This window comes from Litorivivens sp., from assembly GCF_041624475.1.
Taxonomy (GTDB): Bacteria; Pseudomonadota; Gammaproteobacteria; order Pseudomonadales; family Spongiibacteraceae; genus Litorivivens.
Map to the genome: position 1 here is coordinate 57,672 of NZ_JBFJUX010000013.1, position 47,916 is coordinate 105,587.

Here is a 47,916-nt window from a genome sequence, read left to right on the forward strand (position 1 = left end):
GCCTTCGGTCTTTGCGTGGGGGGAGCTATGCTATTACTCGGCCTCTGGCTGAATACAGTCGGCCAGGCCGGGGTCGCCACAGCAGTGGTCGGCAGCGGGTTGCTCGCCATAAATACCCTCCAGTATCTGCATCAGTCGGGGCGTATCTACCGAACCGCAATTATCACTGACAGCACCCTGAAAGGCGGCACACGATGACAATCGACATTGTCGTCGCCTTTTTCCTGCTGGGGGTTGCCGCCCGCCTGTTGCAATCCCCCTTCACGATTCCTGAGTCACTCTACAAAAGCCTGACGATTATTCTGATGCTGGCCATCGGCCTAAAAGGCGGCATGGCCTTATCGAAACACGCTTCCGGCAACATTTTTTCCCAGTCGCTGTGGGTAGTGAGTCTCGGTCTCATACTGCCGCTTATAGCCTTCGTGCTCGCTTTTTTCATCGGTCACCTCAAACGCATCGACGCCGCCTCACTGGCGGCCCACTATGGTTCGGTCAGCGTTGGTACCTATGCGGTGGCTGTTGCGGTTCTTGAAAATCGTCAGATTGACTATGAGGCCTACTTCCCGCTGTTTGTGGTGCTGCTGGAAATGCCGGCCATTGCCGTCGGGCTGGCGCTGGCAAAGAAACAGACCGGCACCGCGAATCGCAGCCAAGTACTGCACGAGATCTTCCTCAATCAAGGCATGGTGCTCATGACCGGCGGCCTGCTGATCGGTTACCTGTGTGCCGAGCAGATGGGGCGCATCACACCGCTGTTTATCGATCTGTTCCCGGGGATACTGGCACTGTTCCTGCTGGAAATGGGCATGGTTGCCGCAGACCGCTTACGCGCATTGAAGGACAGCATCAGCTTCCTGATCACTTTCGCAATCGCCATGCCACTGGTCGGCGCGCTTTTTGGAGCGACTATCAGCCTGATCATCGCCCTGTCTCACGGCGGCATCGTGCTGCTGGCGGTGCTGGGCGCCAGCGCCTCATATATAGCGGTGCCGGCCGCCATGCGCGCAGCCCTGCCGGATGCGGATCACGGCCTGTCGATCACCGCGTCTCTGGGCGTGACTTTCCCCTTCAATGTCATCGTCGGCATTCCCCTCTACATTACCCTGGTGGACATGTACCTGTAGTAAACACGACATCTTCCGGTCTGACTGTCGACCGGAATTGTCATCGGAGGCGTCACCAAGCTCGACTATAGTCAGAGCCCCAGACGATTACATTCGGCTATACCGTCATGGCGGAACAAAAACTCAAGCGTTTCTCTCAGGATGCCGAACCTCCTGCTATTAAAATTATGCAACGCATGAGTCGGATTCAGCTGGAATTCCGGAATTCGTGTCCCCGGAAGTCGCTGCCGGGAGTCCCGCTGAGCAGTGCCCTAAACTACTGGTCGTCGTCCAGCACTGCCATATAGAGGCTCTGGCGGGGCTTGGCCATCACCCGGCGCACCATTGGCGCAAACAGGTCCAACGACAGGCGTGGGCGGTCTGCATCAAAGGCCGGGTTGTCATAGCGGGCAATAAAACGCTCTGTGTAATCGTAGTATTCGGAATCCTTGTAGTTGTCGCGAAGGTTCCGATCCATACCCAGATGGTGAAAGAAGTTGTAGCCCTGAAAAATGCCGTGATGCTTCACCATCCAGTGATTTGCCTCCGACACAAAGGGCTGCAGAATGGCCGCCGCCACATCGGCGTGGTTGTAACTACCCAGCGTGTCACCGATATCGTGCAGCAGCGCGCACACCACATATTCCTCGTCTTCACCAGCTTCAGCCGCGCGTTCGGCGGTCTGCAGACAATGCTGTAAACGGTCAATCGGGAAACCTCCACAATCACCGTCGAGCAATTGCATGTGGGCCAGTATTCGTTCGGGCTGGTTGGCCATAAACTTCATCTGCTCTCCGGCGATGATCTGCCAGTCTTCCTGCGTACTCTCGGTGAAAGATTTGAATTGGGTTTTCATAGCTCGCTCCCGCTTAATGGCAATAGTTTGCTGTGACGCAAATAGGGATTATGCTGATTGCCGATATTTCTAGAACCTTACCACGGGCACCCTAGTCTGCCACCTCCCAAGCCCTTATCGACCGGAATTGTCATTGGAGGCATCCCGAAGCTCCACCATAATCGGACCTACACTCGATCACATTCGGTAATACAGTCATGCCCGACCAGAAGCTCAAGCTCTTCTCCGAGGAACGTGAACCCGCTGCCATCAAAATCATGCAGCGCATGAGCCGCATTCAGGCCTGGGTATTCAAGAAAAGCGGCGGCCGCTTGATGCGCACCTTTTTCTTTATGTCGCCGGTGGGCATTCTGACCTGCAAGGGCCGTAAATCCGGTGAGTGGCGCGAGGTGTGCCTGGTCTACGGCGAGGTCGATGACAAGATTGTGCTGATCGCCTCCAAGGCGGGCTGCGCCGGCCATCCAGCCTGGTACTACAACCTCACCGCCAACCCCGAGTGCACCATGCAAGTTGGCCGTAAGCCGGTGGCGATGGTGGCCCGTGAAGCCGAAGGCGAGGAAAAGACCTACCTCTGGGGTAAGATGATGGAGATCTACAAAGGTTTTGACGACTATCAGGAGCGCGCCGCAGCGGTCTCAGGCCGCGTTATTCCCCTGATGGTGTTGGAGCCTGCGAACGCCTAGGGCACCCTGCACCTCTCCCCTTTCATTCCTGCCGCCAGTGCTTTAGGGTGTTTCTCTTCACTGCATAAATAAAAATCACCGAAATTCAGGGAGATAAGCATGCCTCAGGGGAAAAGTGCGGGAAGCCAGCAGCGTCGAACAGGCAGCTCCAGCATTCTTGTTCCGGTGTTTGTACCCGCCGTCGTCGTGATTTTGCTGCTGGTGATCGGCACGATCAGCAATCCCGAGCTGGCCGGTAATGCGTTCAGCGCCACCCTGCGCTATATCACCGACACTTTCGGCTGGTTCTACATGCTGTCGGTGGCTTTCTTCCTCATCTTTATCGTCGGCATTGCCTTTACCAATTGGGGCCATATCAAACTGGGGCCGGATCACGCTGACCCGCAGTACAGCTTCCCGGCCTGGTTCGCCATGCTGTTTTCCGCTGGCTACGGTATTGCTCTGCTGTTTTTTGGTGTGGCCGAACCCGTGTTGCACTATGCCTCGCCGCCCACCGGGGCCGGGGAAACCGTAGACGCCGCCAAGCAGGCCATGCAGATCGCCTTCTTTCACTGGGGCTTTCATATCTGGGCCATCTACGGGCTGGTGGCGCTGGTACTGGGCTACTTCGCTTTTCGCCACGGCCTGCCGCTGTCTATGCGCTCAGCCCTGTACCCGCTGATCGGCGACAAAATCTACGGCCCGATCGGGCATGCGGTCGATGTATTCGCCATCCTCGGCACCCTGTTTGGTATCGCCACCACCCTTGGCCTGTCTGTGGCGCAAATCAATGCGGGCCTGAATTATCTGTGGCCGAGTATTCCGGTAAGCACGACGGTGCAAATTGTCAGCATCGCTTTGATCACCAGCTTGGCGATCCTCTCGGTGGTGGCGGGCATGGACAAGGGGATAAAACGCCTGTCCATTGTGAATATGGTGTTGGCCGTTACTCTGATGCTGTTTGTGTTTATTGCCGGGCCAACCATCCATATTCTCGAGAGCTTCCTGCAAAACACCGGCAGCTACCTCAACTTTATCGTCGAGCGCACCTTCAACCTCCAGGCCTATACCCGCAGTGACTGGATTGGCAACTGGACCCTGTTTATTTTTGGCTGGACCATCGCCTGGGCACCCTTTGTCGGGCTGTTCGTAGCCAAGATCAGTCGTGGCCGCACCATCCGTGAATTTGTGGTGGGTGTGATGCTGGTGCCGACCATCTTTACCTTTTTATGGTTTTCCGTCTTCGGGAACACCGCCCTGCACAAGATCATGAACGAGGGCTACACCACACTTATTGGTCAGGTTCAGGCCGACCACGCCGTCGCCCTGTTCAAGCTGTATGAGATTCTGCCCTTTTCCTCGATCGTATCGCTGATCACAGTACTTTTGATCATTACCTTCTTTGTCACCTCCTCGGACTCCGGCTCGCTGGTAGTTGATTCACTGGCCTCAGGCGGCGCTCTCGAGTCGCCGGTCTGGCAGCGGATATTCTGGGCAACCACCGAAGGTGCCGTCGCAGCGGTACTGCTCCTCGCCGGCGGCCTAAGCGCATTGCAGACCATGACTATCGCCAGTGCCCTGCCCTTCTCCATTATCATGATCATTTCCGCACTGGGGATGTGGCGAGCGTTGGTGATTGAAGGCCATCATCACCGCAGCCTGCAGCTGGAAATCCAGAACCGCTTCAGTGGTACCAGTGGACGCGGACTTTGGAAGCGTCGGCTGATGGGGCTGGTCACCTTTCCCGACAAAGCGGAAGTGCAGGACTTTATCGCCACCACCGTGACGAAAGCCATGCTGCGGGTACAGCGCGAGCTGGCCAAGCAAGACTGGCAGGCCGAGATGCGCGTAGACGACGAAAATGCCCGGATCTACCTTGAAGTACGCCGCGAAGACAAAGTGGATTTCATCTATGAAATTCGGCTCGTCCAACACCAGTTGCCGGACTATGCCTTCCCTGAAATGTCCCACGGCAAGGAGAGCGATCGGATTTACTATCGGGCAGAGGTATTTCTGCGACTCGGCGGTCAGTCCTATGATATTTTCGGTTTCGACCAGCACGACATCATCATCGACATCCTCGACAAGTTTGAAAAACACCTGATTTTTCTGGAGATCTCCCCCGGCAACCTGCCGTGGAATATGGTGGAACACGATGAGATGCTGAACAACCAGACCGAAGCGGACCTCCGAACCTGATTAAGTGGCCCGCCTAGATGCCGGATTTTCCGGCGTGCCGGGCTTAAACAGGCATTTCTTGCTTAACGGGCCGCCGCTTGGGCCCGGTTGGCGAGCCACTGACTGGTTAAATAAACACCATGTTGCTTCTACCGGCCGCCCACTGCCTGTATAATGCGCGCCTTTCGACCGTCTGCCGTATTGGGCAGGCAATGCCTTTTTCACCAACGTATCTGAGGACACCCATGAGCCTGAACGACGTGCCAAGCGGCAAGAATGTACCCGAGGAAATTAACGTAATCATTGAGATCCCGGCCCACGCTGACCCCATCAAGTACGAAGTGGACAAGGATTCCGGCGCCATTTTCGTTGACCGCTTCATGGCCACCTGCATGCATTACCCCTGCAACTACGGTTATGTGCCCAACACCCTGTCAGAAGATGGCGACCCCGTTGACGTGCTGGTTCCGACGCCCTTCCCCCTGCTGGCCGGTTCCGTTATCCGCTGCCGTCCTGTTGGCGTTCTGAAAATGACCGACGAATCCGGTGTTGATGCCAAACTGCTGGCCGTTCCCGTTACCAAACTGACGCCTATCTACAAGGACGTCGAGCAAGCCACAGACCTGCCCGAACTGCTGCGCAACCAGATTCAACATTTCTTTGAGCACTACAAAGATCTGGAACCTGGCAAGTGGGTTAAAGTAGAAGGCTGGGACGACGCCGCTGCCGCCAAGCAGGAAATTCTGGATAGCGTTAAGCGCGAGCAAGACAGCTAAGCCAGACTTACCACTACTCATCGCAAAAGCCACCAAGCAGAAAGCTGCTTGGTGGCTTTTTAGTCTGCGGGTGATGCTCAGGGCTCAGCTAGCCATCACGACAGGGAATCGTCGACATCATTCGATCAGATCAGCCTGCTTGGTGTAGGTGTAGGCCTGAAGGTAGAAGTGGCCGTACTGGTTGTAGGTGTAGCTGGCATTCTCGCCGGCGATCTGACTCGAATGCACACCACCGACCGTACAGTAGCCGGTCGAGCATACCACCTGGTCATACCAGCTCTTGATTGAATAGACTTTGTTGGCAATCGGCTTGCCGTAGAGCCAGTCCAGGAAAGGGCTCGATACCGACAGCCCCCAGTAACCGCAGGTCGAGTTCTGAACGTTGTAGGGGTAAGTACCACAGGACCACAGCCCCCGATAAGCCCCCGCAATGCCGACAAAGGTATCGACGTCGCTCTGAATGCCCAGATAGTTGATCTGCTGAGCCGCCAAAGTCACGCCCATGGAATGACCGATGACATCGATCTTCCCGGTGCACGAGGCATTAAGCGCGTCGTTCAGGGCATCATAAACCGGTGTTTCTTCCCAGCCGTAATGATTGTTGCAGGCCGGGCAGCTCTTGCTTCCCCAGCTGGGACGAAAGATCTCAGAACTGCTGTAACCGCGTGAAATCAACTCGTTGTAGGTGTTGTCCCAGTCAGACGGGTAGCCCGCGTTGCCGTGAACCAGAACCACCGCATCACGACACTGAGCGTGAACGGCTGTACCAAAGGCCAGCAGCGCAACCACAAGTAGCGCACGGTTCATTATTGTTATTCTCATCGTCTTCTCCTCTCGCTTGTTTCGGCCATGCCTTTAAGCATGGCTCACATTAAAAAGGTAGCTTCTACCGGCAGCGCGTCATCGGTGGTGCCCGTTATGTACGGTGAACGCGGAGCTCTGGCCTGCACCAGTATTTTGAAACGGGTGAACGCGCCTGAAGACAGCGCAAAAAGACAGCGAGTAAACGATTCCACTGAATCAAAGGCATAGACGCCCCCGCTTTATTATTGGTTGTTCGGGACTGCTATGCCCTGACTATAGACCGCATTTTCAGGAATTGGCAAGAAAAATCGAACGATCGTTCGTATTTAAATCAATCGATGAGAATCAGGGAATTGCGTCCGCTCGCAGAAATATCCGGTTGCCCGCGTATGGCAGGAATGGAAGAACGCGAGAAAAAATACTTAAAAACAGATGGTTATGATGCACATCAGCGAGCTATAGGACTAGACTCCCAAGCTGTATCGCTGACTACAGGGAGGACTCCGCTTCAGCATGAAGCGGAGCTTTAAAGGCGCGCAAGGTAAATATTAACGATCGTTCGTGACCAAGCCACCACTAAAACCGGCAAAATCAAACCACTCTCCAGCGCCAGAAACTCCCACCCCAAGGCGTCCGACGTCTGACACCATCAAGGCCTATACCAAAGCGGCGAACTATAAGCCCGCTCCTGTATCACGCTGTCACCGTCCTCAGGCTTATCCAGCCCCAGCGCGATCGCATCCAGCATCAGGTGGCGAGGGGTGGGAATTTCCAGCACCCTTACGTAATAAAACGCCGACTGGGCCGGATTAAAATCCGGGTCTGACCAAAAGGCCGAAAGAAATGCCGCGCCGATGCTGTTGCGGTAGCGCCCGGTTTGCCGATCCACGGTATCGCCCACTGGTGGAAGCTTGCCGACGGCGTCGGGTTCCCGCTCACCCGACCAGGCCACGTTGTAAACCGCTTCCTGCTCCCGCCCGTTTTCATCCAGCCAACCCTTCACAACCTGCAGCCGGTCGAGGTTCGCCGAATGCGGGTCTTTCAGCGCCTGAATTATAAAGCCCGGTGCAGCCTTTCCGGACTCAGCACCGGGCAGTACACCACCCATCGGCACCCCCTTCTGCCGCCAGGTGGCCGGATTTTTCAGATCATCCTCGCTAAAGGCCCAGCCCCCGTAGACCTGCAGGGCAATACGCGGCCCGGACGTGGCGTAGACCTCCCGGCGCTTAAAGGCCGCAAGAATTGCTTCGCGGGTATTCTCTTCGGCCCAGACTGCGGCCATGCCCGATGCCGACATGTTCCAGCCGCTGGCAAAGGTCTTGCGGCCGTCGGCACGGCTCTTGGTTTCCGGGGTGGAGTCTCGTGCCAGCTTGCCGCCGAAGTTGTCCTCGTCTGCAGTGGATAAGCCACTGTGGCTGTCTGTTGAGCCGATCAGACCAAACTGGTAGGGATTGATACCAAGTTGTTGCTCAAGCGCCAGTCCACGTTTTAAGGCAGGGCGGACATAATCGCCTTTATGCGGCTGGTATTCCTGGGGTTCCTGCTGAATATAAAAATTGTAGGTTTCAAAGTCGGCGAATTCGTCATTAGGGGAAAACACCGGATGCGTTTCAGAATCACCTTTTATCTGGGTGATCTCGACGATGGGCTCGTACTGCAGGCGCTTGCGGGCATAGGCTTCGGTAAAAGCTTCGCCGCGCAGGGTCTGCTCAGGGAACATAAAGCCTTTGGAAATATTGGAGTTGTGGGGTATCGACAGAAACTCCGCTCCGGTCGCCTCACTGGTCTCATCCAGCCAGGCCCACAAGTCTTCCGGGTAGGGACTGTCGTCTGAGCCAAAGGGCTGAAACTGCTTGGCGGTTTCACCGCTGGCACTGGTCATCACCACCCGGTGCAGATTGGCACCGCCTGGCAGCGAGCTCCACTCCCAGGCCACAAAGGTGGTAAAGGTGCCCGGTTTGTAATAGTCATCGGCCAGCGACGTCAATGAATCCCAGGTCTTTTTCTCTAGGGCCTGCGAGTTGATGATCGGCTGCGCAATATCATCTTTCAGTGTTTTGGCGGCCTCGCGCGGATCACCCTTTTTCGGCAGCACCTCGATAAAGGCATCAAAACCGCCGTCGCCATTGATCAGGCGTCTTATATAGCGCTCGGTGAACCAGCCTTTTACCCGATCCACAATGCCGGGATCTTCCAACTGCATACCGTTGAAATAAGCCTCGCGTGCTACGCCCAGAAATTCAGCGTGATCGGCAATGGCAATGAAATCCAGCGGCGCGCGGATCTGCATCCGCGCCCGATGGTAGGGGTGAATCACCGGCTCGCCACGGGCAAAGCGGTAGGCCACATCCGGCGTAGCGCTGTGGTTGTCATTCAGAAACGCGTCAAAGGAATAGGCGGTATGTACGTGGGTATCGCCCCACAACAGCATGGGTGCCTGTTGCTCATCCGTCGCGGAGGCCGGCTGCGCCATTCCAAACGCAACCGACACGCCCAGCGTCATTCCCAGAAGCGCGCCCGGAAATCGAAGCTGCGACTTAGCCTGCATTGCCATATTCACTCTCCTTTCTAATTCTTATTTTCTGACTCAATTTTTGTACCACGATAGCTCTCGGCTTGTAGCGCCTCTCTGCTATCAATACTTGCTGCGCCTCAGCTACTGTGAAATGCTAGTTTCCAGCTACGATAAAAACAACAAAGCTAAGGTAACATCGATGATTCAGCGAGTCGCAGGTCGTTTCCCACTGGCAATGCTTAGTTGTCTGGCAGCCAGCACAGCAATCGCCGGGCAGCCCCCTTCCGTAATCGAGGAAGTGATCGTAACGGCCCAGAAACGCGCCGAAAATATCCGCGATGTTCCCATCTCAATCACCGCGCTGAGCGATGATTTTATTAATGATGTGGGCATTACCGATATCGGTGAACTGTCCCAGTTTGCGCCTAATCTGGTTATTAACGCCACTCCCTATACCGGTTTTGTGGCCATGCGCGGTCTGGGCTCGGGCAACAACAAGGGCTTTGAACGCTCGGTTGCACTGGTCATCGACGGGGTTTATTACGGACGGCAGGACTACCTGTTTGAGGCCCTGACCGACGTCAGCCGGGTAGAAGTGTTGCGCGGCCCGCAAGGTACGCTGTTTGGCAAAAACGCCATTGCCGGCGCCCTGAATGTCACCTCGGGCGAACCATCGAGCGAGTTCACCGGCAAGGTCAGCTGGCTCGGGGGAGACTTCAACCGACGCCGCCTTCAGGCAGCCGTAGGCGGACCACTGATAGAAGACAAGGTGCATTTTCGGCTGGCACTGGAAAACGAATATCAGGATGGCGTGATTAAGAATACAAGCGCCGATCTAAACCGCAGCGAGTATCCGCAAGTTGAGGATATCGACGACCACATGCGCAGCCGCGACAACGATATAAAACGCCTCAAACTGCGCTTTCCCTCACTCCTTACCGGGCTCGATGTAACCCTCAGCGCAACCGATGCCAGTGTATTTGGAAACAGCACCGGTACCGAGCTAACGGCGGCCACACCGGAGACATTGGAGGTCTACCGGCGCTACGATCCCAACACCGAGGCCGACAAAACCAACCAGACCTCCTCCCAGAACGCGAACCAGGACACCCTGCGCGAAGGCACCTCCTATTCCCTGCAGGCCGACTATGAACTGGGCGAGTATCTGATAACGGCCATCGCCGGCACCTCAGAGTTCGACAAAGTACATGTACTCGACGCAGATTTCGGTCCCGGCGAGATCGTGATTCTTGCCGGTGACGATAGTTACGAGCAAAACAGTCTGGAACTGAGAGTCGCCTCGCCTCCTGGCGAGCTCGAGTATGTTGCCGGCCTGTATTATTTCGAATCCGACTATCTGGGCACCGGCACCACCGAGCTCGAAACAGCCCAGACCCTGGAGGTCGTCTCTGCCGTGCGCGGCTCACCGACCACCCTCAATGACTTGCTGAACCTCGGCGCCACAGCGCCGCTACCCGCCAGCGATCGATTAAACAATTACCGCTTCTTTGACCAGAAAACGCAGTCCAGCGCAGTGTTTGGTCAGGCGACCTGGAATATAAATGACCAGCTGGCGCTGATCGCCGGCTCGCGCTACTCGGAAGAAACCAAAAACGTGCATGCCATATTGACCCATAACAATTTTGTGGCCGAACGCTTCTTTGCTCAGTTTCTGTTTGAAGAACCCTACAACGAGGTACGCTCGCGCAAGGAGACGGATTTCTCGCCAAAGCTGAGTGTGCGCTATGAACCCACCGAGGACATTACCCTCTACGCCACCTGGGCCAAAGCCTTTAAGGCCGGAGGTTTCAACGAAGCGGCGGTAAGCCGCGACAACCTGGAATTTGAACCCGAAAAAGCGGAAACCTATGAAGCCGGCACCAAAATGCGCCTGCTCAATGGCGCCGCCACACTGAACGTCGGCTTTTTCAGCACGGACTTCGACAACCTGCAGGTGAGTCTGTTTAACGGCACCAATTTCTCAGTAGGCAATGCCGCCTCGGCCCGCTCAAGGGGCGTGGAAATCGAATCCCAGCTCTTGCCCGCACCCTGGCTGGCGCTCAATCTGTCACTGGCCTATCTGGATTCTCGCTACGACAGCTTCCCAGACGCACAATGCATCGCCACCAGCGGTGAAACGGCGTGCGACCTGAGCGGTGAACGCCTGACCCGGGCGCCCGAGTGGGAAGCCACGCTGGTGCAACGCTGGAACCTGAGCCGTCTGATTCCCGGCCTGAGCGACCTGCCCTTTACTCTGGGTCTTGGCCTCGATGCAACCTTCCGCGATCACCAGTTTTTCAGCACCGACCTCGATCCGCTCGATGCCCAGGGCGCAACAACCGAAGTAAACGCCAACGTGCGCCTGTCCGGGCTAGACGACAACTGGTCTGTCACCCTGCTTGGACGTAACGTAACCCGGCGGCTGATTCAGGCCCACGGGCAGGATGTGCCACTGCAGCCCGGAAGCCACTTCGGCACGATGAACCCGCTGGATCGCTACTTCGTCGAGGTTCTTTACCGCTGGTAGGCCGCTTCAATCTTTAAACAGCAACAGAAAGCTGACAAAAGACGGCACATCGCGCAGACCGCGTTCAAACTTGAGATCACCGCTGGCAAGGGCGCCGGGGACGCCGCGCGCCTGCACCAGCACTTCGGTCAGTACCTGGGTTGTGGTTGTTACCTGCAGGGCCTCACCCGGGTATTGCCCTTGCCGCACCTCGGCTACACCCCGGCGCACATGCACAAAATAGCGCTCGCCGGTGTTGGTAAAGTGGAAATTCACGGCCCTGTCAGTATCGATACTTTTTTCCGCATCAAGATTTACTGGCAAGGCAGTGAGCACATCGGAAATCGGCAGAGATTTGGCCAGCGCCAGCTTGTCGCCGCCAATGGCAATGGGCTTGATGTCGTGACCCCCCGCAAGCTCCCCGGCCTGGGTCAGATAATAATGTCGGCCATTGGGGTTCTGGCTGGCGTAGCCCAGCCGGGTAAAGGCCTCGGCCTTGATCGCCCGGGCCTGCGCCTTAACTTCACCGGCATGAAGTAAATAACTGGCCAGCTCAGCCGCCCATTGATAGCGCCCGAACTGCAGTGCAGATTCCGCTTCAGCCAGCACTGCTTCAGCACCTCCGGCCAGGCGCACAAGGGATTCGGCGCGCGCTGTCGGCGACAGGGGTGTCAGGGTTTCGGCCTCACCATTAAACCAGCCCAGATAGCCGTTATAGATATTGCGCACCGACCAGGACACGCGGCCGTAGTGTTCCAGCAACCAGGGGTGGTTTTTCAGGTGTGGCGGAAGCTGCACACTTTCCACCAGCTCGTCCGGCGTCTGCCCCTGATTCATGCCTCGGATAGTCTGATCGTGGACGTACTGAATGGCATCGCGGTAATCGCGCAGCAGAGCCGCCACTTCCGCTTCGCCGCTGACCGGAACCGTATGGCTTGGCACCAGATGCTCAGGCTTAAGATCCCGCATCTTGTCCAGGCTGTAGGCCCACTCCAGCACATCCCGATAGAGCGTGCCGCGAATGGTGTAAAGATTGGGAAAGGCCTGATAGATATTGTCGCCGGGCAGTAGCACGCGCTTCTGTGGCAGCCAGACGAAAAGCTGGTCGTTGGTTTCGCCAGGAGCGTGAATCAGCTCGATATCGATCCCCGCCACGGTAAAGGCCAAGCGGTCGCGAAAGGTGCGATTCGGTCGCAGCAATCCCACGGTGCCACCGCTGTGCCCACCCTGAGCCAGATAGGGACCAATGCCGGCATTGACCACGCCTTCTTCGCCTTCGGGCAACAGCGTGCCAAACATGCGCGTACTGCGGCGCAAAATCGTGGGCTGAATAATATTGGCAAAGCGGTTTATGTAGTAGTTGGTGCTCTCATGGGCATATACCGGCAAATCCGCCGGAGCACCTTCCGGAAAATAGCCCGTGCCACCAAATACATGGTCGGCGTGGTTGTGGGTATAGATCAGCGCCTTGATCGGTTTGCTGGAAATCTCGCGAAAAGCCGCCAGTACCGCGCGCCCGGACTCCACACTTTCTGTCACATCGACAATCACCAGTCCGTCATCCCCCTCCAGCATGATGGAGTTGGCCAGCGCGTAGCCAATGGCCACATAGACCCCGTCGGTCACCTTTTCCACGCGTTTGTTAAAAATCTGTGAATGGGCCGCCAGGGTGGGGTGCACTTTTTGCGACGCCTCATCCGTGATCAGATCTGACGGCTGGGTAGTGCAGGCGGTAACCAGCGATAGCGTAAGCATTAGCAGCAGGCGCATTATGGAATCTCCCCGGGTTTATCTATTGTTATAGGGTAAACAGTATCGCGCGACTTGGTGGCAAAGTCAGTCGCCGTCGCCCTGCGGTTAGTGACGAGGCAAATCATCACACCGCTTGACTCTGAAGTTAGCTACAGGGTTAATAATCCTGCACCGTTTAACTGAGGGTTCTGCCATGAGCTACAAAATCGGCGAGCTAAGCAAGCTGACGGGGTGCAATATCGAAACCCTGCGCTACTACGAACGCGAAGGCCTGTTGCCACCACCGCCGCGAGGCAACAACGGCTACCGCTACTACCCCAAGGATTCTGTGTCGCGGGTTAACTTTATTTTGCATGCGAAGGGGCTGGGTTTTTCACTGACGGACATCGCCGAGCTGCTGTCAATTCAGGTGGACAAACATTCTGCGACCTGCGGCGACGTAAAAGTGATTGCCGAGCACAAGCTGGCAACTATCGCCCAGAAAATCAGAGAGCTGGAAAAGATGTATCAGGCGCTGGAGAAGGTAGCCGCCGCTTGCGACGGCTCGTCTGCGTCTGCCGAGCACTGCTCGATTTTGCAGGCTCTCGCCTCTGACGAGACAGCGTGGGGGCATTAGCCTACACGCGGCATGGCGGATTTAAGCTTTTTGTAGAGCTTGGAATTGCGCTTGATGGCTTTGTGCTTGGCGTAGGCATCGACCGCCTTTTCCCAGGCCCCATCGCGGCCATGGGCATTCAACGAGAAACTGGTGCACACGGTTTTGCGCTCAACCTCGGAGGCAATACCCACCTGAAAAATCGGCGTCAGATTGCCGCTTTTTTCAGTCTTGAGCAGATAGCTGATACCTTTGACGCTGCCGTCTGGGTTAAAGCATCGCTCACCTTTAGCCGCTTCCCGCGCCTTGATTTGCGCCCGCTCAAGCTCCTGATCACGCGCCTGAGCCGCCGCTTCAATCGCTTTCTTTTTGGCTCCGTTGAGGCGCTTGCCGTTCTCTTTCAGAGAGAAATATTCCTGATACAGCTTTCCATCAACCGTGCGCCGTACCCGGTAGCCATAAAAGGCCTGATTATCCAGTAATTTAACGCTCATCTTTCAGCACAAGCCTCCCGCTTTCGCCACAAACAATCCGTGTTAGTTATTACTCACTTTTGACTAACTGTACTCTTATCGAATGATCTTTCAATAGAAATTTTCACATGCCCTGGTCCATGTCTAACGAAGGCACGGAGTGGGCAGGCTTGCCAACAATTTTAGCTGGCACGCCGGCCACCGTAACATGGGGCGGCACGTCGTCGACCACCAGACTGCCGCCGGCAATTTTTGCGCCCTCGCCAATGGTGATATTGCCCAACAACTTCGCACCAACACTGATCAGGACACCATCACCAACCTGCGGGTGCCGCACCTGATGACCGGTTCCCACACCGCCCAGAGTGACGCCGTGCAACAACGATACATTGTCGCCGATGCGAGCCGTTTCACCGATCACTACACCGGTTGCATGGTCAATCATAATGCCTTTGCCAAGCTGGGCCGCCGGATGAATGTCCACATCCAGCGTAGTGGATATCCGGTTTTGTAAAAACAGCGCCAGTGAGCGGCGCTCCTTACGCCACAACCAGTGTGCAAAGCGATAGGCCTGGACTGCCTGAAAGCCCTTGAAAAACAACATCGGCAACACGTAGTGATTGCAGGCCGGATCACGTTCATAGACAGCGTAGATATCGGCCACGACGGCTTCGAGTATGGCAGGCTCATCGGTCAGCGCCGAGGTAAATACTTCACTCAAAGTCATTTCCGGCACGCTGTCACAGCCGAGTCGCGTTGCCAGGTGGAAACTCAGTGCTGAGGCCAGACTGGGATGACTGAGAATGTTGGCGTAGTAATAGCTGGCGAGGGCGGGCTCACGTTCGCTGAACTCCCTGACCTCTTCGCGTATCGTCAACCACAACAGTTCGCTGTCGCGCTCTTCCTTCATCGCCCCACTTCCTGGTTGCACGCCGCTACTGCGGGCGTGATAAAGCGTTGGTAGATTTCCTGCCAGTGCGCCTCAATAACCGGCGCCAGGGCCAGTGTGTCACACTGACGCAACAGCTGCAGCAAGGCCTCCGCCTGTAAACTGCGCTCACACTCAGCAGCAAGCGGCGCATAACTCAGGTGCCAGCGCTCCGGCGCTATCCCACCCTTGTCGATGGCATAGGGGCGAAAGAAACCTTCGCAATCATTGCGGGCTATCTGTTGGTCCAACCACGCGTGCAATGGCGCAAAGGGGCCACCGGGATCCACCTCTTCCGGCGTAAGCTGCACCGCGTAACCCGCAGCCACTGCAGCGGCATCATAAACATCCAGATCGCTTCCCCAATGATGGCGCGAGGCGCCCGGCAAAGCTGACCAGCGCAATATGGCCTGTACCCACTCCCAGTCACTGTGTTGCTCACGCGCGAGTGCTTGCCCCTGCTCATTCAGCACCGGGCGCGTTCCCGAGGCCTTGGCATTCCAGATCGCCAGCTGCCGGTCAAAGGAGCGAAAACAGCTCGCCGGCTGCAGGTCGAATCCGGCTTGCCGGGCGCGCTGCTGCAGGCGCCCAAAGGCCGCAGCCACATCCGGGTGAAGCCGGTGTGGGGGCGTAACATCGACCAGGAACGTGTCATCGTGCCCTGTCACTTGCGTAAACTTCACAATCCGTTTCTCATTAATGACGCTAATGGTGGAAGCCTTCATACTATAGAGATTGAGGGATGGAATTCTGCAATGGCTGAACATAAAAAGCGAATCGCACTGGCACTGGGCAGTGGCAGCGCAAGAGGCATGGCGCACATAGGCGTCATTCAACGACTGGCCGAACGCGGTATTGAGCCCGATATTGTGTGCGGCACCTCGGCAGGGGCTCTCGTCGCCGCCGTGCACGCCTGCGGTAAGCTCGATCACTTTGCTGACTGGGTCAGCGGCCTGACCAACAGCGACATTCTGCACTACATGGATATTCGGCTGCTGGCATCCGGCGGCGTGGCTCAGGGCGGCCGCCTGATCGATTTTTTCAAGAAAAACTACGGAAACCCCAATATAGAAGACTTGCCGCTGCGTTTTACCGCCGTCGCGACTGACCTCTATCGCGGCCGCGAAACCTGGCTGCAGGAAGGCCCGATATGGGATGCCGTGCGCGCCTCCATTGCCATACCCGGCATTCTGGTTCCCGTCGCCCAGGGGAATCACTGGCTGGTGGATGGCGGCCTGGTCAACCCGGTACCGGTATCGGTAGGGCGCGCTCTGGGGGCGGAAATTATTATTGCCGTTAACCTGAACAGCGACCTGCTTAAGCCCCCGAAAAAAATTACCGCGGTAAAAGAAGATGAGCCGGAGCCACAACCACCACTCGAAGACGAGCCAGAAGAGGATGAATTTTCCATGCTCAGCCGCCTCGGTCAGTCGATCAAGGGGGCGGCCAGTAATCTGTGGAGCAGTGGCGACAAAGTACAGGCACCCGGCGCGCTCAACGTTATGCTCAGCGCAATCAACGTCATGCAGGACCGGATAACCCGGAGCCGGATGGCAGGCGAGCCCGCCGACGTAACGCTGTCACCGCGACTGTCGCATGTTGGCTTTCTGGAGTTTTCCCGCGCCAGCGACGCCATCGAAGAAGGGCGTGCGGTGGTGGACCGGCTGTGGCCTGAAATTGAATACGCCCTGCAACTGGCGGACGACGATCATCAGCAGCCGCCGAAGCCGGACGAACCCGAACCGCAACAGCCGATGGATGCGAGCAAGATGGTCAGCGCCACCATGCAGAAAGTTCGTGCGACCCCGAGAGACGCGGACGATCCCTCAGACAAAAAATCCTGAAGTTATGGCAGAGAAAATTCAGGCCACTGCCGGCACTGACATTTTTCCTTCGGCTACAATGACCGCCTCACCACCAACCCGCACCTGCAGGGGGGCCGAACGGCGACTGTCAAACTCGACCTTCAACAGGCTCTGACGCCGTTCGCGCATACCCCGCTCCAGCCACAGGGTATGCGTGCCATCCGCCAGCTTGTCTGCCAGAAAGGCGGCAAAGGCCGGAACCGCGGCCCCGACTGGTGGATCATCGTAGTGCGAATGACCGGGTGCGAGAAGACGCAGGTGAAAATCCGCCTGCACACTCTCCGATTCGGGGCAGCACAGCAGGATATGGTTCACCGGAATCGAGGAGGCGCTACTCTGAGCCCAGGCCTCGCTGCTGAATCGTGCGCGATATACGGCATCCAGCGATCGCAAGGGAACAATCAGATACGGCGTGTCGCAACTGACAAACAGCGCGCTGGCTTTTACCGTTTCAAAATCCTGATCGTTCAAGCCCAGAATAGCGGCCAGTTCATCAGGCGATGGCACATAGCGATCAATCTGAGGCTCGACGGTAAAGCCCACTTGAGTGACAACACCCTCGCCGGAGCGGTTGATCAGCACCGGGATGACCGCACTGCCCTGCACGAAAGTGCAGCGGTTCAGCCCCTCCGTCGAGGCAATAGCGCCACTCTTAGCCAGTGCGAAGGCGGCCGCGACCGTGGTGTGGCTGCCAACCCCGCATTCACCTGCAGGCGAAAACACTTTCAGTTCCGGCGACTTGCGATCACCGGGTGTGTGTACAAACACCGTTTCCGAATGATTGGTCTCCCGCGCCAGCACCTGCATCTGGCCATCGCTGAGGCCATCGGCGCGGGTGAACACCGTAATCTGGGCACCACTGAAGGGCTGTTGCGTAAACACATCAATCACACTATAGGGGTATTGCATTGCCGATTCTCCCTGCGTCGCTTTCATCTGAGCATAGCAGCGCCGGAAAGGCATGCCAGCGATTTTTACAGGCTGCTACAATGCGCACCTGAAAATGTAAGGAGTTGTCATGACCTTTCTATGCCGCTGCGATGATCTGAGCGACCCCGGTAGCCTGGGGGTAGAAGATCACGGTGTATTCGTAGTGAAACGGGACGGACAGTATTTTGCCTATCGCAATAACTGCCCCCACCTGGGAGTCGAGTTGAATTGGCTGGAACACCAGTTTCTGGATTCCGACGACGCGCTGATTCAATGCGCCACCCACGGCGCGCTGTTTGTTATCGAGGATGGCGAATGCGTAGCTGGCCCCTGCCTCGGCGATGCTCTTGAACCCGTCGCTATCTGCGAGCACGATGGCGAGCTACATCTGGTTGATAACGGTTGAAGGCAGCTGCGGCAGAAAGGGCAGTAGCCGCGTTGCTTTTACCCCTTCGGCACTGACATCACAGCCGTAGGCCAGCACTTCCACACCCTGCTGCATTGCCCGCCGCAGGGTTTCGCCATAGCGCGGATCGATGCCATCAGCCGGGCCTACCTTGTCTATGCCGGTATGCATGGCCAGCAGAACCAGTACCCCGCGATCGCCCTGCTCCACCAGGCTGATCAGCTCCTCCAGATGGCGGCTGGCGCGATCACTGACCGCGTCGGGAAAAGCGCCGTAACCCTGCCCCAGCCCAAGGGTCACGCTTTTCACTTCCACCACGCAGCGGCCTGGCCCCGTGAGCACAAAATCGGCCCGCGTACCTTCCGCCACTTTGACCTCTCGCTGAACATGACTGTAACCCTGCAGCTCGGCCAGAGTGCCATCTTCGATGGCCGCTTCAACCACCGCGTTGGCCCGTGCCGAATGCACACAGATCCGCTCGCCGCTGCCGCGTTCAATCAGCTCCCAGGTCATCGGGTATTTACGCTTGGGATTATCGGACAGCGACAGCCAGACACGGGCTCCCTCCTCGATACAACCGGTCATGGCACCGGTGTTGGGGCAGTGAACGGTCACTTCTTCACCACTTTCCAGCACCACGTCGGCCAGAAAGCGTTTATAGCGCCTGGTCAGTCGCGCGCGAATCCAGTTTGCAGACATTTTCGATATAAAGAATATGTTATAAGTTGGCAGCCGAACTCTAACAGGTTCGACGGCCCTCAACGACAGGATAACAATTACGTGAAAAACCGCGTCATCTTCACTTTGACGGGCCTGCTAAGCGCCCTGCCCCTTCAGGCTGAACCCAAGCCACTCTGGGAGTTTGGCTTTGGCACCGTGATGTTGCATCGCCCCGACTACCTGGGCGCTAACGAAGAAAGTTTCTATCTCCTGCCCTTCCCGTCTATTGTCTATCGCGGCGACTTTCTCAAGGCCGATGATGACGGTATTCATGGCCTGTTTTTCAGCAACGAACGACTTGAGCTGGACATCAGTGGTGGCGGCTCGCTGCCGGTTAACAGCGAAGACAACAGCGCGCGCGAAGGGATGGATGATCTTGACCCGGCCTTTGAACTCGGTCCGTCAATCACCTACAAATTTACCCTCGACTCGCCCCACCGGGTAACCGGTGAATTCAAGAGTCGCGCTTTGATTTCCGTGGGCGACAGCGGCATGAATTACGAAGGCTGGGTGCTCAACCCTGAGCTGCGCTGGGAATTCCGTCAAACCGAAGCCCTGCGCTGGGGCGCCAGCCTGGAAGCGCTTTATGGCAGTGATGACTACCACGGTTTTTTCCACAATGTGACACCCGAATTTGCCACCCCGACCCGAGCCGTCTACGAGGCGGAAGCTGGCTACGGCGGTACAGCCCTGGCGGGTTTTGTCCGCTGGCGCTTTCGTAAGGACTGGAACCTCTACACCGCGCTCACCTACTACAATCTGGATAATGTAAGCTTCGACGACGGCCCGCTGTTTCGGCAAAATTACGGAATTTATCTGAGTTTTGCCCTGTCCCGGACACTTTTTAAATCCCAAACCTTGGTACCCTGACAAGCATGAAGGTTATTCGCGCAATTCTGGTGGTGCTCAGCAGCCTGTTTCTGGTGCTGTTCACACTTTCTGCACTGATTCTGATTCAACCCAACTGGTTCAAAAAGCCGATCAACCGGCTGGTAGCGGAGGTCAGCGGCTTTGACCTGACGTTTGAACGCCTTAGTACCACGCTGCAGCCAGGCCAATTGAACGCGGCCGGATTAAAACTCGCCTATCAGGGCGAAACACTACTGACGGCCAAGCAGGTAACGTTGACCGTTTCCGACTGGCCCAGCCTTTCTTCACCCTTCTTTACACTCAACCTGAAGGCGCCTGCCTTCTATTACACTCTGGACGACAACGGCCGCAGTAACTGGCCGCAAAGCCAGTCACCCGAGCCACCGCCCAGCGAGCCCAAGCCCCTGTTGCTGCCAAAAGATTTCGCCTTCTACGCTTTGGTGATTGAAAACGGGGAAGCGAAAATCCGTCTGCCCGGCCAGAATCGCGACATTCAGGTCAGCAATCTCAATCTGGAGCGCATTGCACCGGAGAGGGCCCGGCTGACCTTGCAAACCACCATCGACCAACAAACCTTCAATGTAAATGGCGAATTTGCACTGGAGTCTGAACACCAGCTCGCCTTCGATCTCGGCCTGAATCACCCACAGCTGGAAACCCTGTTGCAGGCAACCCTTAGCACCCGCCCAGCATTTGATGGCAGCCGCGGCAAACTCAAACTCAGTCTGGAAAACACTTCTTTTCTGGAAGCCCTGCTTGGCATCAAGATTCCGCAATTACCCAAAACCACCCTGCAGGCCGATTTCGCCATTGGCGAACACTACCAGCTCGACAATGTCGCCCTGCAACTGGGAGAACAGCGTCTGAACGGGGCGGCCACTTACTCCCCTGTCGAAAAACACCTGACCGCCCGTCTGAATTCACCGGCGCTGGATATCGATGCCATTCAGGCCCTGTTTCAGGATTCAGAGGCTGTTGCAACAGGCGCTGAAGAAGTCGAACAGGCGGTAACCGAGCCGACCAGCAACAAAGAAGCCGCGATCGATTGGAGCGCTCTGAGTGAACTGGCGCTGGATCTTGAACTAAAGGTCGCCTCTCTGAAGGCACAGGGGCTGAACGCTGAAACTCTGGAAAGCCACATTGTGCTGCGCAATGACGGCGACACCCCCAAGATCGCGCTGGCACTGAGCAGCGGACCGATGCGCTTTGAGCAGCGGCAACTTGACGCGCTCTCGGTCAATGCCGAACTGCACCCGCTATCGTTACAGACGGAGGGTGCCGACGCGGATATCACCCTGTCAGCAAAACTTAACAACACCATTTCGCTGAATACCAAGGGCAAGGCCAACCTGAACGGCTTGAGCGGGCAGGCTCTGCAGCTCAACATCGACAGCGCTAACTCTGCCGAGCTCTGGAAAATCGCCGGCCTGCCTTACCGGGAAGCGGGTGCTTTGGCGATCAAAGGCACCTTTGATAGCGACGGTAATACCGTAACGCCGGACCTAGCGATTGCCTTGGGTGAACAACAGATCGATATTGAGGCCAGCTATACCGACGGCAAGCGCCCGCGTCTGAACCTGATCGCTAATGGCCGCAATCTCGACACACGGTTTATGGAAGCCGACACCGACGACGAAAAACCACCACAAACGGAAAAGGCTGCTGACAAGAATGCACCGCTATTTTCCCGCGACCCCATCGATACCGCGCTCCTTCAAAACATGGATGCGGATATCTCACTCGATATCAAAAAACTGCGTACCGGCGTAAACCAGATCGATGAGATCGCCATAATTGCCCAATTGAAAGACGGCCGCCTGACCACACGCAACAGCCGCGTGGCCCTGCCGGACAGCAGTCTTGATATCAGCCTGGACGGCCGTTTCACCGAGCAGACCAGCAAAATCAGAACCGAATTTCTGCTCGACAGCAAGAATATCGGCGGTCTCGGCCTGGAGAAAGCCGCCCAGATCCGCAACGGGCGCGGCAAAGTGGACGTAAAACTGAGTACCGAGGGTCGCAGCCCCCACGAGCTGGCCGGCGCGTTGAACGGCAGTATCGATATCAAAGCCCAAGACATGATCATGGACAACAACAAGGTCAACCTGATTGGCTCAGATATTTTCAGCGAGCTGTTCGACAAGCTGAACCCCTTTGCCAAATCCGACCCGACCACACAGCTGGAGTGCGTTGCTCTCTACTTTGATGTAGACAATGGCCTGATGATTGGCGATCGCACCCTGCATGTTGAAACCAGCAAGATGAAAATCATCGGCAAGGGCGAAATCAACCTGGGCAAAGAGCGTCTGTCGATGAACTTCACCCCGATTGCCCGCAAGGGTCTGGGGGTTAACTTCAGTCAAGTCGTCAAACTGGTCAAACTGTACGGCCCGATTCAGTCGCCCCGCATCGGCGTGGATGCCGGCGGCTTGCTGACCTCGGCCCTGTCAACCAGCGCCGCCATGGCAACCGGCGGCGCCTCACTGATCGCCCAGAACCTGCTGGAGCGCGCCGCCAACTCCGGCAGCGCCTGCGATCCGAATAAAAAACTGGAGCTGGAATTGCCAGAACCGGTAGCAGAAGAAGTCGACACTGAGGGCGAACCCGCAGCAGCGCAGCAGCCGGGCAACTGATGCCCAATTGCTTTTTTCGCCCGATCGCGCACAATGCGGTAGCCCTACTGACTAAAAAACGAAACTCTGCAGGAGATTGAGATGACCACGGTATATGATTTCGAAACCGAATCCATTGGCGGCGCCAAAAAATCGCTGGCCGATTATCGCGGTCAGGTCTTACTGGTGGTCAATACCGCCAGCAAGTGCGGTTTCACTCCCCAACTCGACGGGCTGGAAGCACTTTACAAGAAATACAAAGACAAGGGTCTGACCATTCTCGGCTTTCCCTGCAACCAGTTCGGCAAGCAGGATCCCGGCAGCAACGGTGAGATTCAGGAGTTCTGTCAGCTGAACTACGGCGTCAGCTTCCCCATGCACGCCAAGGTCGATGTCAATGGAGACAACGCCCACCCCCTGTTCAATCACTTGAAGTCTGAGGCTCCCGGCGTTCTCGGCACAAAAAAAATCAAATGGAACTTCACCAAGTTCCTGATTAACCGCGAAGGCCAGGTGGTTGAACGCTTTGCCCCGGCAACGACGCCGGAAAAAATTGAAGAGAAAATTCAGTCGCTGCTGTGAAGCACCCTCACCCCAACCCTCTCCCAGAGGGAGAGGGAGCTCCTATAACCCGCTTAGTGGGTACCCTCTCCCTCTGGGAGAGGGATAGGGTGAGGGGCGTTTGGAGGTGAATCAACTCAGCAAAAACACCTTAAAGCCCCCGCCTTCCGCCACTCGCTCGCAGCGCGCAAACAAACCTTCGGCACGCTGCTCCAGCGCAATAAACTGATTGACGACAAAGAGCGCCAGACCTCCGGGCTTCAGGCGTTTCGCTGCGCTCTCCAGAAACGCCCGGGTCAAGTCGCCGTGCACATCAAAGCCCTTGTGAAAGGGCGGGTTGCACAGCACCAGATCAAAACGGCTTTCAATTCCGTGGCCGCAATCCGCTGGCAGCACCTCACCGGCGATACCGTGCAGCTGAAAATTATGCGAGCAGGCCGTGGTGGCCGCGATATTGTTATCGGTGGCGACAATCCGCGCCTCAGGCAGGGAGGCGTGGGCCAGCACGCTCAGGTAACCGTAGCCACAGCCCAGATCCAGAATCGATTCTGAGCCAGGCAAGGAAAGGCTCTCCAAGGCGTCAATCAACAACGCGCTGCCGCGATCAATCTTTTTCCAACCGTAAACGCCGGGCTTACTGAATAACGCCGGCGCATCAGCAATGCGCTGCAGTTCGCGGTAATGGCTGTCATCCAGAAGAGCGGTCGGAGCTGTACGCTTTTGAATCCGGCCGATATAAGCGCTGCCCTTGGATTTATCCAGTGATTTATCGGCGCCGACCAGTGTTCTGGCCTTGTCGTAATAGGTTTTTATGCCGTCGCCCTTGTCACCGGCCAGCACCAGCTGACCGCCGAGTGGCAGCAGCGCGAGTGCCTGATTGATGCAGTGATGCACCAGCGGCTTTTCCTTGGAGACCCGGTAGTAGATACGCTCGATGCCGGAAAACTCACTCAGGTCGAAGTCATTCAGCGTGCAGTCTAGCCCCACCTGCGTCATCCGCTCGGCCACGTCTACGCGATTGCTCAGCACCCGCAGCTGAGTTGCCGCAGGAACCGTTACACAGTGCTCATCGGCCAGCAGCAGCGCCGTGCTGCCGTCGGCGATGGCGCGATACAGTCCGTCCAGCGCCGCGTCGTTCACTCCAGCGTTCCGCTCAGTACGACAGCCACTTCATACTCCGTCAGGCTGCGGTATTCGCCTTCGCCCAGTGCGCTGTCCAATTCCAGCTTACCGATGGCTTCGCGGTGCAGGCCCACCACCGTATTACCAATGGAGGCAAACATGCGTTTAACCTGATGAAAGCGGCCCTCGCAGATTTCCAGCAGGGCTTCGCGCTCACCGAGCAGTTTCATTCGTGCCGGTAGGGTTCGACGTTTTTCCTGTTCCAGAAAAACGCCTTTGGCAAAGCGGTCAATGGCGCTTTCCGGCACCGGGTCTTCCAGCTGCACCCGGTAGCGCTTGTAACAGCGGGTTCTGGGCGACATCACCTGATGGGCCCACTGGCCGTTGTCTGTCAGCAGCACCAACCCGGTGGTATCCATATCCAGGCGACCGGCGATAATCAGCCTGTCGAGATTGTCTTCATCGAGCAGATCCATGACGGTGGCAAAGCGCCGGTCGCGATTGGCGCATACATAGTCCTGGGGCTTGTGCAGCATGAAATAGCGGTGTTCGGCCTGCCTGACAAACTGCCCGTCAATCTCCAGCTGGGCATTGGCAGCTACGGCCTGAGACGGGTCGGTCAACACCTTGCCGTCAACGGCGACATCGCCCGACTTGATCAGTTTTTTGGCATCGCTGCGGGAGTAGTCGGTGACGCTCGCCACATAACGATCCAGACGCAGACTCTCTTTCATTATTGTTATCAATGTTCTCTTGTGGAGAAGAATTCTATATCCGGGTAACGCTCCTGGGTCAACTGCAGGTTAACCCGGCTTGGCGCCAGATAGGTCAGATGGCCACCCCCGTCCACTGCCAGGTTGTCGCTGCACTTGCGTTTGAATTCTTCCAGTTTTTTCGCGTCCTTGCACTCCACCCAGCGCACTGTGTGCACGTTAACCGGCTCGTACATGGCCTCAACCTTGTATTCATCCTTGAGGCGGTAGGCTACCACTTCAAACTGCAGGACGCCCACCGCACCGACAATCAGATCGGCATTGTTCAGTGGCATAAAGACCTGGGTTGAACCTTCTTCGGCCAGCTGTTGCAGTCCCTTCTGCAACTGCTTGGATTTCATCGGGTCGCGCAGCCGGATGCGTTTGAACAGCTCCGGCGCAAAGTGGGGAATGCCCGTAAATTTCAGGTCTTCGCCCTCAGAGAAGGTATCACCGAGCTGGATGGTGCCGTGGTTGTGCAGACCGATAATGTCGCCGGATATGGCTTCGTCCACCAGCTCCCGGTCGCCGGCCACAAAGCTCACCGCATCGGCGATTTTAACGTCCTTGGCGAGGCGCACATGGCGCATTTTCAGGCCTTTGGTGTACTTGCCGGAACAGATCCGCAGAAAGGCAATGCGGTCGCGGTGGCGCGGATCCATGTTTGCCTGAATCTTGAAAACGAAGCCGCTGAACTTCTCTTCGGTGGCCTCGACCTTGCGCGCCTCGGTCTCGCGTGGCAAGGGCGCCGGGGCCCACTCGACAAAGCCGTCCAGCATTTCACGTACGCCGAAGTTAGCCAGTGCCGTACCGAAAAATACCGGCGTTTGCTTGCCGGCGCGGTAGGCGTCCAGATCAAACTCATGGCTGGCGCCTCGCACCAGCTCAATTTCATCGAGGAAGTCCTCGTGCATATCGCCCAGCAGATTTTTGGCCTCTTCGGATTCCAGCCCCTGAATCTGAATGTCTTCGGCTACCACCTTATTCTGACCCGCCTTGAATACGTGCAGGGTGTCGGTATAGAGGTTGTAGACACCCTTGAAGTCGCTGCCCATGCCCATCGGCCAGTTGATGGGCGCCGCAGCGATACCTAGCACAGATTCCACTTCATCAAGCAATTCGATGGGGTCACGGATGTCCCGGTCCATCTTGTTCACAAAGGTGAGAATCGGCGTGTCGCGCAAGCGACAGACGTTCATCAATTTGATGGTGCGGTCCTCGACACCCTTGGCACCGTCAATCACCATGAGCGCCGAGTCGACCGCTGTCAGTGTGCGATAGGTGTCTTCGGAAAAGTCTTCGTGGCCAGGGGTGTCCAGCAGGTTGACTATGCGCTCCTTGTAGGGGAACTGCATCACCGACGAGGTCACCGAGATACCCCGCTCCTGCTCCATGGTCATCCAGTCGGAGGTGGCGTGGCGATCGGATTTTTTGCCCTTCACCGTTCCCGCCACCTGAATCAACTGCCCCAGCAACAGCAGCTTTTCGGTGATCGTGGTTTTACCCGCATCCGGGTGGGAAATGATAGCGAAGGTTCGGCGTCGGGCGACGGCGTCGGTAAAACTGCTCATAAATTAAGTTCAATATCTGCCGGCAAATGAGCCGTGAATTATACCGACACAGCGGCCTGTCTACACGGATTCTTATCCACTAGTATGGCAAGCCTTCGAGGCCGTAGCGATCGGCGTCCTGGAGACAAGGCCCTTCTGGCCTGTTTCGTGCATTACTCACTCTGCCGTCTTCCTGTCATGTGTCTGCAATCGGCAGGCACTAGCCTTTGCGGCTGAACAACCTGATATCACTGCCTTCGCCGGAGGAATTCATGACCACCGCACCTGCTTCCCCTACACCTTGTCCCACTCCACCCAGTGCCGTAGAACGCTCACTGGCGGGGAAAAACCTGCTGATTACCGGCACCACCGGCTTTCTGGGCAAGGTGGTACTGGAAAAACTTATCCGCGATTTACCGCAGATTGGCGGCATTTACCTCCTGATTCGCGGCAATCGTCACTATCCTACAGCCCGCGAGCGCTTTATTGCCGAAGTGATGAGTTCCTCGGTATTCGGCACCCTGCGCCAGCAAAGCCGCGCTGCCCTCGAACGCTTTCTGCACGACAAGGTGCACTGTTTGACCGGTGAAGTTACCGAGCCCCGCTTTGGCCTGAACCCGCAGGCTTTTCAGCAACTGGCTGACCAGCTCGACCTGATTGTTCACTCTGCGGCGAGCGTCAACTTTCGCGAGCGCATGGATGTCGCCCTATCCATCAACACCCTCTGCCTGCACAATATTGTCGCGCTTTCCGAGGCTGGAGGCGCCATTCCGGTGCTGCAGGTATCCACCTGCTATGTGAACGGCTTTCAGCGCGGCGCCATCCACGAGGCGTTCAACGCCCCGGCTCGCGAAGACCTGCCCAAAGATGAAAATGGCTTGTATGACATTGCGCCGCTTGTTGCCGAACTGCAGGACAAAATCACCGCGCTGGCGTCAGACTTTAAGGGCCGCTCCCTGGCGGAACAACTGGTATTGCTGGGCGAACGTGAATCGCGCCGCCGCGGCTGGAACGACACCTACACCTTCACCAAGTGGCTTGGGGAACAGTACCTGCGAAAAGCCCTGCACGGTAAAGCGCTGACCATCGTGCGCCCGGCCATTATCGAAAGCACACTGAAGGAACCCACCCCCGGCTGGATCGAAGGAGTCAAGGTCGCCGATGCGGTACTGCTGGCCTACGCCCGTCAGAAAGTGGTGTTCTTTCCCGGCAAACGCAGCGGGGTGATTGATGTCATTCCGGCGGATCTGGTGGCCAACGCGGTTATTCTCGCCGGCGCAGAGCTGATGACGGCACCGGTTTCACACCGCATATATCAAGCCTGCAGCGGCGCACGAAACCCGCTGTTACTGGGTGATTTCGTCGACTACCTGATGCTTGAGGCTCAGGAAAACCATCTGACCTACGAGAAGCTGTTTGAGGTGGAGCCGCGCAAACCTTTCAAAGTGATAAACCGGCGTTTGTTTGATATTAGTTTGTTTGTACTGTGCCGAACTTTAAGCACCCGCGATAAAACCCTGAAACTGATGGGACGAAACCAACCCTCACGTTTGCTGCGCAACCTGAACGCCATGAACCGGCTGGCCGAAATCTTCGCCTTTTATGCCACACCGAACTATGTCTTTCACAGCGATCAACTGCAGGCGCTGGGGCAGCGCTTGCAAGAAACGGGAGCTGAAGCTCACTTTCCGGTGGACGCCGCCATAATCAACTGGGAGCACTATATCCGCAAGGTGCATATCGCGGGTCTGAACAGCTACGCGCTCACCGATAGCAAGCCTGCACCGCGCAAGCCTTCCAGCGATCCGGTGCAGGAGCCTGCGAAAGGCTCGCAGCAGGCCGCTTGATCAGAAGGCCAACTGCCAGCCGGCGCTCAGATAGGGTTCGCGCTCCAGCTGCACACCGTTGAGGTCCTGATGCAGCGGCAGCGTGTATTCCAGCGCAAAGCGGTGCCCCTGTAAGCGGCCCTCAGGAATATAGGCATTGAGACCATAGCTCAGACTCAGACGATCACCACCGTAGTTGTCGGTGTTGGCCGTGGTCACCATTTTCGGGTTCAGGTCGTCACGCGCGCCGTCTATTTTGCCCTGGGATTCCCCGCTTAAACGCAGGCTGTAAGACAGATAGTCGGTGGCCTTGCGCGCCACCCAGACAGTCAAAGCTGCGCTGTTGCCGAGGCGATAATCGTTGTCATTGCGTTCCAGCGGCAAGGCGGCCGACAACTGAGCGCCAAGGTTGTAGGCGCCGGAATACGCTTGCCAGGTAATTCCCGGCAGCAGTTCAACACTGCCACTGCCCAGCTGCATGCCATAAGGCAATTTGGCATCGGCCATCGCCGGGGTATCGTCTTTCTCATCAATAGAGCCGGTGGGTAAACTGAGCCCGGCGTTTAAATGGATTCGGTGGCTGCTATCCGCGGATTCATAAAGACGAATCAAACCACCGACTTTGGTATCACCCAGACCCTCGGCTTCCGTGGTAAACGTCGCGCCCATGCGGGTGATGTGATCCATCGAAAAGCGCTTGTGCGAGGTCATCAGCATCAGTGTTAGCGCATCGCTGGGGGCATACATCACTCCCAGCATCTGCATTTGCATGTCCATGCGCGTTGGCGCCACCATAACGCTGCCCGGCATCATCATGGAGCCCGTAACGCTCGCCGCGGAAACCTGATCAGTTCCCTCAACCAGCCCTTCCATGCGCATATCCATAAAGCGGTAGGAGAGCATCCACTCGCCAGCTTGATGAGTATGGTCCCCCATCACACCAATCGGTGCGTGTGAGGCGGGGCCAATACTGGCCGGATGGTGATTGGCGAGATCGGCAAACGCGCCCGCGCAGGTTAGCGCCGCCAGGCAGACAGCAAGTGAACGGATATGCATCAGGGAACCTCCAGTTTCGACGGCGGCAAGTCTACCAACCCACTGCGCTTGCCTGAATGCGACAAACTGACGCACTGGCGTCGATACCGTGAGCACGTATACTGCACGCAACCAGTCAAAGACCGACAATCCCGTGACCACCGAGCTTCGCGATTCAGCCCCGCTTAACCTCAAACGCCTCTGCCTGTTGCGCAGCGTGGTGCTGACGGGGCAGTGCCTGGCGCTGGCTTACGCGGTAGAGGTGCTGGGCTGGTCACTGCCCGTTGGCAAGCTGTCCGCCATCCTGTTGATTATGGGGCTTGTCACACTGGCAACCTGGTGGCGCGCTGACCGCGCATGGCCCGTCACCGACGGTGAATTCCTCTTTCAGTTGCTGATCGATGTGCTGGCACTGACGCTGGTGCTTTACGAGGCAGGCGGTGCCGGCAACCCCTTTGTATCGTTTTTCCTGGTCCCGATTTGTATCGCCGCCACCACCCTGCCCTGGCGTTTTACCTGGCTGGTCGCCGCCGGCAGTTTGGCGGCCTACAGCACCCTGCTGTTCTACTACCAACCGCTGGCGGCACTGGAACCCCACCACAACAGCACCGGCCTCAACCTTCATGTCATCGGAATGTGGTTCAACTTTGCGGTCAGCGCGGCGTTAATTACCTACTTTGTGGCGCAGATGGCCACCGCTGTGCGACGCCGCGATCAGGCACTGGCCGATGCGCGCGAGCAGCGCCTGCAGGATGAACAGCTGCTCGCCATTGCCACCCTCGCCGCCGGCACTGCCCACGAACTGGGCACACCACTAAGCACCATGCGCATACTTTCCGATGAGCTGCGCGACGACCCGGCCTTGCCGGAACCCCTGCGCAAGGATGTCGCCACCCTCGACAGTCAGCTTACCCTCTGTAAACAGATACTTAACCGGCTGACCACAACGGCCCAGGATTTCAGCGCCGGGCGTACAGAAACCATAGCTGCACATAAATTCTTCGCCTTGCTTAAAGAGCATTGGCAGCTATTGCGCCCCTCAACCCACGACGCAAGTTTTCAGATCGACCTGCCGGAACACGCGCAGATGTTGATGGACACCACCCTCGAACAGGCCATGATCAATTTGCTGAACAACGCCGCTGATGTCAGCCCTGACTACGTACACCTGCGCGCGTATATAGATGACGGAGAACTGGTCGTAGCGATAGAAGATGCCGGGCAGGGCATACCAGCAGCCCAAGCCGAGCGACTCGGCACCCCCTTTTACACCACAAAGGGTCGCGGGCTGGGGCTGGGCTTGTTTGTCAGCAACGCGGCGGCGAACCGCTACGGTGGCAAGCTGGTGTGGCACAACCGCGAGCCGCGCGGCAGTCGGGTAGAACTTCGCCTGCCCTGTGAGGGAGTGTTTGTCGATGGCTGAGCAGAAGCTGTTATTGGTGGATGACGACCCGGTATTTGTCGACGTTATGGCGCGGGCACTGGAGAAACGAGGGTTTTCGGTAAGCCGTGCCAGCAATGTGGATGAAGCGGAAGCCCTGCTGCAAGCGCAGCCGTTTCATAAAGCGCTGGTGGATCTGAAAATGGAAGGTCGCTCCGGCCTGGCTCTGATTGAAGCCATTCAGGCACAGCAACCTCAGTGCAAGGTCGTGATGCTCACCGGCTACTCCAGTATCGCCACCGCCGTCGAAGCCATGCGTCTGGGGGCTTACAACTACCTTTGCAAACCCGCCTCTCTGAAAGATGTGCTGGCAGCCTTCGACAGCCCGGCCACCAGCGATGTGGACGTACCGGAAAACCCGCCCTCGGTTGAGCGTGTGGAATGGGAGCATATACAGAAAGTACTGGCAGAGAATGACGGCAACGTTTCCGCCACAGCCCGGGCACTGGGCATGCACCGGCGCACCCTGCAGCGCAAATTGCTGAAGAAACCGGTACGGCAGTAAGCTCGTCGGACTACCAAAAACCGCGAAGGCTTAACGCTGTCTGCTTATAGTCGTCTCCCAGCCAGAGGTATTGCAGGCCGATAGTGAATGACTCACCACCCAGCCCCACTTCGATACCTGCCGCCGGTGTGCTGACCTCGTCCAACACACGATTCTGATCGTCAGCTTCTTTAATACGCTGATAGCTATGCCCTGCTTTGAATTCCGCAAATGCAAAGCGCCCAACGCGATAGCCTAGGAAGGCATTGTGGGCATAAATATCCAGCTCTGCATCAAAGGACAGGTTGAAGGCCTGTGGGGAATTGGGATCAAAGGTGAAACCAGGCTCAAGACTGGTTACCAAACTGTAGTCGTATTCCAAGTAGGCCTTTCCCCAACGGGCCCCGAGAGACATACCAAACCCAAAGGCATTGTCCTCTTCACCCACAAAGCGGGCATCGGCACTGAGAAATTTGAAAGACAACAAACCGCCGATATCACCAGACGCGTTTGCAGTGAGAGGCAACAGGCTGCCCAATAGCAGCCCAAGAATTCCTTTTCGCAACACACTCGCTCCTTGCTATTTTTTTGCTGGAAAGAGTGTGCCACGAAGATTTTGGTATTTCTAGAGCTGCGAGCGCCCCTTGTTGGCGGCAATGCGCATACGCAGCGCATTCAGCTTGATAAAGCCTTCGGCGTCTTTCTGATCGTAGGCACCGGCATCGTCTTCAAAGGTAGCGATGGCTTCGTCAAACAGGGAGTTGTCTGATTTACGGCCCACCACAATCACATTGCCTTTATAGAGCTTCAGGCGAACCACGCCATTAACAAAGGCCTGGGATTCATCGATCGCCGCCTGCAGCATCTTGCGCTCGGGGCTCCACCAGTAGCCGTTGTAAATCAGCTTGGCGTAGCGCGGCATCAGCTCGTCTTTCAGGTGAGCCACTTCGCGATCCAGGGTGATGGACTCGATAGCGCGGTGGGCGCGCAGCAGGATAGTGCCGCCGGGCGTTTCATAGCAGCCACGAGACTTCATACCCACGTAGCGGTTTTCCACCAGATCCAGACGGCCAATGCCGTTGTCACCGGCCAGTTTGTTCAGGGTTTCCAGCATGCTGGCCGGGCTCAGCTCCTTGCCGTCCAGCGTTACCGGATCGCCGTTTTTATAGCCCAGCTCGATGTAAGTGGGCTTATCGGGCGCCGCTTCCGGGCTGACGCTCCAGCGCCACATATCCTCTTCCGCTTCCCAGTACGGGTCTTCCAGATTGCCGCCTTCATAGGAAATATGCAGCAGGTTGGCATCCATGGAATAGGGCGATTTTTTCTTCTTGCTGGAGAAGTCCACCGGAATCTGGTGCTGCTCGCAATAAGCCATCAGCTTTTCACGGGAGTTCAGATCCCACTCGCGCCAGGGGGCGATCACCTTGATACCGGGCTTCAGGGCGTAGGCACCCAGTTCGAAGCGCACCTGATCGTTGCCTTTACCGGTCGCACCATGGGAAATCGCGTCGGCGCCAGTTTCGTTGGCAATCTCGATCAGACGCTTGGCGATCAGCGGGCGGGCAATGGAGGTGCCCAGCAGGTACTCGCCTTCATAGATGGTATTGGCGCGGAACATGGGGTAGACGAAATCGCGAACATATTCTTCGCGCAGGTCATCAATGTAGATTTCCTTGATACCCAGCGCCTTGGCTTTGGCGCGGGCGGGTTCAACCTCTTCGCCCTGACCGATATCGGCGGTGAAGGTCACTACCTCACAGTCGTAGGTTTCCTGCAGCCATTTGGCAATGACCGAGGTATCGAGACCACCGGAATAGGCGAGGACGACTTTGTTGATAGCGGACATGGAATTCTCCAGAAACGGCGGTTGAACGTGTTCAAAAGGGGCGGAATTCTACCGTATTCGCCGCGCTGGCAACAGGGGCCGCCTCCAAACCCTGGCTAATAGCAGCGCTGGCTCTGGGCAACCGTGAAATGGGTATCCCCTATCGCCACGCCCTGCCCCTGTTCGCGGGTGTGAAATTCGAAGCTACGGCCATCGGTGGTATCCAGCAGCATGGTCGCCTTGCCGCCGATATCCACCACCAGCCACCACTGCCCGGTGTGACTGTCGGTTTTGGTGCTGGAGGCCGACATGCCCTCAATCGACATATATGACTCACTCATGTAGTCGTAGGCATACTGGCCGTTGCGGCAAAAATCGTAGGTTTCTGTGGCGCCGCTGGCGTAGGCGCCATGGCCACCCGCCCCTCCCTGACTGAAATTACTGGCGCTGCCGGCAGCCGTCAGTCGTCGCCCCCAAAACAGCCGCGCCCACTGCCGACCCGTCGGCATACCCCACTCAACCGAGCGGCAAAGGGGTTCCACCAACTTCTCAAGACGGGTTTCCGAGCCCTTGGGTGCCATGGCCACGGCCGAAAAGGTATTGCCTTCGCTGCCCGCCACCGCGCAGATATGCAAGGCGATCGGCTGACTCTGGTAACGCCCGGAGTAAGCTTCAAACAAGCCGCTTTCTGTATAGCGCGGCTCGCGGTCGTAGTGAATTTCGATACCCGACTGCTCCAGAGCGGTCGACACCGCCAGGGCAGTTTCCGGCACCGTACCCTCGGAATAGGCGAACAAACCCAGTTGGATGTCGTCCTTATGCAGCACATAAGCACCAAAGTCGGGATCGTAGTCGCCGGAAAAACCGGGCGGAAGCGTTAAACTGATCCCCGTTGTCGCCGACTCTACCGTCCTGGCCAGAGCTGTGTTCGTCAGCAGCAAACCGGCCAACAACACCCCAATCGTGATCTTCATGACGCGCCTCATGCCTTCAGTCTTTTCGTGTTGAGTGTAGCCTATCGAAGCTATTCAGCGGCATCCCCTCCCTTTAATCAAGCCCGCTAATCCGGTAGCATGCGCGCTTAACCCGGAGCTGAATCGGCGCATGTCCCAAAACACCCCCAAGCGAATCACCCTTATCCGTCCGGACGACTGGCATGTCCACCTCCGAGACGGCGACGCCCTGCCACTGACAACCAAAGACATGAGCCGCTATATGGGCCGCGCCATCGTGATGCCCAATCTCACACCGCCCGTGCGTACTGTGGCTGAGGCCGACCTTTACCGGAATCGCATAAGCGCTGCCATGAGTCATCTGCCTCGGCAGTTCGAGCCACTCATGGTGCTCTACCTTACCGACAATACCAGCCCGGAAGAGATAGCCCGCGCCGCAGAGTCCAGCTTTGTCTACGCCGCCAAGCTCTATCCCGCCGGCGCCACCACCAATTCCAGCTCCGGCGTGACCAACATCGCGGCACTGCAGCCAGTGCTGGCGTCGATGGAAAAACACGACCTGCCCCTGCTGATCCACGGCGAAGTCACAAGCGACAGCGTCGATATTTTTGACCGGGAAAAACGCTTTATCGATGAGACACTGACGCCGCTGGTGGCAAACTACCCGAAGCTCCGCGTCGTGCTCGAACATATCACCACGGCAGATGCCGCAGAATTTGTTGCAGATGCACCGGCCAACGTCGCCGCCACCATCACCGCGCATCACCTGTTATACAACCGCAATCACATGCTGGCGGGCGGTATTAGGCCTCATTTCTATTGCCTGCCGATTCTGAAGCGCGGCAGCCATCAGGCGGCGCTGCTGAAGGCAGCCACATCAGGCTCACCCAAATTTTTTCTCGGCACGGATTCAGCGCCGCACCCCAAGGACAAAAAGGAAGCCGCTTGCGGCTGTGCCGGCAGCTACACCGCCTACGCCGCAATTGAAATGTACGCCGAAGCCTTTGAGGAGGCTGGCGCCCTGCACCAGCTCGAAGCTTTCGCCAGCTTCAATGGTCCCGATTTCTACCGTCTGCCACGCAATACCGACACCATCACGCTCGAGAAAACGCCCTGGCAAGCCCCGCTGGAGCTTGACCTCGGCGGAACCAAGCTGGTGCCGCTGCGCGCAGGCGAAACGCTGAACTGGTCAGTCATCAATGAGTGATGAATCGCTGTCTGTAGATTTTCCTATCGCAACCCGTTTTCGCGGTTTTTTACCCGTGGTGGTTGACGTTGAAACCGGTGGTTTCCAGTCCAGCACTGACGCCATCCTGGAAATCGCCGCCAGCTTTGTCGATTTCAACGAGGCTGGCGAACTGGTGGTGACGGAAACCCTCGACTATCAGGTTGAACCCTTCGCCGGCGCCAATCTGGAGCCCGCAGCGCTGGAATTCACCGGCATCGACCCGGAACACCCGGATCGCGACGCGAAAAAAGAAGTGATCGTCTTTGGAGAGCTGCTCAAAGCCGTGCGACAAAAGGTGAAGAACACCAACTGCAACCGCGCCATTCTGGTGGGACACAACGCACATTTTGATCTCGGTTTCGTGATGGCCGGAGCCGAGCGCAGTGCCATTAAACGCAACCCCTTTCATCCCTTTTCTGTGATTGACACCGCCAGCCTGTCAGGCCTCGCCTACGGCCAGACGGTTCTAGCTAAAGCCTGCGAAGCCGCCGGCCTACCCTTCGACAATCGCGCAGCTCACAGTGCAGCTTATGACACCGAAAAAACCGCTCAACTGTTCTGCACGATTGTGAACCGCTGGCAGGCGCTGGGCGGCTGGCAATGGCCGGAACCAGACGAGAGCGACGAAGCTTAAGCGTTAGTGCCGTAAAAACCCCAAATATTGCCGAAAACGTGAAACGAATATAAAAAATTACCTTTCTCTTCGCGCTCAATTTATTCGCAGATCGCCTATGCTTTTCGTCAAGTATCTTGGAGTAAAAGCAGTTGAGGCACCTACCTGATGGTAACCGTTGATCTCTTTCGATTGGCAAGGAACGATCATGTATTGGGACATGTAAGGATACTTCGCGAACACAATCGCTCGTTTCATGCCGTTGTATCCTACCGCGACGCAAAAGAGCGCAGAGACACGCAGTCATACCGCCTGATCGCAGACACCCGCAACCACGCAATCATGTCCGTACTGAACTGGGCGAACAGCGAATTCGGCGGACATTGCGCACTGCTGCCGCTAAAAAGCGCACCGCGCAGCCTTGCCTTTGCTTAAACCGAAAACCTGTTTCAGGAAGGGCAGCGCACAAAAAAAGGCCGCATTTCGCGGCCTTTTTTTGTGCTAGCTGTCGCTGATTAACAACGGAGATGACCAAACACCTCCGCCATCAAGCTTTAGCCAATCATGTCCGCGAATTACAGAGAATCAGCATTCTCTGACAGGTAAGCAGCAACACCATCGGGAGAGGCATTCATACCCTTGTCGCCTTTGTTCCAACCAGCCGGGCAAACTTCACCGTGCTCTTCGTGGAACTGCAGGGCCTCAACCAGGCGCACCAGCTCGTCGATATTGCGGCCCAGCGGCAGATCGTTGACGATCTGTGAGCGCACAACACCTTTGTCGTCGATCAGGAAAGCACCGCGGAAGGCAACACCGCCATCGGCTTCAACATCGTAGGCACGGCAGATGTCGTGACGAACGTCAGCTGCCAGTGTGTAGCCGACAGGGCCGATACCGCCTTTGTCGACGGGGGTATTGCGCCAGGCATTGTGTGTGAACTGTGAGTCAATAGACACGCCTATCACCTCAACGCCCAGCTCCTTGAACTTGGCTACACGGTGGTCCAGTGCAATCAGCTCGGATGGGCACACAAAGGTGAAGTCCAGCGGGTAGAAGAAAATCAGGGCGTACTTGCCCTTGATGGTTTCGCTGAGAGTAAATTCGTCAACGATTTCGCCGTTGCCGAGAACCGCAGCACATGTAAAGTCGGGAGCAGGTTTACCTACGAGTACACCCATGGTGAATAACCTCCAGTGTGATTCAGGGATTAAAGAAAAATGCCGACCGGCAGCCCCGGTCTCAATGCGTGCAAGCATCATACACGGCCCCAACGATCAGTCACAGGTGATTTTTGACGATTTTTGATAGATAAATTCTATCGGTTAAATTTACGTCATCTATGGCAAATATAGCTTGAAACTGACAATCATTCTCATTAGCATTACAGTCCTATCCCAGATGGTATATGAGCCCGACGCCATGTTTGTCTGTATTTGCAACGGAGTGACTGACCGCGACATCCACCGCGCTATCGAGAGCGGTGACCGCAATTTTCGCCAGGTGAGCAAATCACTGGGCGTTGCCAGTCAATGTGGCAGCTGTGAAGAGCTCGCCCGCGAAATCATCGAGGAGTACAAATTGCAGGCCAGCGACGCGGCCCCCTTCTACGCGGCCGTGTAAACAGCAATCACTCGTATTCGCCTTTATATTAAAAATCCATTTACAATCAACAACTTAGCTTGACACCCTCCGCCATTCTGATAGCCTGAAAGTCCCGCTTTATGGAGGGACTGCCATGAAAGGCGACAAGAAAGTCATTGCAATACTCAACAAGGTTCTCGGTAACGAGCTGGTCGCAATCAACCAGTACTTTCTGCATGCGCGGATGTACAAGGACTGGGGCCTGAAGGAGCTCGGCGAGCACGAGTATCACGAATCCATCGATGAAATGAAGCATGCCGACAGACTGATTGAGCGGATCCTGTTTCTGAAAGGCCTGCCCAACCTGCAGGACCTCGGCAAACTGCTGATCGGTGAAAATACCGAGGAAATGCTCAAGTGCGACCTGAAGCTGGAATTGAAAGCCGTCCCGGATCTGAAAGACGGCATTGCCTACTGTGAAGAAATTGGCGACTACGTCAGCCGGGAACTGCTGGAAGACATTCTCGAGTCGGAGGAAGAGCACATTGACTGGCTGGAAACCCAGCTTGGCCTGATCGAGAAGGTGGGCCTGCAGAACTACCTGCAGTCCCAGATGAGCTGAGCTCCCCCCCCTCACCCCGACCCTCTCCCAAAGGGAGAGGGAGAAACGCACAGAAGCCAGTCGTCAGGTTTCCTCTCCCTGGGGAGAGGGCTAGGGTGAGGGGAGCGCCCTCTACTTCATATTGCGCTGCAACTGGGCGATCAGCTTTTGCTTCATCGGGATCACCCAGTTTTCTTTTAAAGCAGGCGAAAGCAGCCCGACATCTTCCAACTCGTCACACAGCTTCATCTGATGGGCCAGATCAAACATATCGAACTGCCGGACGATCTGGCAGTTATCGTTTAGCGTGAGAAAGGAAATCCCCGGCGTCTCCCGATACGAACCGTCTTCACGCAGGCCCGGCCCCCGATTCATCCAGTGAGTGATGATCTCGTTGCCCTCCCCCACGTAAAAACCTTTATAGGGAAAGGTCCAGTCTTCCCAGCCGTGCTGCATATCGCGGCCGTAATGGGTCGCCTTGATCTGATCCGTACCGCGCGCCTCTACCAGAATTACGCCGGCGTATTCACAGGTGTAGACACACTCCGGCGCGTAAATTTCATCGACAAAAAAGGTCCACTCGTTACGGCGATCCGCTTCGGCATGATAGCTGATGTATTTATCAATAAAGGCTTTTTTCTGATCCACTGACAAGTTCGCCACAGGCCACTCCCTTTTTATCTTTTCATCGAGTCTAGCGCAGCCGCCGGCTTGCCTCTATGCAATACATAGCGACATGCTGTGGGCTACGCCAAATGAGGGAGATGCTTCACTCGCCTTTGAATCTGTCTTCAAAGGGTAACCGCGCCTCCGAAATCACATACTGGCGAATGGCTTCGCTCTCGGCTTCATCCAGGTCTGAGGCAAACACCGGCATGCCCTGCCCGGCTCTGGCGCCGCCCAACACCACACTGTTCCAGGCATCTTTGAGTCCAAGCAGTGGTGACCAGCGCAGGTCCGGCAGCAGGCCACTGGAAACTGCATGATCGCCGTGACACACCAGGCAGGAAGCGTTATAGAGCGCCTGCCCCTCAGCAATGAGCTCGGCGGTCGCTTCCTGCGGAGGCAGCGAGGGCTTGGTTGCGGCGCGAGATGCGAGCTCCGGCAAGGAGGCCTTACCGCCCAGTTTGAAAACCAGCAGTCGACCGACACCGGGCGCGCTTTCAGCGGGGAATAGGCCGCCATAGATCAAGGCAAAGGCGCCGCCCCAACCCGATGCAACAGCGATATATTGTTCGCCATCAAGCTCATAAGAGATCGGCGGGGCCACAATACCGGTCTGGGCAAAATGATCCCACAACCGCTCACCGGTCGCCGCATCATAGGCCACCAGTTTTGCATCCGCGTTGCCCTGAAACACCAGCCCACCCGCTGTCGCCAGCACACCCCCATTCCAGGGGCTGTTGTGTTCCACCTTCCAGGCCGGTTTCTGCGTTACCGGATTCCAGGCCAGCAAGCGTCCTTTTACGGCTGCGCGCAGGGCCAGATATTGGGCCTTGTCCGTAGGTAGCGAACCGAGACCGGGATTGGCGCCCACGTTCCAGCCCACATCACTTTGCTGGAAGTTTTCGTCATCACCATAGACATAGGGTGTTTCCAGCACCGGAATATAAACCAAGCCGGTCTGAGGGCTGAACGCGGTCGGGTGCCAGTTATGGGCCCCGAGCGGCCCCGGCAGCTGCAGATAGGGGGCGCGCTTGCCCCAGCGGGCTTCCGGAACCTCGACCGGACGCCCCGTTACCGGATCGATATGGGTGGCCCAGTTCACCGGCACATAATTATTGGCGGAAATCAGCTCACCGGTTTCCCGGTCTATCACATAGAAAAAGCCGTTTTTGGGCGCCTGCATGATCACCTTGCGCTTGGCGCCCTCGATGGTCAGCTCGGCCAATACCAGATGTTGGGTGGCGGTGTAGTCCCAGGTTTCCCCCGGAGTGGTCTGGTAGTGCCAGACGTATTCCCCGGTATCAGGTTTAACCGCAACGATTGAGGACAAAAACAGGTTGTCGCCGCCTTCCGGGCTGCGAATGGCCTGATTCCAGGGCGAGCCGTTGCCCACACCAAAATAGAGAAGGTCTAGCTTCGGGTCATAGGCCATCGAATCCCAAACCGTGCCGCCACCGCCGTACTGCCACCAGCGTCCGGTCCAGGTTTTGGCGGCCTCGGCCATGATCTCAGACTCATGACCTTCGTGCGGATTGCCCGGCACCGTGTAAAAGCGCCAGACCTGCTCGCCGCTGTCGGCGTCATAGGCGGAAATGTAACCGCGAACACCAAACTCGGCACCGCCGTTGCCAATCAGCACCTTGCCCTTCACCACCCGCGGCGCCCCGGTGATGGTGTAGGGTTTGCTCTGATCGACTGTCACCACGTCCCAGAGCTTTTCACCACTCTTGGCATCCAGCGCAATCAGGCGGCCGTCGATGGTGCCGGTATAAATCTTGCCCTGCCAATAGGCCACGCCGCGGTTCACCACGTCACAGCACAAATCGGCAGCTTTGCTGCGATCCACTTTCGGGTCAAAACGCCAGAGCGGTTGCCCCGTGCGCGCATCAATTGCATACACCACATTCCAGGTCGCCGTAGCGTACATCACACCGTTAACGACCAGCGGCGTGGTTTCGATTCCGCGACTGGTGCCCAGATCAAAGCTCCAGGCGAGCCCGAGTTCATCAACATTGTCACGGGTAATTTGCTTCAGCGGAGAAAAACGCTGCTCGGAATAGGTGCGCCCATGACTCAACCACTGCTCAGGATGCTGCTCGGCATCAACGATATTGGGGTGTACCGCTGCAGGCGCAGGCACCTCTTTTGAACAGGCACTGACCAGCAAAGCCAGAGCAACCACACTGAACCCTTTATGCATTATTTTCTCCTACTCGGCAGCATGTGTCGGGTGAGGATATCGGCTGAGTCCATCGGTGTACAGACGTAAAAAATCCGCTGGCGCAGAACGCCAGCGGATTCAGGGAGACAGCTGGATGGTGTTGAAATCAGTACAGGTAGTAGCGAACACCAAAGTTGAAGCTGTTGCCGCGGTAATCCATGTCCAACGCGCGGTTATCATCTTCCAGCACGATATCCGGCTCGCCCGCATAAACCCGATAGCCCAGATCCAAGGTCAGGTTCCGCGTTACTGCATAGGTCAGACCGGTGCCCGCCTGCGCCATGAGGAACTCGTCATCGGCCGGTCCCTGGCGCAGCTGCCCCACACCGAGGCCCATGCCCACGTAGTAACCGAAGGCCGAATCCGAAAACTCAAAATCGCGCCAGAAGCTCGCCATCACACGACGTGACTCGATAAAATCTTCCTTGGACTCAGGGGATTTGATACCGAAGTCGCCTTCGCGGTATTCAAACTCGGTGCGCCAGCCATCGCGGTTGACGAAGCCCACGTTGATAGCCGGATGTCGGTCCGTATCAAAGCGTCCACGATAATCGCGACGTTCAATCGAGCTGCTACACCCGACGACAGGAGCACAGTTCTGCACCCGTTCACGGTCGTGAATGGTGTTGTTGTTAATGGTGCTCTCGTAGGAGGTAGCACCGATATACCAGGTATCCCGCGCCCACGTCTGGGCACTCAAGCCCATCAGCATGGACAAACCGGCAACCGCGACCCCTTTATACAAACGCATACTTCCTCCAATGGCTATCGTTTGAAATTTTCTGGGCGCATTGTACTTGTCTCAAGTTAACGAAAGCTGAACAGTTTCACTTTGTCGCACTTCATGACCAGCGCTGGCATCTATTTGTGGATTATTAACAAGCTGTAAAGCGCCTCCACAGCCACGCCATTGCACAATAGCGCCAAATAACAGGAGTCCGTGATGAGTGAATTTACCCCGCCTGAAGGCTTTTCGCCGTTGCCGCTGGACGGCAGTTTCAACGACGCCTTCGCGCCAGTCTACGTGCGCTTCGAAGACGCTCTGCCGCACGGCAGACCACCACAGGTCGGACTGCGGGTAGAGAAACACCACCTGAACAGTATGGGCATTTGCCATGGTGCAGTGTACATGGCCCTGTTTGATATCGGTTTCGCCTGTGTTGTCGGTTTCGAATCGGGAAATTATCAGACACCAACCATGAACATCAGCATTGATTATGTTTCGGCTGCACGGGAGGGGGAATGGGTCTGGGTAGAGGCGGATTGCCTCAAAGCCACGCGAAACACCGGCTTTGCCAATGGTCTGATCCTGTCAGACTCGGGGATCAAAGCGCGGGGCAGCGGCCTTTTCAAGGTAACACCGCCCAAGCAATAGGCCCAACGGGGGCTAAAATTCTACGGCAAGCTCTAGTCCGAAGGTACGGGGGTTAGCCTGAACCAGCGTCGCGGCACCCAAGGCTGCGCTCACTGCAAATCCGCTTTTGAAATATTCCTTGTCAGCAATATTGTCCACATAGGCGGTGAGCCTGAAGGTTTCGGAGGGAATCCAGCTCAAGCGGGCGTTAAACATATCCAGCGCATCGACATAGGAGCTTTCATACTCCACCGCCTTGAAGTCGATACCGGTAAACAACTCGTCCCGGTGATAATAGGACAGTCGTGGCATGACCAACCCAATCGGCGTCATCCACTGATACATGATGGCCAGCGAGTAGGTAGTTTCAGGCACCAGCGCAAAATCTTCCTCACTTCGATCTACAGTATCGGCGCCCTGACCAGGAATTACGATCTGCCCCATAAACTCGTCATAACTGGCATCCGTATAAGAGAAGCTGCCCTGCAAGAACCAGTTACCCAGTACCAGTGTCGATTCCATTTCCAAGCCCTGCACGGTCGCAAGACCGGCATTGGAGAGAAACAGGTAGATATCGCTGATACGCTCGCCCTGCTCGGCAACCCGCACTTGAATTTCCTCGTAGTCAAGGCGGTAGAGTGCGGCGTTAAATCGCAGACGCGATTCCAGCCCATCTAATTTCACCCCCACCTCATAGTTGTTGACCTGCTCGGGCTCGAACGGCACCAACTCCGGGCCGCGGGGCTCAAAACCGCCGGCTTTGAAACCCTCACTATAAGTTGCGTACACCATGAAACTATCCAGGTTCATAGATTCCAACCACTCTCCCGGTGCGACCATCGACAAGGTCACTGATGGCGAGAAGTCAGTCCAGTCTGCCTGCTTCACGTCCCGCGAATCCCGCACGATAACAGGCAGGTCAGGGATGTTTTGCCCGATCTGATCAAAAATCGGCACAGGAACCGGCGAGTAAAACCCAGCTTGATCGATATAACTGGTAGGAAAGCCAAATGCACTCAACCGCTGCCCATACTCCTGATGATCAACTTCAAAAATGGTTAGGTCCCGCTCACGCTCTTCGAACGTGTATCGCCCCCCTACCGTCAGCGAGAGATACTCGGTCAGGTCAAAGCTGCCCTGAGCAAACAGCGCCCAGCTCTTGTTTTCAAGGTTGCTTCGGGTCGCAAGAAATGTCGCCAGGGGAAAGACCACGCCTTCATCAGCGCCTAAGCAGAAGACAGCGAGCTCCGGAGATCCTGCAGCGCAAGCGGTAGACGGGCGAATGCCACCCAGCCCTTTTGGTCCAATCAATTGCGCAAAGGGGTTATTGTCGATCGTCTCAAGCGAGGCAAATGCCCCTAGCGTAAATTGCAGGCGATCCTCAAATGCTGCACCGTTAAGCTGGAACTCCTGACTGAACTGCATTCGCTCTTCATCGGGAACCGGCTCACCGTCGGCTTCAAGGGTGCTATTCAATGCGATCGAACCGTTATTAACCGCACTGATCTGCGTACCATCCTGATCATCGTTTCTGATGATATTGTTCTGAAAGCTCAGGCCGGAAATACTTTTTAATTCATAGTCGTCCGACAGCGCCCAGTTCAAGGTCAGCGCAACGATACTGGTGTCCATTGCAATACGGCTGTCGGCACGGTTTACGACCAATTCCCGGTCCGCCACCGCCGCCTCACTGGCCGCGCAGGCATCAGCAAAGTCCGGACGATTGGGATAACGGAGCTGGGCAATATTCGACTCCGGGTTCTGTAGAATACAGCTAATACCGGTACTCAACTCATCCTGACGACTCCAATAGCCGAACAGGTCAACTGTGAAAGTGTCGCTAAGATCCCAAAGCAGCCGTCCGGTCGCAGCAAGCCGATCCTCATCACCGAAAGTACCGCCGTCAAAGCGGTTGTCAAAATATCCATCAGTGCGCTTGCTATTAAGCGCAAAACGAAAACCCAGCTTGCCTTCTACCAGCGGGATATTGCCACTGAACTTCGCATCAAGACGACCAAAATTACCAGGGCGCAACAATAACGCTCCCTCCAGAGATTCGAGGTCTGGCTCGCGAGTGGAGACAAGAATGGCACCACCCGTATTATTCTTCCCAAACAGGGTTCCCTGTGGACCGCGCAACACCTGGATACTCTGGGTATCCACCGTGTCCAATAACTGAGCGTCCTGTCGCGCGATAAAGATCCCGTTCAGATATACCCCCACCCCAGGGTCAAGCACGGCAGCGGCCTCGCGCTGACCAATACCTCGTATAAAAATCGCCGGTGTTTTCGAACCACTTTCGCCAAACTGTAATCCTGGCACGGATTGCTGAAGATCCGTTATGGCTGTGATACCGGCTTCTGCCAGTGCATCGGCATCCAGCGCACTGACAGCCACCGGTGTTTCCTGCAACTTTTCTGTTCGCTTACGGGCCGTGACATAAACCTCTTCCAGGATATTGGAACGAACCTGACGGTCGGGATCATCAACACCCTGAGCTATTGCGGGAGAAGCCATCGCAATGCAGGCCGCCAACGCGAACACACTATAAGGTTTCTTCATGGTATATCCCTTCACTGTAACCATCCCGGCCCGACGAGCCATTTACATGAGTCGACCGTCCTAAAGCAGAGGTAAAGAAAAATGATTTGGACCAATGGAATATTTGAGCTAAGCCGCGGCCAGGCTGGCCGCGTTACAGCGATCCCCGCGACTGCCGTTGAGCATGTATCGTATACGGGCATGATTTCTATCATTTATTATATTATTATTTCTAAATATACTACGGTATATCTAATTTGCAATCGTCTTATTTTACGCCACGTCGACTAGAACCCCACCGTGGTCAACTGAGGTAACCCATGTCCGCCGCCCAACCCGTCAACCGGATCGAACGTCGCAAACTTGAATTCAGAAGGAAAATCACAGATGCGGCTGTACGACTGTTTGAGCAAAACGGCGTTGCCGACACGAGCATTGCCTCTATTATCAAAGAAGCGGATATCGCACATAAAACCTTCTTTAACCATTTCCCGACCAAAGACCACCTGTTGCGGCATGTGGCCAGCACCTTTAGTCACCGCGCCTATCAATCCTTCTCAGATGAAATAGCGCGCATCAAAGACCCCAAAAAGCGCGTGGCTTTCTGCCTGAAAAGTATTGCTAAAGAACTGGAAGGCGTAAAAGATCACTATAAGGAGCTGCTCAACCTCTACCTGATTAGCGGCGCTGCAGAGAGCGATCTGCAGCGAGAACAGCGAGCCCAGTTCACCAGCCTTATCAGCCAGATCATTGCCGAGGCCCGAGAACAGGATCAACTCAAGCTCGATTTCCCCAACGATATGCTTACCGACATTATCATCGGGCTGTGCATATCGACGCTGCTGTCCTGGAGCCTTGAAGACAACTACCCCATCGTTGAAAAAATGCGAAATCAGGTTAACTTCATCAACACAACCATTTTCGTGTAAGTGTCGCAAAATATCAGATTCCGCGTATTTGACGACATTCCGCTGAGGCTCACATTCGGTAAGCTAATGGGATAGAGACAATATGGAACAGACGCAGGACATGGGCACAGACAGACAGAATCCTTCCGTTGTAATTATCGGAGCCGGCATGACCGGCATCGCGCTTGCTATCAAACTCAAGCTTTCCGGCATCACCCATATTACGCTGCTTGAAAAAGCCGATTCTGTTGGCGGCACCTGGCGAGAGAATACCTATCCTGGGGTCGCCTGCGACGTCCCCTCACACGCCTACACTTACAGTTTCGCACCCAACCCGCACTGGAGCAGTTTTTTTGCGCCGGGCCGAGAGATCCGCGCCTACTTTCAATCTGTTTTCGATCAGTATGATCTGGGCAACCTGACCCACTTCAACGAAAAAGTCACACGCTGTAATTACCAGCAGGAAAAGTGGCTGGTTACTACCGAGAGCGGCAAAAACTTTAGCGCTGATTTTGTTTTTTCCGCGACCGGATTCCTCCACCAGCCACGCTACCCGGATCTTCCCGGCCTTGAAGACTTTGCGGGAGCAAAGATGCACTCAGCCCGCTGGGATCACTCAGTGGATCTAAAGGGCAAGAAAATCGGCGTAATCGGCACCGGCTCCAGCGCTACGCAAATGATCCCCGAGCTGATTAACATGGAAGGCACCGACGTGAGCGTCTTCCAACGAACCGCCCAATGGATCGTACACACTGAAAACAAACCCTACAGTGAAAAGCAAAAACAGCGTTTTCAACAGGACCATTCTCGAATCGAGCGCGTAAAAAACCTGTCGCTGTATATTTTTGAACAGGGCACTACCGCGCTCACCAGCACCTCATGGTTCTATAAAACCCTACACAAAATTTTTGCCTGGAACGCAGTACGCAACCTGAATAAAAAGGTCAAAGACTCTGAATTGCGAAAGAAATTGACGCCCGATTACACCTTCGGTTGTAAACGGGTTGTCTTGAATGGCGCATTCTACGATGCCATGCAACAACCCAATGCTCACTTGGTAACAGACAAGATAGACCACATCTCAATGACAGGCATCGTTACCGCCGATGGTACCCACCATGATCTGGATATCATCGTGATGGCTACAGGCTTCGATTCCACTGCGTACATGCGCCCCATTGAACTCACAGGGCGCGATGGTCTCACTATCGAGGAAGCCTGGCGCGATAAAATGATCGCCTACCGTTCCATGTGCATTCCGGGTTTTCCCAACTTCTTTCTGACACTGGGACCAAACAGTCCGGTTGGCAACTATTCGGTCATTGCCATTAGTGAACGGCAAGCCGACTTCGCTATTAGCCTGATAAAGGAATGGCAAAAAGGCAACCTGCCGACAATAGAGGTGAAAAAGTCAGCATTTTACAACTGGTACAGCAATCTGAAGGATAAATTGCGCACCACCGTTTGGGCCAGTGGTTGCCAGAGCTGGTATCTTGATGCCGACGGTGATCCGCTTACCTGGCCAGATAGCTGGAAGGCGTGGACGCGCATGATGGATACCGCCGCGATAGAAGATTTCGAGAAAGCCGCGCCCACAGTCATTAATTCAAGCTCTTCTCCTCAGGAAAGCTACTCGCTGGCGGAGTCGTGAGTCCGCCGCCACTGCTGTGGTGATTCGCCGGACCAGCGTTTAAAGGCATGCGAAAAGGCGACCGCGTCGTTAAAACCTAGCTCTAAGGCAATGCTTTCGACGCTGTCACGGGAATAGGCAAGCCGATCTTTCGCTCGACGAAAACGCACCTCCTTAAGCAGCTCGCTAAAGGTAACTCCTTCACGCTTCAAAAAACGCTGGAGGGTTCGTTCTTCTATGCCCAGCCTCGCCGCCAACGTTGGCAGATCCGGCACCGGCGTTTGCACGAGCAGACGGTCACGAACCACAGCGCCGTAGCGGAAGGGCTTGTCCAGCTCTGCAACCTGTCGCGCACACTGCGCCTCATAAAATTCCAGCGCCAGTCGGTCGGCAGTCGGCAGTTGACGCACAAGCTGACTCTGATTGAACTCGAGAAAGGATGTCTCAGATTGCGACAGCACCGGGCACCCGAA

At 56.2% G+C, this 47,916-nt stretch carries 45 protein-coding genes (1 of these 45 cut by a window edge); 23 read left to right on the forward strand and 22 right to left on the reverse strand.

Annotation, left to right across the window (positions count from 1 at the left end; genetic code table 11):
- Both ABY734_RS13215 and ABY734_RS13220 read left to right on the forward strand, forming a co-directional pair.
- Positions 1 to 198, forward strand: partial view of a hypothetical protein gene (locus ABY734_RS13215; protein WP_372779753.1) — the 3' portion only. It extends 39 nt beyond the left edge of the window; 198 of the gene's 237 nt are visible here — the last part of the coding sequence; the start codon falls outside the window, past its left edge; its stop codon occupies positions 196 to 198.
- Positions 195 to 1,124, forward strand: coding sequence for a sodium-dependent bicarbonate transport family permease (locus ABY734_RS13220; protein WP_372779755.1), 930 nt, complete (start codon positions 195 to 197; stop codon positions 1,122 to 1,124). Before ABY734_RS13215 ends, ABY734_RS13220 begins: the two co-directional genes overlap by 4 nt.
- Before the next feature lie 256 nt (positions 1,125 to 1,380).
- On the opposite strand, the gene ABY734_RS13225 is transcribed toward ABY734_RS13220, so the two are convergent.
- Positions 1,381 to 1,959 carry an HD domain-containing protein gene (locus tag ABY734_RS13225; RefSeq protein WP_372779757.1) on the reverse strand — a complete coding sequence of 193 codons (579 nt, stop codon included), beginning with the start codon at positions 1,957 to 1,959 and terminating at the stop codon, positions 1,381 to 1,383.
- A gap of 197 nt (positions 1,960 to 2,156) precedes the next feature.
- Here ABY734_RS13225 and ABY734_RS13230 point away from each other — a divergent pair, with 197 nt between their 5' ends.
- The 3 genes from ABY734_RS13230 to ppa all read left to right on the forward strand — a co-directional run bounded on the left by ABY734_RS13230 (position 2,157) and on the right by ppa (position 5,575).
- Entirely contained in the window at positions 2,157 to 2,642 is a 486-nt protein-coding gene (locus tag ABY734_RS13230) for a nitroreductase/quinone reductase family protein (RefSeq protein ID WP_372779758.1), read from the forward strand.
- A gap of 99 nt (positions 2,643 to 2,741) precedes the next feature.
- Positions 2,742 to 4,820, forward strand: a complete 2,079-nt coding sequence (locus ABY734_RS13235) for a BCCT family transporter (protein WP_372779760.1) — start codon at positions 2,742 to 2,744, stop codon at positions 4,818 to 4,820.
- 224 nt (positions 4,821 to 5,044) lie between these two features.
- Positions 5,045 to 5,575, forward strand: coding sequence for an inorganic diphosphatase (ppa, locus tag ABY734_RS13240; protein ID WP_372779761.1), 531 nt, complete (start codon positions 5,045 to 5,047; stop codon positions 5,573 to 5,575).
- A 117-nt stretch (positions 5,576 to 5,692) separates the two neighbouring features.
- On the opposite strand, the gene ABY734_RS13245 is transcribed toward ppa, so the two are convergent.
- Both ABY734_RS13245 and ABY734_RS13250 read right to left on the reverse strand, forming a co-directional pair.
- Positions 5,693 to 6,397 (reverse strand): alpha/beta fold hydrolase, encoded by a 705-nt coding sequence (locus ABY734_RS13245; RefSeq protein ID WP_372779762.1) that lies wholly within the window; start codon positions 6,395 to 6,397, stop codon positions 5,693 to 5,695.
- Between the two features lie 631 nt (positions 6,398 to 7,028).
- Entirely contained in the window at positions 7,029 to 8,933 is a 1,905-nt protein-coding gene (locus ABY734_RS13250; RefSeq protein ID WP_372779763.1) for a DUF3604 domain-containing protein, read from the reverse strand.
- Between the two features lie 160 nt (positions 8,934 to 9,093).
- Here ABY734_RS13250 and ABY734_RS13255 point away from each other — a divergent pair, with 160 nt between their 5' ends.
- Positions 9,094 to 11,421, forward strand: a complete 2,328-nt coding sequence (locus tag ABY734_RS13255) for a TonB-dependent receptor (RefSeq protein WP_372779764.1) — start codon at positions 9,094 to 9,096, stop codon at positions 11,419 to 11,421.
- A 6-nt stretch (positions 11,422 to 11,427) separates the two neighbouring features.
- Here the strand turns inward: ABY734_RS13255 and ABY734_RS13260 are convergent, their stop codons facing one another.
- Complete coding sequence (locus tag ABY734_RS13260; protein WP_372779765.1) at positions 11,428 to 13,170, reverse strand: alkyl sulfatase dimerization domain-containing protein; 1,743 nt, start codon at positions 13,168 to 13,170, stop codon at positions 11,428 to 11,430.
- Between the two features lie 175 nt (positions 13,171 to 13,345).
- Here ABY734_RS13260 and zntR point away from each other — a divergent pair, with 175 nt between their 5' ends.
- Entirely contained in the window at positions 13,346 to 13,768 is a 423-nt protein-coding gene (gene zntR / locus ABY734_RS13265; protein ID WP_372779766.1) for a Zn(2+)-responsive transcriptional regulator, read from the forward strand.
- On the opposite strand, the gene ABY734_RS13270 is transcribed toward zntR, so the two are convergent.
- The 3 genes from ABY734_RS13270 to ABY734_RS13280 all read right to left on the reverse strand — a co-directional run bounded on the left by ABY734_RS13270 (position 13,765) and on the right by ABY734_RS13280 (position 15,831).
- Positions 13,765 to 14,241, reverse strand: coding sequence for a hypothetical protein (locus ABY734_RS13270; RefSeq protein WP_372779767.1), 477 nt, complete (start codon positions 14,239 to 14,241; stop codon positions 13,765 to 13,767). The genes zntR and ABY734_RS13270 overlap by 4 nt on opposite strands.
- A 103-nt stretch (positions 14,242 to 14,344) precedes the next feature.
- Positions 14,345 to 15,130: a serine O-acetyltransferase gene (cysE, locus tag ABY734_RS13275; protein ID WP_372779768.1), complete on the reverse strand. Its 786-nt coding sequence runs from the start codon at positions 15,128 to 15,130 to the stop codon at positions 14,345 to 14,347.
- The gene (locus tag ABY734_RS13280) at positions 15,127 to 15,831 is read right to left on the reverse strand and encodes a M15 family metallopeptidase (protein WP_372779769.1); all 705 of its coding nucleotides are present in this window, start codon (positions 15,829 to 15,831) and stop codon (positions 15,127 to 15,129) included. The genes cysE and ABY734_RS13280 overlap by 4 nt, the downstream gene beginning before the upstream one ends.
- Positions 15,832 to 15,903: 72 nt before the next feature.
- Between ABY734_RS13280 and ABY734_RS13285 the strand changes: the two genes are divergently transcribed.
- Positions 15,904 to 16,992 carry a patatin-like phospholipase family protein gene (locus tag ABY734_RS13285; protein ID WP_372779770.1) on the forward strand — a complete coding sequence of 363 codons (1,089 nt, stop codon included), beginning with the start codon at positions 15,904 to 15,906 and terminating at the stop codon, positions 16,990 to 16,992.
- Between the two features lie 18 nt (positions 16,993 to 17,010).
- On the opposite strand, the gene ABY734_RS13290 is transcribed toward ABY734_RS13285, so the two are convergent.
- Positions 17,011 to 17,922 (reverse strand): PhzF family phenazine biosynthesis protein, encoded by a 912-nt coding sequence (locus ABY734_RS13290; protein ID WP_372779771.1) that lies wholly within the window; start codon positions 17,920 to 17,922, stop codon positions 17,011 to 17,013.
- A 109-nt stretch (positions 17,923 to 18,031) separates the two neighbouring features.
- On the opposite strand from ABY734_RS13290, the gene ABY734_RS13295 reads away from it, so the two are divergent.
- A complete protein-coding gene (locus tag ABY734_RS13295) occupies positions 18,032 to 18,349 on the forward strand; it encodes a Rieske (2Fe-2S) protein (RefSeq protein WP_372779773.1) in 318 nt (105 codons plus the stop codon).
- Here ABY734_RS13295 and sfsA read toward each other — a convergent pair.
- Entirely contained in the window at positions 18,326 to 19,048 is a 723-nt protein-coding gene (gene sfsA / locus ABY734_RS13300) for a DNA/RNA nuclease SfsA (protein ID WP_372779774.1), read from the reverse strand. The genes ABY734_RS13295 and sfsA overlap by 24 nt on opposite strands.
- 81 nt (positions 19,049 to 19,129) lie before the next feature.
- Between sfsA and ABY734_RS13305 the strand changes: the two genes are divergently transcribed.
- From ABY734_RS13305 to ABY734_RS13315, 3 genes are all read left to right on the forward strand, one after another.
- The gene (locus tag ABY734_RS13305) at positions 19,130 to 19,939 is read left to right on the forward strand and encodes a MipA/OmpV family protein (RefSeq protein WP_372779775.1); all 810 of its coding nucleotides are present in this window, start codon (positions 19,130 to 19,132) and stop codon (positions 19,937 to 19,939) included.
- A gap of 5 nt (positions 19,940 to 19,944) precedes the next feature.
- Positions 19,945 to 22,572 (forward strand): AsmA-like C-terminal region-containing protein, encoded by a 2,628-nt coding sequence (locus ABY734_RS13310; RefSeq protein ID WP_372779776.1) that lies wholly within the window; start codon positions 19,945 to 19,947, stop codon positions 22,570 to 22,572.
- A gap of 81 nt (positions 22,573 to 22,653) precedes the next feature.
- Positions 22,654 to 23,133: a glutathione peroxidase gene (locus ABY734_RS13315; protein ID WP_372779777.1), complete on the forward strand. Its 480-nt coding sequence runs from the start codon at positions 22,654 to 22,656 to the stop codon at positions 23,131 to 23,133.
- A gap of 111 nt (positions 23,134 to 23,244) precedes the next feature.
- Here the strand turns inward: ABY734_RS13315 and ABY734_RS13320 are convergent, their stop codons facing one another.
- From ABY734_RS13320 to ABY734_RS13330, 3 genes are read right to left on the reverse strand one after another with little or no spacing between them, the layout of a single operon-like run.
- The gene (locus ABY734_RS13320) at positions 23,245 to 24,252 is read right to left on the reverse strand and encodes a methyltransferase (RefSeq protein ID WP_372779778.1); all 1,008 of its coding nucleotides are present in this window, start codon (positions 24,250 to 24,252) and stop codon (positions 23,245 to 23,247) included.
- Complete coding sequence (locus tag ABY734_RS13325; RefSeq protein WP_372779806.1) at positions 24,249 to 24,956, reverse strand: pseudouridine synthase; 708 nt, start codon at positions 24,954 to 24,956, stop codon at positions 24,249 to 24,251. The genes ABY734_RS13320 and ABY734_RS13325 overlap by 4 nt, the downstream gene beginning before the upstream one ends.
- Positions 24,957 to 24,976: 20 nt before the next feature.
- Positions 24,977 to 26,557, reverse strand: a complete 1,581-nt coding sequence (locus tag ABY734_RS13330) for a peptide chain release factor 3 (protein ID WP_372779779.1) — start codon at positions 26,555 to 26,557, stop codon at positions 24,977 to 24,979.
- 251 nt (positions 26,558 to 26,808) lie between these two features.
- Here ABY734_RS13330 and ABY734_RS13335 point away from each other — a divergent pair, with 251 nt between their 5' ends.
- Positions 26,809 to 28,383, forward strand: coding sequence for a fatty acyl-CoA reductase (locus ABY734_RS13335; RefSeq protein ID WP_372779780.1), 1,575 nt, complete (start codon positions 26,809 to 26,811; stop codon positions 28,381 to 28,383).
- On the opposite strand, the gene ABY734_RS13340 is transcribed toward ABY734_RS13335, so the two are convergent.
- Positions 28,384 to 29,418: a transporter gene (locus ABY734_RS13340; protein WP_372779781.1), complete on the reverse strand. Its 1,035-nt coding sequence runs from the start codon at positions 29,416 to 29,418 to the stop codon at positions 28,384 to 28,386.
- A gap of 88 nt (positions 29,419 to 29,506) precedes the next feature.
- On the opposite strand from ABY734_RS13340, the gene ABY734_RS13345 reads away from it, so the two are divergent.
- Both ABY734_RS13345 and ABY734_RS13350 read left to right on the forward strand, forming a co-directional pair.
- Complete coding sequence (locus tag ABY734_RS13345) at positions 29,507 to 30,820, forward strand: ATP-binding protein (RefSeq protein WP_372779782.1); 1,314 nt, start codon at positions 29,507 to 29,509, stop codon at positions 30,818 to 30,820.
- Positions 30,813 to 31,343, forward strand: coding sequence for a response regulator transcription factor (locus ABY734_RS13350; RefSeq protein ID WP_372779783.1), 531 nt, complete (start codon positions 30,813 to 30,815; stop codon positions 31,341 to 31,343). Before ABY734_RS13345 ends, ABY734_RS13350 begins: the two co-directional genes overlap by 8 nt.
- A gap of 10 nt (positions 31,344 to 31,353) precedes the next feature.
- On the opposite strand, the gene ABY734_RS13355 is transcribed toward ABY734_RS13350, so the two are convergent.
- The 3 genes from ABY734_RS13355 to ABY734_RS13365 all read right to left on the reverse strand — a co-directional run bounded on the left by ABY734_RS13355 (position 31,354) and on the right by ABY734_RS13365 (position 34,121).
- Positions 31,354 to 31,890 (reverse strand): hypothetical protein, encoded by a 537-nt coding sequence (locus ABY734_RS13355; protein WP_372779784.1) that lies wholly within the window; start codon positions 31,888 to 31,890, stop codon positions 31,354 to 31,356.
- A 57-nt stretch (positions 31,891 to 31,947) separates the two neighbouring features.
- On the reverse strand, positions 31,948 to 33,168 hold the full coding sequence (locus ABY734_RS13360) for an argininosuccinate synthase (protein WP_372779785.1): 1,221 nt from the start codon (positions 33,166 to 33,168) through the stop codon (positions 31,948 to 31,950).
- 95 nt (positions 33,169 to 33,263) lie between these two features.
- Complete coding sequence (locus tag ABY734_RS13365; protein WP_372779786.1) at positions 33,264 to 34,121, reverse strand: hypothetical protein; 858 nt, start codon at positions 34,119 to 34,121, stop codon at positions 33,264 to 33,266.
- 130 nt (positions 34,122 to 34,251) lie between these two features.
- On the opposite strand from ABY734_RS13365, the gene pyrC reads away from it, so the two are divergent.
- From pyrC to ABY734_RS13380, 3 genes are all read left to right on the forward strand, one after another.
- A complete protein-coding gene (pyrC, locus tag ABY734_RS13370) occupies positions 34,252 to 35,307 on the forward strand; it encodes a dihydroorotase (RefSeq protein ID WP_372779787.1) in 1,056 nt (351 codons plus the stop codon).
- Complete coding sequence (gene rnt, locus ABY734_RS13375; protein WP_372779788.1) at positions 35,300 to 35,962, forward strand: ribonuclease T; 663 nt, start codon at positions 35,300 to 35,302, stop codon at positions 35,960 to 35,962. Before pyrC ends, rnt begins: the two co-directional genes overlap by 8 nt.
- A gap of 147 nt (positions 35,963 to 36,109) precedes the next feature.
- The gene (locus ABY734_RS13380) at positions 36,110 to 36,376 is read left to right on the forward strand and encodes a hypothetical protein (RefSeq protein WP_372779789.1); all 267 of its coding nucleotides are present in this window, start codon (positions 36,110 to 36,112) and stop codon (positions 36,374 to 36,376) included.
- A gap of 140 nt (positions 36,377 to 36,516) precedes the next feature.
- Here the strand turns inward: ABY734_RS13380 and ABY734_RS13385 are convergent, their stop codons facing one another.
- Positions 36,517 to 37,119 (reverse strand): peroxiredoxin, encoded by a 603-nt coding sequence (locus tag ABY734_RS13385; RefSeq protein WP_372779790.1) that lies wholly within the window; start codon positions 37,117 to 37,119, stop codon positions 36,517 to 36,519.
- 175 nt (positions 37,120 to 37,294) lie between these two features.
- Between ABY734_RS13385 and ABY734_RS13390 the strand changes: the two genes are divergently transcribed.
- Both ABY734_RS13390 and bfr read left to right on the forward strand, forming a co-directional pair.
- Complete coding sequence (locus ABY734_RS13390; RefSeq protein ID WP_372779791.1) at positions 37,295 to 37,561, forward strand: bacterioferritin-associated ferredoxin; 267 nt, start codon at positions 37,295 to 37,297, stop codon at positions 37,559 to 37,561.
- A gap of 115 nt (positions 37,562 to 37,676) precedes the next feature.
- Positions 37,677 to 38,144, forward strand: a complete 468-nt coding sequence (gene bfr / locus ABY734_RS13395) for a bacterioferritin (protein WP_372779792.1) — start codon at positions 37,677 to 37,679, stop codon at positions 38,142 to 38,144.
- A gap of 111 nt (positions 38,145 to 38,255) precedes the next feature.
- Here the strand turns inward: bfr and ABY734_RS13400 are convergent, their stop codons facing one another.
- The 3 genes from ABY734_RS13400 to ABY734_RS13410 form a co-directional block, all read right to left on the reverse strand.
- The gene (locus ABY734_RS13400; RefSeq protein WP_372779794.1) at positions 38,256 to 38,786 is read right to left on the reverse strand and encodes a nuclear transport factor 2 family protein; all 531 of its coding nucleotides are present in this window, start codon (positions 38,784 to 38,786) and stop codon (positions 38,256 to 38,258) included.
- 106 nt (positions 38,787 to 38,892) lie between these two features.
- Entirely contained in the window at positions 38,893 to 40,989 is a 2,097-nt protein-coding gene (locus tag ABY734_RS13405; protein ID WP_372779795.1) for a PQQ-dependent dehydrogenase, methanol/ethanol family, read from the reverse strand.
- Positions 40,990 to 41,116: 127 nt separating this feature from the next.
- On the reverse strand, positions 41,117 to 41,761 hold the full coding sequence (locus tag ABY734_RS13410) for an outer membrane protein (RefSeq protein ID WP_372779796.1): 645 nt from the start codon (positions 41,759 to 41,761) through the stop codon (positions 41,117 to 41,119).
- Positions 41,762 to 41,953: 192 nt separating this feature from the next.
- On the opposite strand from ABY734_RS13410, the gene ABY734_RS13415 reads away from it, so the two are divergent.
- Entirely contained in the window at positions 41,954 to 42,385 is a 432-nt protein-coding gene (locus ABY734_RS13415; protein WP_372779797.1) for a PaaI family thioesterase, read from the forward strand.
- A 12-nt stretch (positions 42,386 to 42,397) separates the two neighbouring features.
- Here the strand turns inward: ABY734_RS13415 and ABY734_RS13420 are convergent, their stop codons facing one another.
- Complete coding sequence (locus ABY734_RS13420) at positions 42,398 to 44,926, reverse strand: TonB-dependent receptor (protein ID WP_372779798.1); 2,529 nt, start codon at positions 44,924 to 44,926, stop codon at positions 42,398 to 42,400.
- 299 nt (positions 44,927 to 45,225) lie between these two features.
- Here ABY734_RS13420 and ABY734_RS13425 point away from each other — a divergent pair, with 299 nt between their 5' ends.
- Entirely contained in the window at positions 45,226 to 45,834 is a 609-nt protein-coding gene (locus tag ABY734_RS13425) for a TetR/AcrR family transcriptional regulator (RefSeq protein WP_372779799.1), read from the forward strand.
- An 82-nt stretch (positions 45,835 to 45,916) separates the two neighbouring features.
- A complete protein-coding gene (locus tag ABY734_RS13430) occupies positions 45,917 to 47,464 on the forward strand; it encodes a flavin-containing monooxygenase (RefSeq protein WP_372779800.1) in 1,548 nt (515 codons plus the stop codon).
- On the opposite strand, the gene ABY734_RS13435 is transcribed toward ABY734_RS13430, so the two are convergent.
- Positions 47,443 to 47,916: helix-turn-helix domain-containing protein (locus tag ABY734_RS13435; protein WP_372779801.1), on the reverse strand; the 474-nt coding region annotated here is incomplete at its 5' end. The two genes, ABY734_RS13430 and ABY734_RS13435, sit on opposite strands and share 22 nt — an antisense overlap.

Bases quoted from the DNA above. Each gene is read 5' to 3' on its own strand.
- ABY734_RS13415 (WP_372779797.1), top strand. From the start codon at position 41,954: ATGAGTGAATTTACCCCGCCTGAAGGCTTTTCGCCGTTGCCGCTGGAC.
- ABY734_RS13220 (WP_372779755.1), top strand. From the start codon at position 195: ATGACAATCGACATTGTCGTCGCCTTTTTCCTGCTGGGGGTTGCCGCC.
- ABY734_RS13360 (WP_372779785.1), bottom strand. From the start codon at position 33,168: ATGTCCGCTATCAACAAAGTCGTCCTCGCCTATTCCGGTGGTCTCGAT.
- ppa (WP_372779761.1), top strand. From the start codon at position 5,045: ATGAGCCTGAACGACGTGCCAAGCGGCAAGAATGTACCCGAGGAAATT.
- rnt (WP_372779788.1), top strand. From the start codon at position 35,300: ATGAGTGATGAATCGCTGTCTGTAGATTTTCCTATCGCAACCCGTTTT.
- ABY734_RS13330 (WP_372779779.1), bottom strand. From the start codon at position 26,557: ATGAGCAGTTTTACCGACGCCGTCGCCCGACGCCGAACCTTCGCTATC.
- sfsA (WP_372779774.1), bottom strand. From the start codon at position 19,048: ATGTCTGCAAACTGGATTCGCGCGCGACTGACCAGGCGCTATAAACGC.
- ABY734_RS13250 (WP_372779763.1), bottom strand. From the start codon at position 8,933: ATGGCAATGCAGGCTAAGTCGCAGCTTCGATTTCCGGGCGCGCTTCTG.
- ABY734_RS13285 (WP_372779770.1), top strand. From the start codon at position 15,904: ATGGCTGAACATAAAAAGCGAATCGCACTGGCACTGGGCAGTGGCAGC.
- ABY734_RS13385 (WP_372779790.1), bottom strand. From the start codon at position 37,119: ATGGGTGTACTCGTAGGTAAACCTGCTCCCGACTTTACATGTGCTGCG.
- ABY734_RS13340 (WP_372779781.1), bottom strand. From the start codon at position 29,418: ATGCATATCCGTTCACTTGCTGTCTGCCTGGCGGCGCTAACCTGCGCG.
- ABY734_RS13430 (WP_372779800.1), top strand. From the start codon at position 45,917: ATGGAACAGACGCAGGACATGGGCACAGACAGACAGAATCCTTCCGTT.
- ABY734_RS13290 (WP_372779771.1), bottom strand. From the start codon at position 17,922: ATGCAATACCCCTATAGTGTGATTGATGTGTTTACGCAACAGCCCTTC.
- ABY734_RS13295 (WP_372779773.1), top strand. From the start codon at position 18,032: ATGACCTTTCTATGCCGCTGCGATGATCTGAGCGACCCCGGTAGCCTG.
- ABY734_RS13350 (WP_372779783.1), top strand. From the start codon at position 30,813: ATGGCTGAGCAGAAGCTGTTATTGGTGGATGACGACCCGGTATTTGTC.
- ABY734_RS13365 (WP_372779786.1), bottom strand. From the start codon at position 34,121: ATGAAGATCACGATTGGGGTGTTGTTGGCCGGTTTGCTGCTGACGAAC.
- ABY734_RS13260 (WP_372779765.1), bottom strand. From the start codon at position 13,170: ATGCGCCTGCTGCTAATGCTTACGCTATCGCTGGTTACCGCCTGCACT.
- ABY734_RS13405 (WP_372779795.1), bottom strand. From the start codon at position 40,989: ATGCATAAAGGGTTCAGTGTGGTTGCTCTGGCTTTGCTGGTCAGTGCC.
- bfr (WP_372779792.1), top strand. From the start codon at position 37,677: ATGAAAGGCGACAAGAAAGTCATTGCAATACTCAACAAGGTTCTCGGT.
- ABY734_RS13315 (WP_372779777.1), top strand. From the start codon at position 22,654: ATGACCACGGTATATGATTTCGAAACCGAATCCATTGGCGGCGCCAAA.
- zntR (WP_372779766.1), top strand. From the start codon at position 13,346: ATGAGCTACAAAATCGGCGAGCTAAGCAAGCTGACGGGGTGCAATATC.
- ABY734_RS13425 (WP_372779799.1), top strand. From the start codon at position 45,226: ATGTCCGCCGCCCAACCCGTCAACCGGATCGAACGTCGCAAACTTGAA.
- ABY734_RS13310 (WP_372779776.1), top strand. From the start codon at position 19,945: ATGAAGGTTATTCGCGCAATTCTGGTGGTGCTCAGCAGCCTGTTTCTG.
- ABY734_RS13245 (WP_372779762.1), bottom strand. From the start codon at position 6,397: ATGAGAATAACAATAATGAACCGTGCGCTACTTGTGGTTGCGCTGCTG.
- ABY734_RS13235 (WP_372779760.1), top strand. From the start codon at position 2,742: ATGCCTCAGGGGAAAAGTGCGGGAAGCCAGCAGCGTCGAACAGGCAGC.
- ABY734_RS13410 (WP_372779796.1), bottom strand. From the start codon at position 41,761: ATGCGTTTGTATAAAGGGGTCGCGGTTGCCGGTTTGTCCATGCTGATG.
- ABY734_RS13380 (WP_372779789.1), top strand. From the start codon at position 36,110: ATGGTAACCGTTGATCTCTTTCGATTGGCAAGGAACGATCATGTATTG.
- ABY734_RS13225 (WP_372779757.1), bottom strand. From the start codon at position 1,959: ATGAAAACCCAATTCAAATCTTTCACCGAGAGTACGCAGGAAGACTGG.
- ABY734_RS13230 (WP_372779758.1), top strand. From the start codon at position 2,157: ATGCCCGACCAGAAGCTCAAGCTCTTCTCCGAGGAACGTGAACCCGCT.
- ABY734_RS13255 (WP_372779764.1), top strand. From the start codon at position 9,094: ATGATTCAGCGAGTCGCAGGTCGTTTCCCACTGGCAATGCTTAGTTGT.
- pyrC (WP_372779787.1), top strand. From the start codon at position 34,252: ATGTCCCAAAACACCCCCAAGCGAATCACCCTTATCCGTCCGGACGAC.
- ABY734_RS13335 (WP_372779780.1), top strand. From the start codon at position 26,809: ATGACCACCGCACCTGCTTCCCCTACACCTTGTCCCACTCCACCCAGT.
- ABY734_RS13420 (WP_372779798.1), bottom strand. From the start codon at position 44,926: ATGAAGAAACCTTATAGTGTGTTCGCGTTGGCGGCCTGCATTGCGATG.
- ABY734_RS13270 (WP_372779767.1), bottom strand. From the start codon at position 14,241: ATGAGCGTTAAATTACTGGATAATCAGGCCTTTTATGGCTACCGGGTA.
- cysE (WP_372779768.1), bottom strand. From the start codon at position 15,130: ATGAAGGAAGAGCGCGACAGCGAACTGTTGTGGTTGACGATACGCGAA.